We start from the raw sequence: 49,313 nt of genomic DNA, 5'->3' as shown, positions 1-49,313 counted from the left end.
GCGGAGGCCGAGCTGCGGAATCCATAGCACAGTTCGATTGGTCGAACTCCCCGCTCGGACCCATGGGGCAATGGCCCCAGTCGCTCAAGACGGCACTGAGCATGATGCTCCTCTCGAGCTTCCCCAAGGCCATCGCATGGGGACGCGAGCTCATCATGCTCCACAACGACGCGTTTGAGCCCATCCTCGGCAACAAGCCTTCGGCCATAGGGCGGCCGTTCAGCGACGTCTGGGCAGAGGTATGGCCCGAGCTTCAGCCCATGGTCGACAAGGCCTTTGCCGGCGAAGCCACATTCATCGAGAACTTCGGCCTGATCATCAACCGCCGGGGCTATCCCGAGCAGGCCTACTTCACGTTCTGCTACAGCCCGATCCGCGTCGAGAGCGGCGAGGTCGGCGGCATGATGGACACGGTCATGGAGACGACCCAGACCGTATTGGCGCAGCACAAGCTCGCCGTGATGAACGCCGAGCTGTCGCATCGTATGCGCAACGTGCTGACGATGGTGACGGCCATCACCACGATGTCGTTGCGGCACGCGACCGGGATCGATGAGGCACGCGCCTGCCTTTCGCAGCGCTTGGCGGCCCTCGGTCAGAACCAGTCGTTTCTGACCGCGGACGCGGCAAGCGAGGCGAGTATCGCCCAGATTCTCGATCAGGCCTTTGCCGCTCATCCAACGCTGCGCGAGCGGATGTAGGCGTCAGGCCCCGAGTTCAGCCTCAAATCGAACCATGCGCTCGCCTTGTCGCTCGCGCTCAACGAGCTGATCACGAACTCGATCAAGTATGGGGCGTTGTCGAATTCCCACGGCACGGTTTCCGTGCAATGGGATCCCGCGGGTTTCCACTTCGCGTGGCAGGAGGTCGGGATCGAAAGCCACGGCAGGACGACCCGTGAGGGGTTCGGCACCAAAGTGCTGATGCAGTTCGTGCCGGCTTCGTTCAACGGAAAGGCAAGCATGCACTTTCCGGGCGACCGCCTTCTCTACGAGCTTGTGGCGCCGCCGGCAGCCATCCGCGCGACATCATAGTTCTAGACGCCGCTACTTCGCGCCGACGCCGTCGCGCACACCCGACAGCGTCTCCGTCGGCGTGATCGCTTCAGGGTCCAGCCTGAGGTCGATGACGAACGGCACATCCGCGGCCAGCGCCTCGCGGAACGCCGCCTCGAAATCCTCGCTCCGCGTGACGGTCGCCGCCCCCGCGCCATGCGCCCTGGCGAACGCCGCGAAATCCGGCTTGACGAGGCTCGTTCCGTTGGGGCGCCCCGGGAAGTGGCGCTCCTGATGCATGCGGATGGTGCCGTAGATGCCGTTGTTGGCGATCAGAATCGCTATCGGAAGACCGAACTGCACCGCCGTTCCGAGCTCGCTCGACGTCATCGCGAAACAGCCGTCGCCCGCGAAGCACACGACCGGCCGCTCGGGGTGCTCAAGCTTGGCCGCGATCGCTGCTGGCAGCCCGTAGCCCATCGAGCCCGAGGTGGGAGCGAGGCCGCTCCTGTAGCCCTTGAACCGGAAGTAGCGGTGCACCCACTGCGAGTAGTTGCCGGCACCGTTGGTGACGATGCCGTCCTCCGGCAGCAGAGCCGAGACCGTAGCGACCACGTCTTCCATGCGCACGGCGCCGGGCGTCGCGCGCGGCACGAGGGTCGCCTCGTAGGCGGCGCGCAGGTCGCGCCGGAAGCGCGCCCAAGGACGCTCCGCCGCGCCGCGCAGGTTGGGCGCGAAGGAGGCGAGCGCCTCGGCGAACGCCTCCGAGGTGGCCGCTATCGCAAGCCCTGCATCGCGATAGCCGAGGATCGCGCTGGGCTCCGGATGCACCTGGAGGAATGTCTGCTCAGGCCCGCCGAGCAGCGCGTACGCGTCGGTGGCGATGTCCGCCACCTCGGCGCCCACCGCGATGACGAGGTCGGCCGCTTTGAGTCCGGCTTTGAGCTTGCGGTCGGTCGTGAACCCGAGGTGCCCGACGTAGCTCGGGTGGCGGTTGTCCACGTAGTCCTGGCAACGGAATGCCGCCGCCATCGGCACATCGAACGCCGTCGCGAAGTCCTCGACGGCGCGTTGCACCTGACCACTCCATCCCGGTCCGCCGACCACGAGCAGAGGGCGCTCCGCCGCGCCGAGGCGCTGCGCGAGGTTGCTCATGTCGCGCGGAGAGGGTGCCGCGCCCGCGATCACGGCCGGCGCCGTCACCGGCGCCGTGGTGGCGGCCGACAGCACATTCTCCGGCAGCCCGATCACGACCGGCCCAGGCCGCCCGGAGGTCGCTACGCGGAACGCGCGCGCGACGTACTCCGGAATGCGGTCGGCTTGCCGGATCACGGCCGTCCACTTGGCGATGCCGGAAAACAGCGCCGCGATGTCGATCTCCTGGAACGGCGCCCGCTCGTCGAGCGGCGTTGTCGGCAGCCCGACGAACAGGATCATCGGCGTCGCATCCTGCTGCGCCACGTAGACGCCCGAGACCGCGTTGACGACTCCGGGTCCGCGCGTCGCGAACGCGATGCCGGGCCGCCCGGTAAGCTTGCCCGTCGCCTCTGCCATCATCGCCGCGCCACCCTCGTGCCGGCAGACGATGGTGCGGACCTGCGGCGCGTCGTAGAGCCCGTCGAGCGCGGCAAGGAAGCTCTCGCCTGGCACCTCGAACACGCGGGCCACGCCATGCACCGCGAGCTGATCGATCAGGAGCTTTCCGCCGTGCGTCATGAGGTGTGGGGGGAATCCGTTGCGAGGAGGGCCGAGCGGCGAGGACGTGCCTCGCGGCATATCCCACACATAGGATAGGCCGCGGGCCGAGGCTACCGCTGCCGCCGTCGGGCGCGGCCCCGCGCGACGCGACCTCGCCGTGTGGTTAAGGATGGGATCGGCTGCAGCAGCAACACGCGTGCCTTCTCGATAGCAAGTGCTGTTGCGCAAGCGCCGCTAGCCCGAAGGCCCTGAAGGCCGGTATTCTCCTGCGAGCAGAAGAGGATGGCGGGGTCGATGAGCGGAGCAGCGTGCGCACGTGGCGGATGGACCATGCTCGCATCGGCAGCGCTGAGCCTTGTTGCGGCCGTTGCCATCCGCGCCGAGCCCGCGACGGCCCCGCCTGCCGCGGTGGCTGCGGAGCAGTCGCGGCCGCTGCCCGAGCGCGCGCGTGCGGTTCTCGAGGCGCACTGCACGGCGTGCCGCGAGGCCCATGCCAACGGCAGCGCGCTGGATCTGGATGCCCTGGCCGACGATCCGCGCCTGGTTGAGCCGAAGCGACCTGACGCCTCGCGCATCTACCAGCGCCTGCTTGCATCGCAGGGCGTGCGCGAGGGCGATGCGGCAACCGGACCGACGCCGGAGGAGGTCGAAACCGTACGCGACTGGATCGAAAGCCTGCCCGCGCGCAACGCGGGATGCGCCGGCCGCCACCTTATTGCGCCCGCTGACGCGGACGCCCGCGTCGCGACCTGGGTCCGGAAGACCGGTGCGTCGTCGGCGGCCGACACCCGGTTTCTGTCGCTGGTCCATCTCTGGAACGCCTGTGCCGCGCCTGAGCGGCTCAAGGAGGCCCGCGACGCGGTTGCTATCCTGCTGGCGGCGCTCGCCCGCCGTCGCGATACGCAGGAGATCGAGACCTTGGGCGAGGAGGGCGCCATTCTGACCGTGCGCTTGAGCGCGGTTGCGCTTCTCCCCGCCGAATGGGAACGGCTCACGGCCTCCGCACCGACAGCGGGCGTGAGCGCCGTGCCCGCCGACTGGCTCGCCGCGCACGTGCTCGCGCGGCCGAAGGATGCCTCCGGCAACATCGATCCCGCCTTCGACGTGGCATTCGACGCCGCCGGCCAGCGGGCCGTGGAGCGCTTTGCCGGCGCTTGGACTCGTGATGTCGATCTCGTGCGGGCCGCCGCCGAGCGCGGAGTGACGCCCCGCGTGCTCGCGGGGATTCTTGCCGCCGTGGGCGGCGAGTTCCTGCATCCGGCGCGGCGCCTGATCCACGGCACGTTGACGCGCGAGGCGTGGCAAAGCCTGACGCGCGCGCTCGACGGCGAGGCAAAGCCCGGATCCGCGCTGAGCGGAGCGACCGTATCGAACACGGAGATCGACGTTCTCGTCTGGACCGACAAGCCGTTCTACCGGCCGCGCGATCTCGTCACCATCAACGTAGCGGTCAGCAAGGCGTGTCACTTGACGCTGATCGACGTCGATCGGGAGGGCAAAGCCATCGTGCTGTTCCCGAACGAGCTCGAGCCCGACAATCTCATCGCGCCGTCCGTGGCCGTGCGCGTGCCGGGTCGCGACGCCGACTATCAGTTCCGCTTCGACCGCAGCGGCGAGGAGCAGATCGTCGCCATCTGCCAGCGCGCTTCGCGCCGTCCGGACGGCATCGCCTACGACTACGAGCGCCAGCGCTTCGCCATTCTCGGCGACTGGCGCACATTCCTGCGCAAGATGCCGGAGCGCGAGAAGGAGATCCGCGCGCGGGAGGTCGCCGAGGCCGCACGCCGCAAGCGTCGCGGTCGTCCGCCGGCCGCGAACGGCTCGCCTGCCGTCGGCGCGGAGGACTCCGTCCCCATCGAGGGCCGGACCGCTATCACGGTCACCATCGACCGGGGCACACCCTAGCGCATCCCGCACCCCCCGGGGACAAGTATCAGAACTTGCCGGCGTTGCGCGCGTCCGCCTCGGGATCGCGCTCCTTGCCTTCGGTGGCATAGAAGTGGTCGCGCAGGTCGGGCATTGGATCGGTGATTTTGTTCGGCGGAATGCCGAGCGACGAGGACTGGTGCGCGAGGATCAGCCAGCGGCTATCCTTCTCCTGACGCTCGAGGATGAACAGCGTGCCGGCCGCGCTCTCATACGTCTTCTGCGCGGCGAAGGCGTAGAAATAACCCCGCTCCCAGACGTTGACCTTGGCGAAATTGGGATCGATGCGCAGGCGCTCGATGTCGTAGGCGAACTTCAGCGCCCTGGCCGGCAGCGAGGTGTAGACGCGCGGGCCGAGCATGGCCGCGCCGGTGTCGATGTACCGGTAGTGCGGCGACGCGTCGATGAACCCCGGCGCCGTGAGCGCCGAGATGCGGCCCCCGTCCTTCTTTTGCAGCTCCGCGTACCAGGCTGCGATCACAGTACGAATGGCCGCCTCCTCGTCGCCGGTACCTTGCGCGGCGGCCGCGGGGCTGAGGAGCAGAAGCAGTAGAACGGCGAAAATAGCACGCACGGATGAAACTCCTGGAACGTCCCCGGCGGAAAGACACATGCTCCTGTTCCTGACGAATTTTGGGCAGCCGAATCGGATATCGCAGGGGCATGATGGAAACTGCGCCCGATCGATTGGCTCAATGGCTCGCCGTGCTGAGTGAGGCCTTGAGCACGACCGATCCCGTGCTGATCCTCGGCGCCGTCGTGCTCGGCGTGCTGCTGGCGCTGCTCCTGCGGCGGGGGCAGGGCGGGACAACCGCCGCCGAGTTCGCCGAGATCAAGGGGCGCCTGACCGCCATGAGCGAGATGACGGTACGCCGCCAGGCCGAGGAGGCGCACGCCCTTGACGAGCGTGTCGAGCAGGTGGCGACGCGCCTCGGCGCCACGCTCGACGGCGTGAGCCGACGCCTGTCGGACAGCCTTGCCGAGACGCAGCGCCAGAACAGCGACACCGTTGCCCGCCTGACAGAGCGGGTCGACACGCTCGCCCGCCACATGGGCGATAACCTTGCAGAGGCCGGCCGGCGCACGTCCGAAAGCCTCTCCACGCTGAACGAGCGCCTCGCCGTCATCGCGGAAGCCAAGCAGAGCCTCGCCGATCTTTCGTCGGAGGTAGGCTCCCTCTCGGGCGTTCTCGCCAACAAGCAGGCGCGCGGCGCGTTCGGGCAGGTGCGCATGGAGGCCATCATCCGCGATGCGCTCCCTGTGGGTGCCTATGAGTTCCAGGCCACGCTCTCGAACGGCAAGCGCCCCGACTGCGTGATCCGCCTGCCGAACACCCCCGCGTCCCTCGTCATCGATTCCAAGTTCCCGCTCGAAGGCTTCGAGGCGCTGCGCGTCGCGCGCACGCCCGACGAGCAGAAGGCCGCCCGCGACGCCATCCGTACGGTCGTCGGCCGCCACATCGACGACATCGCGGAGAAGTATCTGATCCCCGGCGAGACGCAGGACACCGCGCTGATGTTCGTCCCTTCGGAATCGGTCTACGGAGATCTGCATGAGCACTTCGCGGACCTCGTGCAGCGCGCCCACCGCGCCCGCGTCGTCATCGTGGCGCCGAACATCCTGATGCTCGCCGTGCAGACCGTTCAGGCCGTGATCAAGGACGCGAAGATGCGCGACCAGGCGGGCCTCATCCAGCGCGAGGTGGGACTTCTGCTCGGCGACGTGGCCCGCCTTGCCGAGCGCGTGGCCGAGCTCGAGCGCCATTTCGGCCTTTCCACCAAGGCGTTGGAAAAGGTCTCCGCGTCCGCCGCGCGCATCAGCGGGCGCGGCGAGCGTCTGACGGCCCTCGACCTCGAGGACGAATCCGGCGCATCCTCCGCGCCCGCGCGGTTGACCTCTCGCGCGTCCTGACCCTAAAGGCACCTCCATGGACAAGATCAATCAGCGTATCGCAGACGAATTGCGCGTGGGCACCGGCCAGGTGGCAGCCGCGGTGGCCCTTCTCGACGAGGGCGCGACTGTTCCCTTCATCGCCCGCTACCGCAAGGAGAAGACCGGCGGGCTCGACGACACGCAACTGCGCACGCTGTCCGACCGCCTCGTCTACCTGCGCGAGCTGGAGGACCGCCGCGCGGCGATCCTGAAGAGCGTGCGCGAGCAGGACAAGCTGACCCCGGAGCTCGAGCGCGCCTTCAACGCCGCCACCACCAAGGTCGAGCTTGAGGATCTTTACGCGCCCTATAAGCCCAAGCGCCGCACCAAGGCGCAGATCGCGCGCGAGGCGGGCCTCGAGCCGCTGGCCGATGCGCTGCTTGCCAACCCCGCACTCGATCCTGCCGTCGAGGCGACGAAGTTCGTCGCCGCAGACAAGGGCGTCGCCGATCAGAAGGCCGCGCTCGACGGCGCGCGCCACATCCTGATCGAGCGCATCGCCGAGCGCGCCGACGTCGTGCAGACCTTGCGCGAGTGGGAATGGAGCGAGGGCCGCCTCGCCTCCAAGGTCAAGAAGGGCAAGGAGACGGAGGGCGCCAAGTTCTCCGACTATTTCGACTTCGGGCAAACCATCAAGGACATGCCGAGCCACCGCGCGCTGGCGCTTCTGCGCGGCGTCAACGAGGGCATCCTCGACATCGACCTCGACGTCGAGCATGACGAGGCCAAGGCGCATCCCGCCGAAGGCAAGATCCGGGCTGCGTTCGGCATCGCCGACAAGGGCCGCCCGGCCGACGCCTGGCTCGGCGAGACCGTGCGCCTGGCCTGGAAGGCACGCCTCTCGACGAGCATCACCTCCGACCTCCTGACGCGCCTCAAGGAGCGCGCCGATGCCGAGGCGATCACCGTCTTCTCCTCGAATCTGAAGGACCTGCTGCTCGCCGCGCCCGCCGGCCCGCGCGTCACCATGGGCCTCGATCCGGGCCTGCGTACGGGTGTCAAGGTCGCCGTGATCGACGCCACCGGCAAGCTGGTCGACACGGCGACCATCTATCCGCACGAGCCAAAGCGCGACTGGGCCGGCTCCCTGGCAACGCTCGCGGCGCTCTCAGCCAGGCACAAGGTCGACCTCGTCAGCGTCGGCAACGGCACCGGCAGCCGCGAGACGGACAAGCTCGTCGCCGAGCTGATCGCCAAGATGCCCCAACTCAAGCTGACCAAGGTGATGGTCTCCGAAGCCGGCGCCTCCGTCTATTCCGCCTCCGAGCTGGCCGCGAAGGAGTTTCCCGACCTCGACGTCTCGCTGCGCGGCGCCGTCTCCATCGCGCGCCGGCTGCAGGATCCGCTGGCCGAGCTGGTCAAGATCGAGCCCAAAGCCATCGGCGTCGGCCAGTACCAGCACGACGTCGACCAGTCGGGCCTCGCCCGCTCGCTCGACGCCGTGGTCGAGGACTGTGTGAACTCCGTCGGCGTTGATGTGAACACTGCGTCCGTGCCGCTGCTGACGCGCGTTTCGGGCCTCAACCAGACGCTCGCGGCGAACATCGTCGCTTTCCGCAACGAGAACGGCGCCTTCAAGACACGCACCGCGCTGAAGAAGGTGCCGCGCCTCGGACCCAAGGCGTTCGAGCAGGCGGCGGGCTTCCTGCGCATCATGAACGGCACCAATCCGCTCGATGCGTCCGCCGTGCACCCTGAAGCCTACGCCGTCATCGAGCGCATCTCCGAGAAGACCAAGCGCCCGCTTAAGGCCATGATCGGCGACCGCGCGTTTCTGAAAGCGCTGCGCCCCGCCGAGTTCGCCGACGAGACCTTTGGCATCCCGACCGTGACCGACATCCTGGCCGAGCTGGAGAAGCCCGGCCGCGACCCGCGCCCCGAGTTCAAGACCGCGACCTTCACGGAAGGCGTCGAGAAGATCTCGGATCTGAAGCCCGGCATGCAGCTCGAAGGCACGGTGACGAACGTCGCCGCCTTCGGCGCCTTCGTGGACGTCGGCGTGCACCAGGACGGGCTCGTGCACATCTCCGAGCTGGCGGATCGCTTCGTCAAGGACCCCCGCGAGGTGGTGAAGGTCGGCGACGTCGTCACCGTGCGCGTGAAGGAGGTCGACGTCGAGCGGAAGCGCATCGGCCTCACCATGCGCTCGGGCAGCATCGAGCGCGGCGCATCGGGCGGAGGCGCGCGTCCGCAAGGCGGTTCGCCGCAGCAAGGCCGTGGCTTCGCGCCACCGCCGAGCAAATCCGGCGAGCCGGCAGGCGAGAGCGCCTTTGCCGCTGCCCTCCGCCGCGCCCAGGAGCGCAAGTAAATGTGGCCGGCAGGCACAAACTGAACGCCTGCTTTTTTGCAAAGCTTTGCAGATCGGCGGTGACGCGAAATCTTCGCGAAACTGTCACAATCTGCGCGGGCCAAAGGTCTTTACATCCAAGCCCGTAGGTCCTAAATGCACCCCACGCACGGCGACGATTTTCGCTTCGCACGGCGCTTCTGGTCCAACCCGAGTTGGTGGAGGTCCGTTACATGGAGCGATATGCCTCAGCGGCAGAGCTGGTCGCCGTCCGCAAGCCCGAGCGTCCGGTCGTCTGCGCGCGCCCGCATGCCGCGGCCCGCGCCGCGCGCTGGTTCATCGACAACTTCAACGGCGACGTGGCCTACGCCTACAAGGCCAACAGCTCGGTCTTCCTGATCGGCGCGCTCTACGGCGCCGGCATCCGCCATTTCGACGTCGCCTCGCTGCCCGAGATCGAGGACGCGGCGACCATCCCGGGCGCCGAGCTGCACTTCATGCATCCCGTGAAGTCGCGCGAGAGCATCCGCCGCGCCTACCATGAGCATGGGCTCAGGAGCTTCGCGCTCGATACCGAGGACGAGCTGAGGAAGATCGTCGAGGAAACCGCTGGCTCGGCCGGACCGGCGCGCGACCTTGCGCTCTTCGTCCGCGTCACCGTTCCGGCCATCAACAGCCGCATCCCGCTCGAGCGCAAGTTCGGCGCCAGCGGCCAGAAGGCCGCGCGCCTGCTGGTCGAGACGCGCCGCGCCGCGGCCGAGCTCGGCATCACCTTCCACGTCGGCTCGCAGACCATGACGCCCGACGCCTACGTCAACGCCTTGTCGGAGGTGCAGAGCCTGATCGGCAAGGCCGGCGTCGTCGTCGACCGCATTGACGTCGGCGGCGGCTTCCCGTCGGTCTATCCGGGCATGCAGCCGGCGCCGCTCAAGCGCTTCCTGTCGGCGATCGAGGAGGGCGTGAACAAGCTGCCCGTGCGCGAGGATGTGCGCGTCATGTGCGAGCCGGGACGCGCGCTCGTCGCCGAGGCCGAGACTTTGATCGTGCGGGTCGAGGCACGCCGCGGCAATGACCTTTTCATCAACGACGGCGGCTACGGGGTGCTGTTCGATGCCGCGCACCTGGGCTGGACCTATCCGGCGCGCCTCATCGCCCGCGAGCCCGCGACCGAGACGCTGATCCCCTACGAGCTGTGGGGGCCGACCTGCGACTCGATCGACCACATGAAGGGGCCGTTCTCGCTGCCGGACTGCATCCGCGAAGGCGACTACCTGGAGATCGGCAACGTCGGCGCTTACGGCCGCGCCATCGCCGGCGACTTCAACGGCTACGGCACGTACGAGGAGGCGATCCTCGACGACGAGCCGATGATGACGCTCTACGGCGAGGCCGACGCACCCGAAGCGCTGCTCGGCTAGGTCGATCTCTCCCTCTCCTCGCTCGCGGGGAGAGGGCAGCCGCAACGATGGGCTGGTCCGGAAGCCCGAGCCTCTGCAACCCGTAAACCTGCGCAAAACCTTGGAAGCGCCCCGTTGCGCCCCAGGGAATCGGCTACGCCCAGTCTGTGGATTAGGAGGATAACTCCATGGCCATGGAACGAGACGCGGCATTTGCCGTCATCCAGCGCGCCCTCGAGACGTTCAGCGCCGAGGTAGGCCGGGCGCGCGCCGAGCAGGCTGCAAGCGAGGAGACCATCGCTTCCGTCGAGTACGAGCTCAGCGAGCTTCGCAAGCTGATTGCCGAGAACACGCTCCCGGCGCCGGGTGAAACCAGGTTCGCGAATCCGCTGTCAGATGTCGAGATACTTGGCGAGAACGTCGGAGGTGGGCTGCTGCGGCGGCTCGCCGGCCGCGCCGCCTGACGCATCGGTGCCGGCCAAGAGCTGCTCCGCATCGGTGGGGTCTGCACCGAGATTGTCCATCAGCGTTTGCGCCAGCTCCTCGCGCTCCTCCGGCGGAAGCTTCAATGCGGCGAGCAGAATAGCCTTGACGCGCTCGTTCATCGGCATGCCTCGCGGGCAATGATTCGATCTTCCAAGCTTACTACAGGTCGGCTGGAGAAGCTGTAGACCGTCAGACGCGTGATCTTCTCCGCGTCATCTGGTCGGCCTCCGGAACGGAAAGGGGCCAATCGGTGGGCTGGAGACAGTTCAGCACCGGCCGTATTTCGCTCGCCGCTTTGCCTCTTGGGCCGGCGTGCGCAATCGAGAACTGCCTGTTGAGGCTGCGTCTTGCGGGGCCGTATCGAGCTGCGGACTGACTATGCACTGCTGATCTTCTTGGTTTGGCTGCCATCCTGGCGGGCCTATATCGAACGTAAGCCCGAACCCCTGCACCGGTTCGGCTATGTCTTCGAGGAGGCTCGAAAACGATGTCAAATGTGACTGAGCTCGAACCCGGCGATCGGATCGAGATCCGCTATCGTTCGGCTGCAACGGTGCCTGGAGCCGGAGAGGAGCAGCGCGACAGATGGATCGCGGCCGAGGTCAAGAGCATCGACGGCGGCCGCTGGCCTCTTGCCCGCCTCGCCGACGGGCAATTGACGGAGGTCCGGCGATATATGGAGTGGCGCTACGCCTCCGCACATTTGCGACCGCCGCGCCCACATCCGAAGTCGGCGTAGCCTCGAACATCACTCGCTGGAGGCGGGAAGCCAGCGGCTGTGAAGAGCGCGCGCCGCAGCGTCGAGAAGAAAGCCGAGCAGGCCGATGACGATCACCATCGCCATGAGTTCGGAATAGGCGAGGCGGTCGCGGGTATCGAGGATCATGTAGCCGAGGCCGGCCGAAACGCCGAGCATCTCGCAAGGCACCAGCACGATCCACAGGATGCCGATGGCGAGCCGCACGCCGGTCAGAACGTGACCCACCACGCCGGGGATGACGACATGGATCAGGTTCTCCCATGGCGTCGCGCAAAGACTGCGTGAAAGCGTCAGCCACGCGGGGTCGAGGTGCCGGACACCGGCTGCCGTATTGAGCAGGATCGGCCACACGGCGGCGAACGTCAGCAGGAAATAGATTGGATAGTCGCCGACGCCGAGCACCATCACGGCGATCGGCATCCACGACAGCGGCGAGATCATGCGCAGGAGCTGAAATGCCGGCGACGTCGCGGCCTCGACGGTTTTGTTGAGGCCGACGACCAGGCCAACCGGCACGCCGATGGCCAGCGCCAGCACGAGACCCACCAGGATCCGTTTGAGACTGACGGCAACGTGCAGCGCGAGGTCGGAGCTCGACAACAACTGAAAGAGGCTAGAGAACGTCGCTTGCGGCGCGAAGCGGGCCTCGAGGCTGTCCGGCGCGGCGAGCAGATCGGTTGCGATCCACCACGCGAGCACGATGAGCCCGAGCCCGGCGAGGCCGTGCACGAACCGGAGCGGCGCGCCAGATCTGCGGCGGAGCTTGCGCTCCGCCGGCTGCCGTTGCGAGACGTCGTTCTGCGCCGCGATGCCGTCGATCACCTCGCTCACGTCAGGATGACTTCCTTGCGCTCGAAGCCGTCGGGGAGACCGAACGCCGTCAGGCCGCCGTTTGCGAGAACGGATTTCTTGACGAAGCTGTCGTCCACCAGATCCTTCGCCGCGAATGCCGGATCGAGCGCCTCGAGGAAGCGCCTGTCGCCCTCGATGAGCGTCCGCTTGAGCAGCTTCACCAGCTCCTCCGTATAGCTCGGATACGGGTACGGCTGGAAATCGATCCGCTGCTCGTTCCACTCCTTGTGGACGATCGCGCCGGACGCCAGATACTCCGTGATGTCGGTCTTCTCGGGCGACAGCACTTTCTTCAGCACCTCGACCGCGTGCGGCGTATATTTGTTGGCTCCGTCCTTCGACAGGAGCTTCGCCGTTTCGAGGCGGTTGGCGCGTGTCCAGACCTGAGCCTTGACGACCGCATCGACAACTTTCTGCGACCACTCGGCGCGCTGGTTCAAGTCGCGCTCGTGCAGAAGCACGACGCAGCAGGCGTGATCCTTCCACACGTCGCCCGTAAAGCGCAGCACCTTGCCAACGCCGAGCGCCTCGCCTGCGGCATTGAACGGCTCGGCGACGATGTAGCCCGCGATCTGCTTCGCCGCGAGGGCAGGCACCATGTCGGACGGCGCCAGGATGACGAGGCTCACCTCGTTCTGCGCCGGATTGTCCTTCTTCGATACGGGCGTCAGCCCGTTGGCGCGCAGGAGCTCCTGCAGCACCACGTTATGGATCGAGTACCAGAACGGAATGGCGACGGTCTTGCCGCCGAGCTCCTTGACCGAGCTGATGTCCTTGGCGACCGTCAGCGCCGAGCCGGCGGTGTGGTTCCATGCGACGACCTTGGCCGGCACCTTGCTGCTGTAGCGCGCCCAGACCGCGATCGGCGACAGCACGTGGACGACGTTGACCTGACCTGAGATGAAGGCTTCGACCAACTGCGCCCAGCTTCTGAGCAGCACCGGCTTCTCGGCCTTGATACCCTCGGCTTCGAAATAGCCGTTGGCGTGGGCGACCAGCAGCGGCGTGGCATCGGTGATCGGCAGATAGCCGATCTTTACCGGTTCGTCCGGCGCCTGCGCGCGGGCTTCGAACGCGTTGAGGAACGGGAGGGCTCCGCCAGCGGTCAGGAGCGCCGAGAGCTTCATCACATCGCGTCGCGAGAAAAAGTCGTCATTCATGGCAAGTCCCCCTTAGAGCTGCGTTGTTTTTCAGTGATGGCGTACGATGGCCGCGTGCAGGGCCTGGACGATCTCGATGCGGATCCGGCCAAGCTCGGCCAAGCGGTCGTGGCGTGGTTGCGGGTGATCGATGCGCCACTGCGCAAGCTCGCGTGCCGGCGCTCCTCCGATCAGAACGATGCGGTCGGAGAGCAGCAGAGCCTCATCGATATCGTGGGTCACGAGCACCGTGGCCGTGCGGAACTCGCGCACGACGGAGAGCAGCAGGCTTTGCATGTCCGCGCGCGTGATCTCATCCAGCGCGCCGAAGGGCTCATCGAGCAGCAGCGCCTTGGGCTGACGGGCGAGGCAGCGTGCGAGCGCCGCGCGCTGCGCCATGCCGCCGGACAGCTCGGCCGGGAGGCGATGGCGCGCGTGGTCGAGGCCGACTTTGCGGATGGCGGCATCGGTCCGGGCACGCCGCTCTGCCGACGAAAGCCTAAGCTGGCGCGCGAAGCTCAGGCCGAACGCGACGTTGCGCTCGAGGTTGAGCCAGGGCAGGAGTCCGGGATTCTGGAACGCGATGGCAACGCGCGGGTGGACGTTCCGGATCACCTGGCCATCGACGGCGACATGTCCAGTATTCGGCTGCTGGAGCCCGGCCAATACGCGGATCAGGCTCGATTTGCCGATGCCGCTCGGGCCGAGGATGGTGACGATCTCGCCAGCATTCAGAGCGAGGCCAAAGTCCGTGATCAAGGGGCCGGCGTTGCCATATCCGAGCGCGATCTCCCGTGCTTCGAGGATTGGGTGCGCCGTGCTCACGCGACAGCTCCTTCGTCCGCGGATGCGACCGCCTTTGCGGCAAGTGCCGTCTTGAGCTGTACAAGGCTCGGCGTCACCACGGGAATGAACGCGGCCTCGCGCCATCGGCGGAAGAATCCAGCGCCGGGTCCGGCGAGATAGGCGCGCCCACCCCAGGCCTGCAGTTCCAGGTTGACTGCGGCCTCCGCGATCTCGGCCAGCGTGATGCGGATGCGGAACAGGGCCGCCGGCTCTGCCAGGAATCGGGCATTCGCCAGTCCGTCGAGCAATGCCCGTTCCTGCTCGGCAAGCGATGAGGTGAGCTCGGCGATGGAATACTCGAGCACATGACGGCCAGCACCGGATGCGGAGGCGGCCTCGTGCAACGCGCGACGTGCCAGGCCGATCGATAAGCCGCACTGGAGCCCGAGAAAGGCGGGACGCACCCGCTGCAGCCACGCGTGCGCGCTAGAGCTCAGGACATCGTCGGCCGTGATCCGCGCGTTCGCGATGGTGATCGCGGCGGTGTTGGTCGAGCGCAAGGCGATAAGATCCAGATCCGCGGAGCGCTCCACGCCGCTCGTGTCGTGAGCGAGCGAGGCGATCAACGCACTACCGTTCTTGTGGGATGCGGCCGCGGCGACGTGGAAGCCCTCGGGACGCAGGTTTGTCACCCACGGGAGCTTGCCATCGAGCACCAGCGCGTCACCGTCGTCGCGCGCCGTGATCTGGAGTTCCTCGAGGCCGGCCAGGAACTTCATGGCATTGGAGAGACCGGTCGCGCCGGCGATGCGGCCTGCGACGAGCTCGGGCAACAGGCGCTCGCGCAGCGCGCCGCTTTCGCTGTGGAGCAAGTACTCGGTATAGGTGCGGTGTCCCCAGAGCACGAAGCCGGCGGCCAGGGATAGCGCCGACACCTCGGCGATGGCGGCCACCGCATCCGTGATCTCTCCACCGGTTCCGCCGTCTGCGCGCGAAATGCCGATGCGCGTCAGCCCGCCGTTTGCGAGCGCCGGAAGCAGAGATGCAGGATGTTCTGTTCCGATGTCGAGGTCGGTGGCGGCGCTTTCCAGCCACGCCGTGGTGGTGGAGTCGACGAAGCGCGGGCTTAGTGGCTTCGCAAGCTCGGTCATGTTGCGACGGCCGCAAGCGGGCCGCTCCAACGATAGGGCTCAAGCTGCGGATTGAGCGGTGGCTTGCCTAGATTGTTGGCGAAATTGCACAGCGTGGCGAGACTGACGCCGAGCACGACCTCAAGCGCGGCTTGATCGCTGTAGCCGGCGCGCTTGAACGCCGCGAGCGCGTCATCGCTGACGGCACCGCGGGTGGCTATGACGGCTTTGGCGAAATTCGCAACGGCGCCCAGCTTCGGATCCGCAGGCGGCTGTCCCGAGCGCAAAGCCTCGACGGTCGCCTCATCGAGGCCGGCCTTCTTGTAAGCGATTGCCGTATGTCCCGCGACGCAGAAGCCGCAGCCGTGGATGGACGCAGCCGTAATCTGCACGGTCTCGCGTTCGGCCAGCGTGAGCGAGCTGCGTGCATTGATGCCGGAGACTGTGAGATAGGTTTCGAGCGCGACCGGAGCGTTGGCCAGAATGGCGAGCAGGTTTGGCAGATAGCCGTTGTTCTTTTCTGCCGTGGTGAGCGCCGCTTTGGCGGCCTCGGGAGCACTTTCAATCGTTTGGAGCGGAAGGCGCGACATGGTCCCACTGCATCTGCCGAATTGTTTTTGCCGACCGTTGATGAGAGGCGGACGGTGAGATGTATGGCGGCATGCATGCGTGACGCAAGTGGTTATAACTATTACATTTTTTATGATATAGGATCGAGCATGGATGCGGCGGCCACAACGAGAACCGTCAATCCTGGTTTGCCTCGTTTTGTGGACTGGAGTGCCTGCCGAAGCCGCTCTCGAAAAATTTTCGACTTCCGATCACGATTCCGGTTGGCGTGCTTTCAAGGCTGAATCATCGGCGACGCCGGGAATAAGCTTTGAAGCATTTGAACGCTCCCGACGGATGGCTCTGGACGGAGCCATCGAAAATAATCGAGGTGGTCGCTTGCCAAGCTCTTGAAAGGTACAGGAGTGAAGCTTCCGCTTGCTGAGCAAGAATTCTGGGCCTGGCCTGGCACCCAAGTCATGATGGCTGCGGCTCGTGCTAGGGGTTCGCGTATTGGGCGCCCTGCAAAAGTCGATGCTTCCCTATCTGCTGACAGGCAGCATCGGAAGTGACTGCAGTGCCCCAACAAGCCGACGTCAGCGACGCAAGCATCAGTGTAATTGAAATGCTTATGACTTGATGTCTGCTTGTGGGACCTCACGTTCGAACAGTGAAGGTCCGCGAAGGTGAGAGGATGCGCTCCACGGCGGCTGTCAGCGAGACGACACCACGACGCTGCTCATTCCCGTCCTCGCGCACGAAACGACCGTTAGCGATACCCTCATACATGGCGAGCAAGCCCTCCGCCGCCTTGTTATCGATCCCGTCTTTAGTAAGAATAGCCGAACGCTCCTCAGACGGAACGAATATCGGCTCCACAGGATGGCCGAGAAGCTTGGCAAAGACCATCGCCACATCGCTGGCGCTCCAGTCCTCTGGACCGCTAAGCTCCACGATCCGCTTTCCGGTCCAATTTTCGCAAAGAAGGGCAGCTCCCGTGCGGCCAACATCGATCGTGCTTACCATCGGAATCTTCTGAGTCACCTCGAGAAAGGTCGGCAGCACGCCTTCCGTCACCGCGGTGCCCGCGACTTCGCTCCAGGTCTCGACGAAATAGGCGGATCGCAGGAAGGTGATGGCTGGCGCCGTTCCCTCGAGCAGCATCTCGATCTGGTTGAGCGTGGCAATGACGCCGGTGCCCGAGGCATGCTGAGCTCCAATCGAAGACAGAACAACCGCCTTGGGCAATTGAGCAGCATGGAGCGCGTGCGCGAGTGCAGTACCCACTTCTTGGGCATGTGCGTAGGGATCGCCACTGCGCGGTGTGGGATTGAGCAGAAACGCTCCTAAGGCTCCTTTTAGCGCGGCTGCTACAGCGTCTGCATCGACAATGTCTACCATGGCCACATCCGCGCCCCGTGCGATCCATCTCTCACGATGTTCCGGTTGACGCAAGACGACGCGCACGGCCTCGCCGCGTTCGAGGAGGGCGCGAGCAATCTCACCACCTGCTCGCCCATTCGCTCCAAACACCACTTGCATAAGCTTGTCCTCCGATCGTTGGCCACCGTTACGAGGACCTAGGTACGCTCAGCTCTTTCATGCGTCTAATGCATGATTTATATATACGACATGCGTAAGGTGGATATCCGTGCGATTGATCTGAACCTTCTAGTGATGCTTGACGCGTTGCTGGAGGAGAGAAACGTTACGCGCGCCGCTCATCGGCTCGGAATGAGCCAGCCGGCCGCCAGCCGAGCCCTAGGGCGGTTGCGTGCGCTGTTTGCGGACGCCCTCCTCGTCGATGGCACGGGCGGCTACCTCCTCAGCGCTCGCGCTGAAGACATACGTCCAATGCTGCGCAGAACGTTGGCCGGCATCGGCCAAATGCTGCAGGCGAACCCATTCGATCCCGCAACAGCGACAGGCTATGCTCGACTCCTGATGCCCGATCTGCAGGCCGCCATACTTATGCCTCATCTGCTCACCCGCTTTGCAGATGAGGCGCCTGCGCTCAATCTTGACGTCCAGGCACTTGGTTCAAGTGTAATGGATGCGCTGAATAACGATGTCGCCGACGCAGCGGTGGGGTTGTTCGACGAAGCGCCCCCGGGTATCCACCGACGCCGGTTATACGAGGAAAGGCTTGTAACAATCATGCGCTCTGAGCATCCAGCCGCGCATAAAAAGCTCACGCTCGACCGGTTCCTAGCGCTTGATCATATAGTGGTGAGCATCACTGGTGTTGGGCAGGCGCCCATCGATGAGGCGCTTGCACTCATGGAGCGGAAACGACGGGTGAAGGTGCGTGCTCCGAATTTCTTCGCGGCAATGGAGATTGCTGCTCGGTCGGACCTCGTCATGACCTTGCCGGCGAGCTTGGCGCATGTCAGCGCGACTGCCGGACGCTTCGTTTCGCTGACGCCACCCCTCTCTCTTAAAAAGTTCCCGATGAGCCTAGTCTGGCACGCACGCCACCAAGACACCCCCAGGCACAAATGGCTGAGACGCGCGATCGTCGCCGCTGCAAGGGAAATCTCCGGGAAGGTTGAAATTTAGCAACTCTTGACAGCTCAACACCTCGAAAGCTGACGCTTCCCATTCCCCTGGCTAGCGCCCGCCGGTCCCGTTGGGTTCGCGGGATATGAGCCCCCCAATCTGACTCAGCGAACCAACACCACGATACTGGTGTGCACGAACGATTCTGGCGGGAACAGGTATCCCGCAATGGGATGCTTCGGCCCAGCGACATGTTCCATTGTCGCTGGTTGTCAGGTGTCCGATCAAAGTCGGTAAGCGGACGTCTTTAGAAGGCACGCTTCACGCGGGTCTCCATCAGAACGAATGTCCGCAAATGGGACAAAGCGAAATACACGCGATCGCGTAACATCCGCGACTGCCACAGAAGCAAATCGGCGGTTGCAAGAATCATAAGTATACTTTAAAAGTAATCAATTATGACAGCAGTACGGTGACCAATGCGTACCGTCTATCCTGCTTCGGATGGCGAATATTCGATCGCGGACATCGCCCGCGGCTCTGCCGTTCTGGCTCCTTCCGTGCGCGTGAAGGCCAACGACCAGGCCGCCGAGCAGGTGCGTGGGCCGGCCATCAACGGCTTCCTGCTGGCAAACGAAGTACAGCCGGGCCTGTTCGCAACCGGCCACCGCGCGACCTATCTCGACGATTTCAATGTCGAGATCGAGGTCGGGGCGTCTCTCGTGTGCGGGATCCTGCTTGGAGGAGAATCCGAGCCCGTCTACGTCGAGGGGAAGCCCATCTACTACATCCTCGATCGCCCGCTCTTGATCGGGTTCGGAAAGCCTGTCCGATCTGCAAGCTGCTGGAAGGCGGGGCAGGAGAACACCTGTGCCGGCTTTACGCTGCAGCAAGGGTTCTTCGAGCGGCTGGGGATCCACGTGGCCGACGACGGGCTGTCGCGTCTGCACGATCTGCTCACCTCAGACGTCTGCTCGATGGTACTGCCGAAGAGCCGCAGGCTCACGGAAATCGCGCAACAGAACCTGACCCATCCCTACGACGGACGGCTCGGAGAGCTTTTCCTCGAGGCGAATACGCTTGCCTTCGTTATCGAGACTGCCCGGCTGCTCGAGGAGGCGCAGCGCATCGCCGGGCTCGTCGGGCGCAAGCAGTACGATCGTGTCATGCAGGCGCGCGAGATCCTTGACGCCAACATCGCCGATCCGCCGAAGTCGCTCGACCTCGCGCGACAGGTGGGTGTGTGCCTTACAACGCTGCAGACGAGCTTCAAGGCTGCTTTCGGCCAGTCGATATTCGGCTACGTGCGCCAGCAGCGGCTTGAGTTATCGCGGCGACTGCTGAGGGATACCGAGCTCTCCGTGGCCGAGATCGGCTATCGTGTCGGCTTCTCCAACGCGGCCGCGTTTACCGCCGCCTATCGCCGCCAATACGGCTTTCCCCCGACAAAGGAAGCCGGCCGGCGCTGACGGAATCTGCGTTCCGCCGATACTATTTTGTTGATTCACAATATATAGAAATATGGCGTAGGGTTCAGACGCCTCGCTAAATTCGGCTCGCATGCTCGAGGTGTGAGAGCCGCAGCCTCGCAAGGCAGCCTCCTTCGAGCAGGACCGTTCGGGGTGCTTGTGGGGGATGACGTGAGAACTGTGACCATTGCGCCTGCGGGGGCGGACGCATTGTGCCGGCGTGCCAAGAGCGCCCGGCTTTGCCGGATATGTGCGAGCCTGCTGCTCGCTGGCGCCGCGTGGACCGGTTCCGGCCCGACCTTCGCACAAGAGGCTTCCCAGGCTCTTCCGCCGCTTGTTGTCGAGGGCGCGGCGCCCAAGGGTGCCAAGGCGAAGAGGGCACCGTCCGCGCCGACGGCAAAGCAGGCGCAGCCGGTTGCCGCACCTGCGTTGGAGACTGGAAGTGACAACGGGACGGGCCCGACTGTGGAGACTGCGCGCGGTCCGGTGGACGGCTACGTCGCCAAGCGCAGCGCCACGGGCACGAAGTCCGACACGCCGATCCTGGAGACACCGCAGTCCCTGTCTGTGGTCACCGCAGACCAGATCCGCACCCAGAGCGCCGAGACCATCGGCCAGGCGTTGCGCTACGTCCCCGGCATCATCGCCGAGACCGGCGGCGGCAACGACGGCGCGCGCTACGATTTCCAAACGCTGCGCGGGTTCGGCTATGTCGGCACGCACTATCTCGACGGCCTCAAGGCCACGTTCGGCGTCGGCAACCTCAGCATGGCGCAGTTCGATCCCTATTTCCTCGAGCGCGTCGAGGTCATCCGCGGGCCCGCGTCCGTTCTCTACGGGCAGAACCCGCCGGGCGGCCTGATCAACATGGTCGGCAAGCGGCCGCTCGAGGAGTCGTTCAACGAGGTCACGATCAAGGCGGGCACGCACGACCGCCTGCAGGCCGGCTTCGATTTCAGCGGTCCCCTCAACGACCAGGGGACGGTGCTTTACCGCGTGACCGGAATCGGCAAGCGTGCCGACAACGCGGTCGACTTCGTCGAGGAGGAGCGCCTCGCGATCGCCCCTTCGCTGACGCTGAAACCGCTCTCGGGCACAGCCCTAACGTTCTACGGCGGCTATCAGAAGGATCCCAAGGGCGGCTTCTACGGAAATCTGCTTGAAGATGGCGTCACCCAGCCGTTTCCGGGTGGAGGATACTTCCGCCGCAGCTTCAACCCCGGCGATCCCTCGTTCGATCACTTCGAGCGCGAGCAGAACCATGTCGGTGTCGAGCTCGACCATCGCGTCAACGAGACATGGTCTCTGCGCCATCATAGCCGCTACATTCACACCGATGCTGCGGTCCGCGGCTTCCTCGCCACAGGCTTTGTGGCGCCGAGCAGCATCAGCCGCACCACGCTCGACGTGGAAGCCGACACGAGCGCCTTCACGACCGATACGCAGCTCGAGGCACGTTTCCGGACCGGAGGCATGAGCCATACGCTGCTCTTGGGCGCCGATTACCTCCACAGCGAGTGGAACAACACGCAGGGCGTCGGCCTGGGCGCGCCGCTGCTCGATGTCTGGAACCCGGTATATGGACAACCCGTGCCCGTTCCGGACGGGTTTCCCGCCGCCTTCCTTTTCGAGGACGGCGTCAAGACCCAGGAGCAGCTCGGTCTCTACGTCCAGGATCAGATCAGGATCGACCGGTTCATCGTCACGCTCGGCGGGCGCTATGACTGGGCGACAACCGAGAACGACACGGACGGCTGGATCGGCGCGCCACCCGAACTGGGAGGCGTTTCGACGGGCACCTCTCAGACGCTCAAAGACGAAGCTTTTTCCGGCCGTGCCGGCCTGACCTATATGTTCGACAACGGCCTTGCGCCCTACGTCAGCTATGCGACCTCGTTCGTGCCGGTGCTCGGCGCGACGGCGGATGGCACGCCATTCGAGCCTATCAAGGGCGAGCAATGGGAGGGCGGTCTAAAATACGAACCGCGCGGGCTCAACGCGCTGTTCACGGCAGCGGTCTTCGAGATCACGCAGGAGAACGCGCTCACGGCCGCGGCTGGCGTCTGCGGCGCCGCTCCGTGCCAGACGCAGGCTGGCGAGATCCGCGCCCGCGGGGTCGAGCTCGAGGCGAAGGCGGAGCTGTGGCGCGGCCTCAACGTCATCGGCTCCTACACCTACCTCGACTCCGAGGTCACCAGGTCGTCCGTCGCCGATCACATCGGCAAGAAGACCACGGCCGTGCCGAAGCACATGGCCGCGCTGTGGGCGGATTACACCATCCAGTCGGGGACCTTCACGGGGCTCGGCTTCGGCACCGGTGTCCGTTACTTCGGCGAGACCTACATCGACGCCTTGAACCAGCGCACGGTGCCCGACTTCACGCTGGTCGATGCGATGGTTCGCTACGATCTTGGGCGCGCGACACCGGTGCTCGACGGCTATCACCTTGCCGTCAACGCCAGCAACCTGTTCGACGAGACCACCATCTCCTGCGCCGCCGAGAACTGGTGCAACTACGGCCTCGGCCGCGTCGTCACCGGCAGCCTGACCTACCGCTGGTGACGCATGGCAGACGATGCAATCGCACCTCCCTATACGGAAGACGATCTGGCCGATCTCTACGATTTCTCGGGATGGCCGGTGGTCATCGCGCGCTTGCCGGGCTACGCCGCATTCGGTTCCGACGGCATGCGCCGCTGGATTGCCGGTTTCGAGCTCGCGATCGCTCGCGACGAACCCTTTGTCGCCATCCTCGACCTCGCCGCATACCTCAAGGACCCGCGTGAGGACCCGGAGCAGAAGAAGGAGGGCGCCAAATGGATGAAGCGGTACCGTGAGCGCTACAACAGAGTGTGCCGCGGCAACATCTACGTCGTCGCCGACGCTGAAGCTCGCAAGCTCGTGCAGCGCGAGGCCCTGACCAACAGCACCAAGTTCAGCTTTCCGTTCGAGGCCGTTGCCACCATGGATGAGGCCCAGGCTCTCGCGAAGAAGCTGCTGGCTGGCTCATGACGCTCGCGCGAAGCATCATCGTGACCGGGCTCGCGCCGTCGGCCGTGCTGACGGTGCTGATCTTCATCAGCCTGTGGCATGAGCCGCGAATCTGGCTCCACGATGCGCCGCAGAGCCTTCAGGATAAGGTGCCGCCCAAGACCGAGCGCGAGGTCGCGCTGACGTGGGCCTATTCCGTGCTGTTCCTGCCGCTGTTCTTCGGCGTTCCGATCCTCTCGACAGTGCGGTTGCTCGGGCGCAATCCCGGCCTCGGGTTCTGGAGTGGGTTTGCCAATGCGGCGGGCATCGTCCTGGTGTTCGGTCTCGTCGACCTCGTGCTCATCGACTGGCTGGTCGTATGCTGGCTAACTCCCTCGTTTCTCGTCATCCCGGGAACCGAGGGCGCGGCGGAGTACAAGGATTACGGCTTTCATGCGGTCGGCTTCCTTATCGGCTTGCCGCTGATGGCAGCGACCGGCCTCATTGCCGCGCTCATCGCGACCAGAATGCGGCGTCGCCGTGGCTGAGACGGCACGCTTGAGGTGCTCATCGTCGATTCCGTCGACGAGCGCCAACGGGCGATCGCGGCGGCATGCAAGATCGTTTCGTTCTGCGCCGGCGCCATCCTCGGCGGCGGCGTGATGGTCGCCGTCACCGAAACCATCGGCTGGACTGGCATCTTCCTCGGCCTCGCGTCTCTTGGAGCGGTTGCGGCACTGTCCGTGATCTTCCTTGGCGGAATGGAGCGCGGCGCCGGTGCGCGTGCGCCGTTCTCACTTCGCAACCTTGCAAAGCGTCCCAGATTCCTGAAGCGGATCGGCCTCGACTGCCTGTTGTTCAAGTGATTGAAGAACACAAAAGTATTATAGTCCGTCAGCTGATAAAAACGTGGGCACCCAGTGTGGCACCTAACTTTTGAGTTAAGTAGTTGAAGAAACACGAGGGCTTTTATCTGAACGAAGTGCATGGTGGGCGGTACTGGGATTGAACCAGTGACCCCACGCGTGTGAAGCGTGTGCTCTCCCGCTGAGCTAACCGCCCGGGACCGCTGCCGTTGAAAAGGAGATGCGGTCGGATGCACGGCTCTGGCGTGCAAGGTGCCCCTTATGCGAGGTGGCTCCCCGTGGTGTCAAGGGCTAGGGCGCGATCATGCGTGGGCGCCGCGGCTCAGGCTCCCTCGGCGGCCTTGCGGATCAGGAACCTGTGCACGCCGGCAGCGGCACTTTGCCCGACCAGGCGATGCCCGGTGGCCTTGCAGAAGGCAGCGAAATCCTCAGCCGCGCCGGGGTCGCTGGCCAGCACCTCGAGCACCGCGACCGGCGCCATCCCGGCCAGCGCCTTGCGGGCCTTGAGGACCGGCAGCGGGCATGTGAGGCCGATGGCATCGAGCGATGTGACGGCCGGATCGGACGCCATGGGCCGTTGATCCTCTCCCAAGCCATGATCGCCCAGGACCCCACCAGTCCGAGGCGTGAATCAGCGGTCCGATCAAATGCCTGGAGCGCAATCGCGCGACAGGCAAGGGACGGTGAAATTAGAATGTTCGATACCCGCCCGCAACGGCCCGGCGAATAGAGCGGGACGGCGCCGGGCGGAGCCTTGCACCGCCCATCGGCCGGTGTCACGCTCTGCCGCAAAGGGCGATTCCAGCGCCGCAGGCGGGCCGCGTTCGACGTCAGCCGCGACATGGAAGCGCCGCAAGAAACAATCGCTTTGAAGTCTGCGTTGAAGCCCCCGGTAGCTGGATGGCGTCGGGTCACTGCGCCAAGTGCGGGGTGCAAGACGCAGCGTGGAGCACGTTCACACCCGAGCATCCCTCCATCGAACTCGAACGTGCCTGGACGATGCATGGCCGACACCGACACACCGCGCCGATCGTTTCTGTTCTCGTTCGGCCTCGATCGCCTGGGCCTGATCGCGTTGAGGGCGCCCTATATCGCGGCGGGGCTCATTGCTGTGCTGACGGCGCTCGCGCTTCTTGGTGTGTCCAGGCTCAGCGTCGACGACAGCCTGTCCGAGCTGTTCCGCACCGACACCGCCGAGTTCCGCCAGTATGAGGAGATCGACCGCCGCTTCCCCTCGAGCGAGTACGACGTGCTCGTGGTCGTGGAAGGAAACGCCATCCTCTCGCGCGAGCGCCTCGAGGTGTTCCGCAACGCGGTGGTCGAGCTGCAGCTCACCGACGGCGTCGGTGGCCTCGTCTCGATGCTCTCGGCGCGCAGCATTCCCGATGCCAACGGTTACGCGGCACCCATCGTTCCCGACGAGCTGCCCGAGGACAACGCCGCCTATGCCGACATCATCGACGCCCTCGCCAACAACGATATCGTCAAGGGCAAGTTCCTCTCCGACGAGGGTGATCTGGCGCTGATCGTCATCGCGCTCGACCGCGCCACGGTCAAGGAGCGCACGGCCAAGGTCGTCATCAACGGCATCAAGGAGGTGGTGGATCGGGAACTTGCGGGCTCAGGGCTCACCGCCAAGCTGACGGGCGCGCCGGTCATGCAACTCGAGATCAGGAACGCGGTCGAGCGCGACCGCCTCGTCTACAACGGCCTCGGCTTCATCGCCGGCTTCGCCATCGCCTACCTGTTCTTCCGCCGCCTGTCGCTGACCCTCATCGCCGTGCTAGGGCCCACCATTGCCATCCTGTGGACGCTTGGCGTGCTGGGCGGTCTCGACTTCCGCCTGAACCTGTTCATCAACGTCATCACGCCGCTGATCCTGGTGTCGGGGTTCTCGGATTCCATGCACCTCGTGTTCGCCATCCGCCGCGACATCCTGGCCGGGGTCGATCGCATCGAGGCGGCGCGCAACGCCGTGCGCGACGTGGCCCCCGCCTGCCTGCTGACGGCCATGAACCAGGCCATCGCGCTCGTTTCGTTCGCCTTTGCCGAATCCGCGCTGATCCGCACCTTCGGGCTTGCTGCGCTGATGGCCGTCTTCATCTCCTACACGGCCGTCGCCGTGGTCGTGCCGACGCTCGCAGCCCTCCTCGTGCGCCGCGAGCCGGCCGCCGAGGTCGACCCGCACGAGCGCGAGGAAGGCGGCGTCGGCGTCCTGCAGCGCCTGAGCGACAGGGTGATCGGCTTCGTCGGCGCGCGCCCGCTCGCCTTCGTGCTCCTCGGACTCGCCGTGGTCGCCGGCACCGGACATGCCTTCTTCAGCCTGAAGCCCATGTACCGCCTGGCCGATCAGGTGCCGGACAAGGAGCAGGCGCTGGCCGCCACTGGCAGCCTCGATGAGAAGCTGACCGGCGCCAACCCCGTGCACGTCATGATCGAATGGAAGGGCGGCGACGCTCTCAACGCCGACGGCTCGCCGCCGATCAAGCTCTATGAGGAGCGCACGCTCTCCGTCATCGCCGAGGCGCACGAGATCCTGGAAGCCCAGGCGGGTCTCGGCAACGTGTGGTCGATGGAGAGCCTGCGGCGCTGGCTCAAGGAGGCGGGCGACCCCAGCATCGCCAACATCCAGCGCTATGTGCGCATCCTGCCCGAGCACCTGCGGCACCGCTTCCTCACCGAGGACGAGACGGCTGTGCTCGTCACCGCCCGCCTGCCCGACATCGACGCCAGCGAGATCCTGCCCGTGGTGGAGAAGATCGACCACGCGCTCGACGCGGTGCGCAAGCGCCATCCCGGCTACGAAATCTCAGTCACCGGCCTGCCTGCCATCGCCGCGCGCAACTCCGCCACCCTGATCAGCGAGCTGACCTGGGGCCTCGTCGGCGACATCTTCCTGGTCTTCATCTTCTTGGGGCTCGCTCTGCGCTCGCTGATGGTCGGCGTGTCGAGCGTTCTGCCGTCGCTGTTCCCGATCTTCGCCACCGGCGCGATCTTGTACTACTCAGGCCAGGGCCTGCAGTTCGCCTCCATCGTCGCCATCACCGTGGCGTTCTCGCTCGCGATCGATTCCACCATTCACTTCCTGAACCGCTTCCGCTTGGAGGAGGAGCGCGTCGCCGAGGCAGCGGCAAAGGCCGAGCTCGATGACGGGAAATATCGCCTGCGCGGCGCCGACGACGATGCCGCCATGAAGCCGGACCCCGCGCGCGAGGCCCTGGCCCGAACGGCCCATCACATCGGCCCGGCGGTCATCCTCACGACGATCGTGCTGGCGCTGGGGCTCGGCGTCACCGTGCTGTCCGACCTCCCGTCGCTACGGCTCTTCGGGGAGCTGGCGGCCATCTGCCTCTTTGCCTCGCTCGTGGGTCAGCTCGTCATCCTGCCGGCCACCGTCGCGCTCTTCCGCCGCCACTTCCCGCTCGGCGGACGCAAGCAGCCGACCGCGGAGGACGTCGAGCCGGTGGGCCGCTACCAGTCCTCTCGCCAGAGCGGATAGGCCATTGCCCCGCGCGGAATGGTGATCTTTCCTGCGCGGTCGATTTCGCTCGAGCCACCGAGCTCCGCGGCAAGCTTGTTGACGATGTCGACCTTGAGGCCGGCGCTGGCCGCCTGCGTGTACTTGATCTGGTACTCGAAACGCCCGACCGCCTGGCGCACGATCTGGAACTGGAAGCGGCCCTGGTCGCCCTGCGGGTTCGCCGACCCGAGGCACCGCTTGCGCAGTGCGGCGAGCTTGTCCTCCGTGTACTCGTAGATCGTCCCGGTAAACGTCAGCGTGACGTCCTCGACGTACGAGCCCTTGAAGTTGGCGTTGAGCAGGCTCGCCCAGCCGGCGGAGAGCCCGAACGTCTTCTGGTCGCGCACCGCGAACGCGGCGCTGTCGAGGTTCTCCTCGATGCCGTCCTTGTCGAACGGCGCCCGGCAGCGCACGACGTTGAGCTTGAGCAGTTTCTCGCCGGTCCGCTGGAAGGTGCGCTTGTCGAAATGCCCCCGCGCGATGGTGCCTGGCGTATAGGCCGCGAGCGGCGGGCTCATCCGGTAGACGTTGAGGTTGTCGGCGATGGCATCGGCAAGGGCGCTGGAAGGAAAGGCGAGCGCCGCCACCAGCGCCCAAGCACTCGACCGCACGCCACGCATGACACCCCCCGGCACCCGCACACAACCGCCGTGATGCTAATCACGGCGTCATTGCGGGAGCAATCGGCAGTAGACGAATTAGATCCGGTGTGCCGCGCCGGCCACGACCGCCGCCATCACCGGGCGGGTCGGTGTCACTTCTCGACGAACGCCTTCTCGATCACGAACTCGCCGGGCTCGCTGAGGCTGCCCTCCGTGAACCCTTTGGCGATGTAGAAGGCCTTGAGATCGCGCAGCATGTCGGGTCCGCCGCAGATCATGACGCGGTCGTGTTCGGCCGAGAGCGGCGGCAGCGCCAGGTCGCCGTAGAACGCATCCGAGACGACGAGGTCGGTGATGCGCCCCGTGACCTTGAACGGCTCGCGCGTCACCGTCGGACTGTAGATGAGCTTCTCGCGGATGGCTTCGCCCAGGTATTCGTCCCTGGGCAGCTCGTGCATGATCCGGTCGCCGTAGGCCAGCTCCGAGACGAGCCGGCAGCCGTGCACGAGCACGACCTTCTCGAAGCGCTCGTAGAGCGCCGGATCGCGGATGAGGCTCATGAACGGTGCCAGTCCCGTCCCCGTGCCGAGCAGATAGAGCACGCGCCCCGCCCTCAGGTTGTCGACCACGAGCGTGCCGGTGGGCTTGCGCCCGACGAGGATCTTGTCGCCCTCGCGGATGTGCTGCAGTCGCGAGGTCAGCGGCCCGTCCGGAACCTTGATGCTCAGGAACTCAAGGTAGTCATCATAGCTGGCGCTGGCGATGCTGTAGGCGCGCGTCAGCGGCCGTCCCTCGACCTCGAGGCCGATCATGACGAACTGCCCGCTCTCGAAGCGCAGGGTCGGGCTGCGCGTGGCGGTGAAGCTGAAGACGGTATCGGTCCAGTGCCTGACGGCAAGCACGGATTCGGTCGTGAAAGCTGACATGTGATGTGTCCGTTTGCACAAACTTCCCTTGGCCACGGCGCTGATGCGCCGCGGCCGCTCGACCTTCCGATGGGACTGGTGCCCTAGCCCCTACTTAGAGGGAAGCAAGGAGTTGCCTTCTGCGGTCAGTTGACGCGCGAGACCTCGACCAGGTTGTCCGAGAACGTGGGCGCCCGGCCGAGCCCGCACCAGGCGTCCGACGAGATGGAGTTAACGGACCCGTCCGAGCGGTTGAGCGAGCGCCAGTAGCCGAGCGTGGCCACCACCACGCCGTCCGGCACGTCGTCGGTCACCCGCGCCACGCCCTCGAAGTCACCGCGGTCGTTGTAGACGCGCACGGGGTCTCCCTCGCGGATGTTGCGGCGGGCCGCGTCGCCGGGGCTCACCATCACGAACTGCTCGCCCTGGCCGCGGATCTTGTGCGGCTCGTTGGCATAGCAGGAGTTGAGGAACCCGTGGCTCTTGGGCGAGATGATGTTGAGCGAGTAGAGCTTCGCGCGGTCTGGGTTCGTCTCCGGCCGCTCGCGGGCGGGCACGTAGCCCGGCAGCGGATCGACGGGCTCGCCCGACTGCTCGCCTTCGTACATGGCGCGGAAAGGGCCCGCCACGAAGTTCTTGGCGTCGTTAAGCAGGAACTCGACCTTGCCCGACGGCGTCGGGAAGTTGCCTTCCGCGTGCGGTGTGCGCGTATCGGCCGAGCCGACGTCGATCTTGAAGTAGCCGTGCTGCTTGAAGTGCTCCATGTCGATGCCGCCCATCTTGGGATCGGCCCAGTTGATGTATTCGGCACAGAGCTCGCTGTCGCTCATTTTAAAAATCGGATCGTCGAATCCCATTTCCTTGGCGAGCAGCCGCCACATCTCGCTCGTCGGCTTCGCTTCGCCCGGCGGCTCCACGGCCTTCTGATTGTACGTGAAGTAGAGGTGGCCCCAGCTCCACATCATGTCCTCGGCCTCGCCGGCCATCGCCGAGGGCAGCACGATGTCCGCATACTTCGCCGTATCGGTCAGGAAGTGCTCGGCGACGACCGTGAACAGATCCTCCCGCTTCAGCCCTTCGACGATCTTGTTCGTCTCCGGCGCCTGGCTGACGGGGTTGGTGCAGAACACGAACAGGCTCTTGATCGGCGGCTCGAGCTGCATTTCTCCGGTCAGCGCCGCGCCGAGCCGCAGGTTGTTGACCACGCGCGTGCCGGGACGGATCCAGTCGGGCCGCGAGACCTTGGCCCAATCCACGGGTAAGTCCCAGATCGGCATCTGCAGCAGGCCGCCGCCGACATGCCGCCACGAGCCGACGAGCGCCGGCAGGCAGCACGCGGCGCGGATCGCCTGCCCGCCGCCGGCCGAGCGCTCGAGCGCCACGCCGAGCCGGATGACGGACGGCTGGATGGTCGCGAACTCGCATGCGAAGCGGGCGATATCCGCCGCCTTGACGCCGGTGATCTTCTCCACGTACGCGGGCGTGAACTCGGCCGCGCGCTCCTTGAGCTCAGGGAATCCGACCGTGTGCTTGTCGACATAGTCCTGATCGACCAGCCCCTGCGCGATGATCGAGTTGATGAAGCCCATGGCCAGCGCGCTGTCGGTGCCGGGCCGCGGGCAGATATGCCAGTCGGCGGCCTTCGCCGTGCGCGAGCGGTAGGCGTCGATGACGACGATCTTGGCGCCGCGCTTCTGCGCCTCGAGCACGAACGGCCAGTGATGCAGGTTGGTCGAGATCGAGTTGCAGGCCCAGATCACGATGTAGCGCGCATGCACGAAGCTCTCGGGATCGACGGCACCCGTCGGCCCGACGGTCAACAGCCACGCCGTCGAGGAGCCCGAGGCGCAGAACGTCTTCTCGTTCACCGTCGTGCCGAGCCGGTTGAAGAACGGATCTCCCGAGTTGATGCCCTGCACGAGCCCCATGTTGCCGAGATAGCTGTAGGGCATGATGGCCTGGCTGCCGTAGGTGGCGATGATCTCGCGCCAGCGCGTGCCGATCTCGGCGATCGCCTCGTCCCAGGTGATGCGTTCGAACTGCTTGGAGCCTTTGTGGCCAGTGCGGCGCAGCGGATGGAGCAGGCGGTCCGGGTTGGCGTGGTGGTCGTGGAAGTCCTTGAGCTTCACGCAAAGCCCGCCGCGCGTCATGGGATGCGATTTCTTTCCGCGCACCTCGACCAGCTTCCCCTCGCGCACGACGTAGTCCATGGCGCAGGTGTCCGGGCAGTCGTGCGGGCAGGCGCCGTGGAAAAATTCAGGCTTCAGGTGCTCGTTCATCGGTGCGCTCCTCCATCGCAGGTGATTTTTTTTACGGGCCGTTGCGGCGATCCCTCTTCCGGAGGACGCCAGCCTCTGCTTCGTTGATGCGACACTCTGACATTGGTCAGGCAAGTCATCAAACCTCTTGTTGCTCGCGGCGAACGACGCGAGGCAGTGCGCAAGGCCATGGAACCATTGAATTTTCATCGCTCAAAAAAGGCCGTCGGCGGATGAGCGAGATAGCCAGGGAGATATAGCGCATGTCGTCTCAGCTCCATCCGGGCCGCCGCGTGCTGTGGACGCCGTTGAGCGTCGCGTGGGCGCCGCCGTCCGCCTCGGCGGTATTCTGCTGCGAGGCCATGACGCAAGCGCTCGCGTTCGACTGCGACCAGCACGCGGACCCGTTCGAATGCGCCGACGGCCTGATGGTCTACAACGAGGTGCTCGACGAGTTCGGCCTGCCCGTCCACGACGGCGGCGCGTCATATGTGCTGATCGCGTTCTGCCCGTGGTGCGGGACGCGCCTGCCCGAAAGCCAGCGCGACCGCTGGTTCGACGAGGTGGAGGCGGCGGGCTACACCGACGACACCCTGCCGCCGGAGTACCTCTCCGCCACTTGGCGCCATAGGCGCTGATCCGACGAAGCAGGCCTTCCGGCCGAGGCGAAGCAGTGCCTCACCTCGGCGTGTCTGGACTCCGGCCTTCGCCGGGATGACGCACGGTGTTGGTTGGGACGATCACGCCAACTCTCCGTCATCCCGGCGGAGGCCGGATCCAGAGCACGTCACCGCATCGCGCAAACGCCTAGCCCGGTAAAACACGCTAGAGCACGCACGCTCCGTCGGTGCGATGCGGGCCACCGCGCGGGTCCACGACCGTCTCGCCATCGAGATAGACCGGCCCCACCGGCACCTTGCCGTGTCCGCCCGGGATGTCGAGCATGTACGTCGGCATCGCGAGACCCGACACGCGCTGCCTGAGCGCGTGCATCAGCGCCTGTCCTTCGGCAACCGTCGTGCGGAAGTGCGCCGTGCCGGGCGCGAGGTCACCGTGGTGCAGATAGTACGGCTTCACGCGCGCTTCGACGAACGCCCGCATCAAGGCTTCGAGCGTCTCGACGCTGTCGTTCACGCCGCGCAACAATACTGTCTGGCTGACGACCGGAATGCCGGCATCGACAAGCCGGGCGATCGCCGCACGCGCCGCTGCCGTCAGCTCGCGCGGATGATTGGAATGCAGCGCCACGTAGACCGTCTTCCGCGCGGCGCCGAGCGCACCCACGAGATCGGCCGTCACGCGCTCAGGCGCCACCACCGGCACGCGCGTATGCCAGCGCACGATCTTCACGTGATCGATGCTGGCGAGCGCCTGCGTAATCTCCTGCACCCGGCGCGGACTCATCACGAAGGGATCGCCGCCGGTCAGGATCACCTCCCAGACCTCGGGATGCGCGCGGATGTAGGCGAGCGCTGCGTCGATCTCCTCGGCCGTGAGATTGGCCTCCGCCGCCGGCCCCACCATCTCGCGCCGGAAGCAGAAGCGGCAGTAGACCGGGCACACGCCGACGATCTTGAGCAGCACGCGGTCGGCGTACCGGTGCACGATGCCCTTGACCGGGCTCTTCACGTGATCGCCGATCGGATCGCTGCGCTCCTCGGGTGCCCGTTCGAGCTCGCGCACGTCGGGCACGAACTGCCGCGCGATCGGGTCGGCGGAATCCTTGGCGTCGATCAGCTCCGCCATGGCGGGCGTGACGGCGACCGCATAGCGCGCGGCGACCCGCGCCACGTCCGCCTCGGCATGTGCCGGCGCGAGCCCCGCATCCACGAGGTCCGTCGCAGTCCGCAGCGTCTGGCGCAGATGGGTCATTTGGGCGGCCAGCTTTCGGTATCGTGGTCGGGGTGTTGGTAGGACACGAGGGTCGCGAGGAACGGGGCCGCCTCGGGATCGGAGAGCGTGTGCTCCTGCGGCAGCTCGTGGATGTGATCCACGTAGGCGAGCTTCGCCTCGATGCCCCACTGGATCTTTGGCGCGATATCCTGCGGCCGATCGAAAGCGCCGATGGCGACGGCAATGCCGTCCGGCGCCTCGTAGGTGAGGGGCGTGCCGCAGTCCGCACAGAACCCGCGCTGCGCGGCATCGGAGGATTGAAACCTCTTCGGCTTGCCGCGCGTCCAAACGAGCGTCGCCTCCCGCACGGAGACCAGCGGCGCATAGAAGTTGCCGAACGCCTTCTGGCACATGCGGCAATGGCAGACGGAGGCATCGCCAAGCGGCCCGTCAACTCGGAACCGCACAGCCCCACACTGGCATCCGCCCGAATGTGTCTCGGTCATGTGTCCTCTCCCTCTCCCTCTTCCCGCAAGAGCGGGGAGAGGGGAGCGCGCCTTACTTGCTCTCATCGGCGAGCGGTGTCCAGATGACCTGATCGACGCTTGTGGCGCCCGCCGCCAGCATCACCAGCCGCTCGAACCCGAGTGCGCACCCCGAGGCGGGCGGCATATGCCGAAGTGCCGCCAGAAAATCCTCGTCGAGCGGATAGCGTTCCCCGTAGAGCCGCGCCTTCTCGTCCATCTCGGCAATCAGCCGGCGGCGCTGCTCGTCGGGATCGGTTAGCTCGCCGAACCCGTTCGCCAGCTCTACGCCCGCAACATAGAGCTCGAACCGTTCCGCCACCTCCGGCCGCCCCGGCACGGCACGCGCAAGGGCCGCCTCTGGCGACGGGTATTCGTAAAGGATCGTCGGGCGGGGGTGTCCGAGGTTGGGCTCGATCTTCTCCACCAGCACGCGCGAGAAGACGTCGGACCAAGTGTCGTCGGCAGCCGTGCGCACGCCGGCCGCCTCCGCGCGGCTGAGCAGCGCCTCGCGGTTCGCCACACCGCCCGCGCACGTATCGAGGAGGGAGATGCCCGCATACCGCTGGAACGCCTCGTCGAGCGTAAGACTTTGAAAGGCGCCGCCGATCTCCGCCTCTCTGCCACGGTACGACCAGCGCGCGCGTTCCGCTTCCTGCGCCGCGAGCCCGAGAATGGCCAGGCAGTCGTCCCACAACAACGTGTAGTCCGCGTCGGCCCGATACCATTCGAGCATCGTGAACTCCGGCGCATGCAGTGCACCGCGCTCGCGGTTTCGGTACACCGGAGCGAAGGCGAAGATCCTCTCCTCGCCCGCTGCCAGAAGCTTCTTCATAGCGAGTTCCGGGGAGGTGTGCAGGTAGAGCCGCCGGCGGTCGAGCGCCGTGCCGACGAGGTCCGTCGCAAAGGCATGCAGGTGCGTCTCGTTGCCGGGAGAGACCGCGAGCGCCCCGGCGTCGATCTCGATGAACCCCTGCGACGTGAACCACTCCCGGATCGCCGCCTTGATCCGGTTGCGCAGCAGCAGCCCCGGCCGGCGATCCCGGTGGCAGTCCAGGCTCCACCAGCGGGAGGAAGCGGGCATCGGCGGGCAATCCCTTGCAGGCTAAGAAACGAGCGTCATCAGGACGTCGCGACCGCACCATATCGGGGTGGCCGATGACCGCTCAAGCCATTCATGGCTGTGCGCCCGCCGTTGTCTGCCCTTGCCGATGCCGCGGGCCCTGCTTAACCTTGCGCAGGGGCAGCCAGAGGGGGAACGCATGACCGCGATCGCCGAAAGCGATACCGCCACGCTCGATAAGCCGACGGTGACGGCAGCGGTTGTCACGCTGACGTTTGCCGTTCTGGCAGGCGTCGCGCTCGGAGCGCTGCCGCAGGAAGGCACCTTCGGCGGCGCGCTCGATGCGATCAAAAACGTCGTCTATGTGCTGACCGTCCCGCTGTTCGATCTCTCGCGCCGTCTGTTCGCACGCCGGAAGGCCCGGGCCGTCGAGGCCACGCCGCCCGCCGACACGCCGAATCTCCTGGGCACGGCCTTCGTCACCGCGCTCGTGCTGTTCATCCTGATCGAGCTTCTGAGCTGGCTCACGGGCTTCGGCATGGGAAGCGTGTGCGCGCTGTTCGGCCAGCAGGGCCAGATCACCGACTTCGGGCAGTGCCTGACGCTCGGCGTCAATGTCTTCGGCTTGGTCCTGGTCGGCCCCATCATGATCGCGTTGGGCGCGACCGCCGGCTGGTTGTGGAAGGGCATTCTGCACAAGGGGCTGCTGACCACGCTCCTGATCTTCATGGTCGTGGTCGCGGCTTTGTTCTCCCTCGACTTTTTCATCCTGCTCCAGCAGAACGCGGGTCCCGCGCAGGCGCTCCAGGATCATTTCAACAGTGTCGGGCCGGTGCGCCAGATCGGTCTTCAGGTCGTGATCCTGACCCTCGGCATCCTGCTGGGCTACGGCGCCCGGCGCCTGTGGCAAGGCGTTGCGCGGGTCTTCACTTAGACACCTCCGGAAAGATCCGCTTTCAGAGGGCCTTGAAAGGGTTGGGAAACGGCCGTTCAGGCCGTTTCCAGGCGTGCGCATCTTCGGCCCTTGGCCTTGCGCGCGATCCAGAGTCTGAGAGCGCCCATATTTCCTGCCCGGGAAGAGTGGACAGCGAGGTAGCCGCAACGGCTGCCGTCGGGCACGATCGGAATTGATGGGAGAAGACCGTGGTCAAGGTGATCGCCAGCTCGATTCGCAAGGGCAATGTTCTGGACCTCGACGGCAAGCTGGCCGTCGTCATCTCGGCCGAGAACATCCATCCCGGCAAGGGCACGCCGGTCACGCATCTCGAGATGCGCCGCATCTCGGACGGCGTGAAGGTGACGGAGCGCTACCGCACGACGGATCAGGTCGAGCGCGCCTACCTCGAGGAGAAGGACTACAACTACCTCTACGAGGATGACATGGGCTACAACTTCATGCAGCCCGAGACCTACGATCAGATCACGATCTCGAAGGATGTCGTCGGCGACCAGTCCATCTGGCTGCAGGAGGGCATGACCTGCAGCGTATCGCTGTTCGAGGGCAACCCGATCGCCATCGAGCTGCCTGCCCGCGTGACGCTGGAGATCGTCGAGGCGGATCCTGTCGTGAAGGGCCAGACCGCCTCGTCGTCCTACAAGCCGGCGAAGCTGGAGAACGGCGCGCGCATCATGGTGCCGCCGCACATCGGGAGCGGCACGCGCGTGGTGGTGATGACCGCCGACGGATCGTACGTCGAGCGCGCCAAGGACTGACGGCCGCTATCAGAAAAGCCCCGGCGGGTAGGCGAAGGGTCCCCACGGGCTCTCGTAGCGCCATCGCGCCTTGCGCTCGCGCTTGGCGAGCCGCGCCAGCCGCTTCCGCTCCGATTCGCGATAGCCGAGCTCCTGCCGGCGCAGTTTGCGCGCATGCTCGCGGATGTGCTTCTGCGAGCCTGCGTAGGACTCGTAAAGAGGCCCGTCGCGTTCGGCGAGCGCGGGACTGAGCGGCGCCAGCATCAGCGCGCCGCCGATCGCCAGGGCTCCGAGAAGAATGGGGGTGTTGCGCATATCACGCCTCCTGGTCGAGCGCGAAGTGTGAGGTGCGGAACGGCTCAAGCGCGTTCGCTGCGAGGGTAGTCGTCGAGATCCCAGCCATCGTCGTCGTCTGGGCCGTGGGCGGAATCGCCTTCGTCGCCGTTTCCATCCTCGTTGTCGTAGTAGTAGTTGAAGCGCGGGTCGTTCGGATCTGTGTCTTGCCGCTCGTCATCGTCCCTGTCGCCGTACGTCTCGTCGTCGAAAGCCGGAAGAACGCTCGCCTGCGCGGCCTGCACCGGTGTCGACATCTGATCCGGTGCGCTAGACATAACGAGCAGGGCAACGGCGAGAGCGACAAACGGCATGGCGGCCTCCTGGGCTGTCCGATCCCGCCAGGATGGTCCGCGATTGGGGCCATCGGAAGTCCTGGGATCAAACGAGAAAGCGCGCCGCCGGTTCCAGCAGGAAACCGGCTGGCACCGCGGCTCTCAAAGAAAACGCAGACAATCTAAAGCCTTGTAAGCAGCCTAGGTGCTAGAACTTGGCCAGTGCCCCCGGCGCGACCTTTCCGCCCAGCTCCGCGTAAAGCTGCGTCACGCGCGGCACGATCTGGCTCGCATCCGAGACCATGCTGAACGGCACCTCGAGCCCGCGCCGGATGAACGCCTCGTTGCGCATATGATCGAGCAGGCTGAGGAAGGGCGTCCAGAAATGAGCGATGTTGGCCACCACGATTGGCTTGCTGTGCTGGCCGAGCTGCGCCCACGTAAGCTGCTCCACCAGCTCCTCGAGGGTGCCGATGCCACCGGGCAGTGCGACGAAGGCATCCGAGCGCTCGAACATCAGCTTCTTGCGCTGGTGCATGTCCGCCGTCACGAGCAGGTCCGTGACCTCGCGCAGCATGTGCTCGCGCTCGACCAGGAACTCCGGAATGATGCCGGTAACCTTGCCACCGGCCTCCAGCGTGGCCCGCGCCACCTCGCCCATGAGGCCGAACCCGCCACCGCCGTAGACGAGCCGCACGCCGTTTTCCGCCAGCGCGCGGCCGAGCGTGCGCGCCGCCTGGGCGTAGGCCGGATTTTCGCCCGGGCCCGAGCCGCAGTAGACGCAAATACTGCGCACGGAGCCGCCGGGGGCGAGCGCTTGCGGCGCGCCGTTGAGATGCTGCGGTGCGGTAGCTCGTGAACGGCTTTTGCGCATGGATTTGGAGGTCGGTGAGGGGGTAGACGTCGTACGGTTCAAGCCAAGTCCTTAATCGAGGTCGAAGTGAAAACTATGACATAGGTCTTTGCCTTAAGATGGGGGTCCCCGGCGCGTCTGCCAATGCCGCGGCTCCAAATGGGGTGAACGGCCGGGGGCAACCGTCTGTCCGGCTTAAGAAAGACTGCAAAGGCGTTTGCCCGGCGGCGCGCAAGTATCTAACCTGGGGACCCAGGGGCGCCGGAGTGCGGCGAGGGGCTCGAGTAAGGTGGGCGTGACGGGATCCATGTGGGATTGGCTGCTGAAGGCAGTGACCGCGGTGTGCGCATCTGCGCCGCTCCTCGTCCTGTGCATGTTGAGCCTCGTCATGGCGGAAACGGACGCTTCGGCGCCGCGCAAGGACGAAACACCTGTCGAAAGCCGGTCCGCGCCCGATCCAGATCCAGGTGCGTCGGTTCCCGACGCGCTGACGAAATGGCTGGAGCAGGCCGCAATCACCTATCAGTCTGATGTGGCCCGCAAACTGTCGGTCCCCCGCTACGCGGAGGCCGAGGTTGCGGTCGAGGCAGAGGAGGAGCCGGTCGAGCTGCCCGCGCCTGGCTTCGTGGATTCGCTTAGGGCCGCCGTGGATGCGGCGCTGATCTACGTTGTGTACTGGATCGAGCAGTTGTCGCGAATGGCAGGGCTGCCGCCGCTGGATCTCGCTTACTCGTCCGTCACGCTGATGGCCGACCAGACGGCGCGCGACGCAAAGGCGTTCGTCGATGCGCGCCGCAAGGCGGAGGCTGACTGGAAAGAAGCCGTCGAGCGCGCCGATGAGGCAGCGGCGGAGGCCGCGCGTGCGGAGGCCGAGCGCAAGAGCGCTGCCGAAGCGAGTGCGGCCGAGGCGGAGCGCCGGCGTGCCGAGGCGCGCAAGGCGGAGCTGAAGAAACTCAAGGAGGAGCTGGACCGGCGCATTGAGGAGGGCCTGAAGCGGCTCGAGGAGCTGGAGAAGCTCGACACGACGAAGAGGACGGAGGCGACGCGTAAGGCGCTCGCCGCCGATGCCGCGCAGAGCGCCGGGGCGGCCCTCAAGGCTGTGACTGGCGCCGCCGCCGCTAGGCGCGCGGATGCCAAGGCGGCCGAGCAGCAACGCTTGGCAGAAGCCAAAGCGGTTGAGGAAGAACGGCGCGCCGCGGAGGCCAAGGCCGCAGAGGAGGCCCGCGAAGCAGCCGACGCAGAGGCGGCTCGGAAGGCCGAGGAGCAGCGCCTGGCCGAAGCCAAGGCGACCGAGGACCGGCGCGTCGCGCAGGCTAAAGCCGCGGAGGAGGCTCGCAAAGCAGCCGATGCAGCGGCGGCTCGGAAGGCTGAGGAGCAGCGCGTAGCCGAAGCCAAGGCGGCCGAGGACCGGCGCGTCGCGGAAGCCAAGGCCGCAGAGGAGGCCCGCAAAGTGGCCGAGCCAGAGGCAGCGCGGAAGGTGGAGGCGCAGCCCCTGGCCGAGGCCAAGACCGACGAGAAGGATCGTGCCGCGGAGGCCAAGGCCGCAGAGGTGCCTAGGACGGCTGAGCCGGAAACCGCGAAGACCGGGAGACGACCGCCCGAGATCGCGTCCGCCGATGCCGAGGCGCGTGCCGAGCCGAGGTCCGACGCCACGCGCAAAGCCTCGGAAACGGCCACCCGGCCGGCGGCGGAAACACGCCGGCCCCGCAAGCTCGCGGCGACGGACGCGGCGCCGCGCGAGTCCGCACGGCCGAAGAAGCATGTCCGCTCCGCGCGCAAGGCGACGAAGACCAAGGTCTACAAATGGCGCCGCCACGCCGACAAGGTCCACTGCAAACGCAAGGCGTGCGCACGTGCCCACGGCAAGCGGGTGCACGTCGTCAGGCCGGGCGACACGCTATGGGGCATCGCGCGCCGCTACCTCGGCAAGGGTGCGCGCTACAAGCAGATCTCCGCCGCCAATCGCAAGAAAATCCGCAATCCGGACCGGATCTTTCCGTGCCAGGTGTTGCGCGTGCCGCATGCCCGCCATTGAGGTCGCGAGCAGGCCACGCTAAACACCCGCCTGCTCCATCCTGCCATCCCGTGCGTATCGGTAGCGATTGGATGGCGGAGCACGCGCACGGGGTTCCTAGCGAGACATGAGACCGACGAACATTGCGACCTCCTCGGCAAGCCGCAGCGAGCGGCCGGATCTGCTCGGCCTCTCGACCGAGGTCAGCCATTGGGCCGTGCTGAGGAGCCTGTTGCCGCTCATCTGGCCCGCGGGTCGCCCCGATCTGCGCGCCGAGGTCGCCGCCGCCTTCGTCGTGCTCGTGCTGGCGAAGTGCGTCACCGTCGTCGTGCCGGTCGCCTTCAAGTGGGCGACCGATTGGCTCGCGTCCGACCTATCCGGTCCCGAAGCTGCCGCCAAGAGCCTCGCGTTCGGCGTCGCCATGCTGATCGTTGCCTACGGCGCGGGCCGCGTCGTCATGATGGTGCTGAACCAGGTCCGCGACGTGCTTTTCACGCGCGTCGGCCAGCACGCCATCCGCGAGCTCAACAACCGCACCTTCCGCCATCTGCACAAGCTATCCTTGCGCTTCCACCTCGAGCGCCGCACGGGCGGTCTCTCGCGCGTGATCGAGCGCGGCACGCGCGGCATCGATCTCATCGTGCGCATGGGTGTGATGCAGCTCGCGCCGACCGTGGTCGAGATGGTCCTGGTCGCGGGGTTGCTCGTGTACTATTTCGACTGGACCTACGTCGTGATCCTGGTCGCGACCATCGCCCTCTACATGTGGTTCACGTTCTGGGCCTCGGAGCGGCGCATCGCCATCCGCCGCGAGATGAACGAGAGCGACACCGAGGCCAACACCAAGGCCATCGACAGCCTGCTCAACTTCGAGACCGTGAAATACTTCGGCAACGAGGAGGCCGAGGCGCGCCGCTACGACGCATCGATGGCCCGCTACGAGAAGGCCGCCGTCAAGACCTACTACTCGCTCGGCGTGCTGAACTCGGGGCAGGCTGTGATCTTCACGGCCGGCATGACGCTCGTGATGTGGCTCGCCGCCCGCGGGGTGATGGCGGGCACGCACACCGTCGGCGATTTCGTGCTGATCAACGCCGTCATGATCCAGCTCTATCAGCCGCTGCACTTCATGGGCATGGTCTACCGCGAGATCAAGCAGGGCCTTGTCGACCTCGAGACCATGTTCGCGCTTCTGGCCGAGAAGCCGGAGGTCGAGGACAAGCCGGGTGCGAAGCCGCTCGTCGTACGCGAGGGCACGGTGCGCTTCGATCGCGTCTCGTTCTCCTACGATGCCGAGCGCACGATCCTACACGATATCTCGTTCGAGGTCCCGGCCGGTAAGATGGTCGCCATCGTCGGCCCCTCGGGCGCGGGCAAATCCACCATTTCGCGCATCCTGTTTCGTTTCTACGACATCGAGCACGGCGCGGTGACCGTCGACGGCCACGACATCCGCGACGTCACCCAGCAGTCCCTGCGCCGCGCCATCGGCGTGGTCCCGCAGGACACCGTGCTGTTCAACGACACGATCCTCTACAACATCCGCTACGGACGCCCCGACGCCACCGATGCGGAGGTTGAGGAGGCCGCGCGCCTCGCCCAGATCGACCGCTTCATCGCCGCACTGCCGCAGGGCTACAAGACCATGGTCGGCGAGCGCGGATTGAAGCTGTCGGGCGGCGAGAAGCAGCGCGTCGCCATCGCGCGCACGCTGCTCAAGGGACCGCCGATCCTGATGCTCGACGAGGCGACGAGCGCCCTCGACAGCCACACCGAGAAGGAGATCCAGGACGCGCTCGACCGCGTCGCCGCCGACCGCACGACTCTGGTCATCGCGCATCGCCTGTCGACCATCGTGCATGCCGACAGCATCATCGTGCTCGACAAGGGCCGCCTCGTCGAGCAGGGTACGCACGCGGAGTTGATCTCGAGAGGCGGCCTCTACGCCAGCCTCTGGAATCGCCAGCGCCAGGCCGAAAAGGCCCGCGAGGAGCTGGCCGCGGCGTTGGAAGCCGGCTCCGGCGCCTCGCCCGACCGTACCGTCAAACAGGAATTGCCCGAGGCGGAGCCCCGGGCAATCGCATCGTTCGACGAGCCGCCGGCCTACTGACCGGCCGCACGGCCGATCATAGCGTGTTCGCTTACTGGCCGACCTGCTCCTTGAGCGCATCGTAGCGCTTCTGCGCCGTGCCAGACGGCTTGTAGGTATCGAGCTGGCCCTTGTTGGGCAGTTCGTCGCCCGCGACGACGAGCGCGATCATGCCCATCGGATAATGCGGGAGGCACTTGATTCCATAGACGCCGGGCTTCTCGATCGTGAGCACGATCTCCTCGTTGAGCTTGCCCTTGAACTCGGCTGCGCCCTCGGGCCACAGGTCGGGGATCATCTCCGCGTTGTGGCCCTTATTGGTCGGAATGAACTTGACGGTGTCGCCGACCTTCGCCTTGATGACCTCCGGCTCGAACAGCATGAACTTGCCCTTGCCGTTGTTGTTCAGCATCTTCACCTCGATCTCCTCGGCCGAGGCGGAGCCGGCGAACGGTGCAGCGAGCAGCAGAGCGGCGACGGCCGCGAGCCCGAAACGTGAGATCATGTTTCCTCCTTTAGAGTTTTCTACGATTCTTGAGTGTTGAAGTATAGAATAGACGCGAAGCTGTCAAACCCCTGCCGCGCGGGGTAAGATGGCAAAGATGTCGCATGGGGCTTGCCCGCCGGGGACAGGGGCCGACGCACCTGAAGAGGCGCGTCGCCCGGTGCAGATGTTGACCCGGGTGCAGCGTCGGGAAGGACGCGGGAGCGGCGATGTCGGGACGGCTCCGCGAAGGCGTCAAGGCCGCATGGCGGGAGGGGAGATCACGCCTTCGCCGGGTCGTGGTGCATGCGCTGCTGGGTCTGCGCGCGCTGTGGCATCTTATCCGCGCCTCGCTGAGCTTTGCGCTGCAAGTCGTAGCGGCTCTCATCCTACTGTTCGAGGAATGGGGCTGGCGCCCGCTGGTCGAGGCGCTCGCGTATCTGGCCCGCTTCGCGCCCTGGGCGCGTGTCGAGCAGATGATCGCGCGGCTCCCGCCCTATGGCGCCCTGGTCGTGCTCGCGCTGCCGACCTCGGTCCTGTTTCCGCTGAAGTTCCTGGCGCTGTATCTGCTCGCGGCAGGACAGGTACTCGCAGCCGGCATGCTGTTCGTCGGCGCGAAGATCGCTTCCACCGCGCTCATCGCCCGCATCTTCCTGCTGACCCGGCCCGCGCTCATGCAGATCGGCTGGTTCGCCGCCATCTACAACGTCATCATACCGTGGAAGGAGGCGCTGTTTGCCAGCATCCGGGCGTCGTGGCCCTGGCGCTACGGCCGCATGGTGAAGACGCGCGTGCGCCTGGAGGCGAAGCGGGCGTGGGCGCGATGGCGGCCGGTCATCGAGGAGACGGCGTCGCGTTTTCGGCTGGCCGTCGGTCGCCTGATCGGACGCGCGTGACGCGAGGGGCATCAGCCAGGGAGGCTTCGATCGCGTGACCATACCCATGGAGTACCGCACGGCCGCGAAGGACTTCGAGCAGTTCCTGGACGACGCGCTCGAAGCCTCGGGCCTCGCGACGCGCAATCAGGTTTACACGATGGTCCAGGGCGTCTTTCAGATGTTCCGCAGCCGCCTCGGCGTGGGAGACGCCATTCGGTTCGCCAACGCGCTGCCGCCCCTTCTCCGCGCACTTTTCATCGATGACTGGCATGTGGAGCAGCCGCAGCGGCCCTTCGACGACCGTGCTGCTATGACAAGGGAGGCTCAGGCGCTGCGTCGCGACCACAACTTTGCACCCGACAGCGCCATTCGTGACGTCGCCATCGCCTTGCGCAGGAACGTCGACGAGCCTGCATTCGACCGCGTGTTATCCACTTTGCCAGATGGAGCGGAGGAGTTCTGGCGCGTCCAGGTCTAGCACACGACGATATCGTTGCGACCGTAGCCCTGCAGGTGCAAGAGCGCCGTGAGGTCGCCATGCGTGACGACCGCGCCGGTATCCAACGCGCGCGCCTGCTCCGCGAGTATTGGCTTGGCGCGGAACGCAACGCCGAGCCCCGCCGCCGCGAGCATGGCAACGTCGTTGGCGCCATCGCCGACGGCCAGTGTCTCCGAAAGCGGAAGTCCGCCCTCTGCCGCGAGCCGCTTCAGCGTATTGGCCTTACTTTGCGGCCCGACGATCGGTTCCCGCACCCGGCCCGTGAGCTGCCCGCCCTCGATCTCGAGCACGTTGGCGACCACGGCATCGAAGCCAAGCCGCGCGGCGATCCGCTCGGCGAAGATCGTGAACCCGCCCGAGACCAGCGCCGTCCATCCTCCGTTCGCGCGCATGGTCGCCACCAGCGACTCGGCCCCCGGCATGAGCGTCACGCCGGCGAGGATCGCCTCGAGCCGGTGCGCCTCGATCCCAGCGAGCAGCGCCACACGCTGAGCGAGGGAGGTTTCGAAGTCGATCTCGCCCCGCATGGCGGACTCGGTGATGGCGGCGATCTCGGCGCGGCACCCCACGATCTCCGCGATCTCGTCGATCAGCTCCTGTTGGATGATCGTGCTTTCCATGTCCGCGACGAGCAGCCGCTTGCGCCGGGCATCAGGCTCTCCGGCAACGATGTTGACGTCGACCGGCGTCGGTCCGATGGCCTGGGCGACGGCGTCGCACTGCGCGGCCAGGCTGCTTGCACCCGCGAGGTCGAAACGCGCTTCCCAGGCATCGCCGGGGGACAGCCACTGCACGTCCGCCGCCGTGCCGGCAAGTGCGCCAAGCGCCGCCTGCGTTACCGACTCGGTGACCACGCCGGATCCCGGCGCTGCGGTGAGCAGGAGCGTGCAAGTCGTTGATGCGGTCATCGCGTAGTCTTTTCTGTTTCTTCTAGTCTGTAAGCGGGAAGCTACGTCGCAATGCGTCTCAGGTGCATCTCTCCGAGATGCGGGTCCTGATAGGCCGAGTAGCGGATGTTCGCGTCACGGAACGCCGTTTCTACCTCACGCTTGTAGCCCGCATCGATCACCACCGAGCCCTCGATGAGCCCGATCCGGAACCGCTCCTCGGCCTCGGGGCTCCCGAGGTAGGTCCATATGCGTCCATCGAACTCAGCGAAATACCGGCTGATGTCGCACCGGCAATAATTGCGCTCGCGCCGGTCGAGGATGGCGAGGGCGGCTTCATCGATCTCGAACAGCACGCCGGTTACCTCCGGCGGCTCCGCGTAAGCCGAAAGCTCGCTCTCCCCCGCATGCTCGATATTGAGAAACGCAACGTATACGTCCGGCCGCGCATCGCTCTGCGCGTCGAGATAATACTTGTAGTCGGGCAGGTCCTTGCGGTTGTCCATCGCGACGCTCCAGGCACGGCGGAACCCGCGCAGCGTCGCGTATTCGTGCGCGCCAAGCTTGAGCCCTTCCGATTGCAGGAACTCGCTGAGCCGCCCGATGTCGACCAGCGATCCGTAGCCGAAGATCACGTGACGCCGGGCGCGTGGTGGCGCGATCGGACGCGCGTGCTCGAACTTGTCCCAGCCCGGCCAGTGTCTGGCATTGCCGCCCGCATGACGAGGCGTAGAGCCGGGTGCAACGAGCACGTCGTAGAAATCTCCGAACTCGTAGTCTGCATCGTTGCCACTCAGCTTGTACCACTTGGTCTGCACGAATTCGGTCGCAAGACTCGGCGCGAACCCCCTCACCGCAACGATGAGGTAACATTCACCAGGCCCGTCGTTGGAAACCTGAGACACAGGGTTACCCGCTAGCGCCCGCAGCCTGGGCTGGCTTCCCTCGTAGTAGATATCGCATGATTGTAATGGGATGCTTAGGGTGTAAGGGACGAAAGGAAGAGAAAGGGGCCAATTGGCGCGCTCAGGGGCAATATCAACTTGAATGCTTCGTACGAATGGTACGACGCCGTTTGTTGTCGGCGCGCGCAAGAGCGCCGTAGCTGTCAGGTCAAAAAAATCCGTATCGGTGGCATTGTACAGACGAACAAGCGCCTCCCACCCATGAACGCCAGGACGTATCAATAGACGCTTTCGAAAGTCTAGAACGTCGTCGGGGACGAACATCTTGAAAACGATGGCGCCCAGGATCAGCGAATGGGTAATCAGTCGTGCTAGGCCAGCGACGGGTGCCAGCCAGCCCGAGTTGATTGCGCCGGGCACCAGATCCTCAGCTCCAAGAAAGAAGGCTGTAAAGTACAACACACCTGCCCACGGTTTGGCGCCGCTCGTGAGCACGTGTGTTAGGCCGAAGAGAATGCCGAGGACCACTAGGCCCAGGACAAACTGAAACAAGAGCACCGACCATCGCTTGTAAGCGATATAGGAAATCACGAGGCTTTTGCGACGCAGATGGCTGCCGAACATAGATGGGTGTCGATCCGCTGATGGCGAGCGAGAACAGGGCTGGGCATGCCCCCATACTGATCGCAGGCCCGACGGCCTCGGGCAAGTCCGCGCTGGCGATTGCGCTCGCCGAGCGTATGGGCGGCACCGTGATCAACGCGGACGCCATGCAGGTCTACCGCGAGCTGCATGTGCTGACGGCACGCCCGAGCGAGGCAGACGAGCAACGCGTGCCTCATCGTCTCTACGGCCATGTGCCCGCGGCGGACGCGTATTCCGCAGCGCGTTATGCGGCGGAGGCGCGGGCGGCCATCGCTGCGGCAGCGCGCGCGGACAGCATTCCCATCATCGTTGGCGGCACTGGACTCTACTTCAAGGCGCTGACCGACGGACTGTCACCCATTCCGCCGATCCCCGACGAGATTCGCACCCGTTGGCGCAGCCGCGCAAGCGAGGAGGGCGCCGCGGCGCTGCACGCCGTCCTCGCGGAGCGCGATTCCGAGATGGCAGCACGCCTCAGGCCCACCGATCCGCAGCGTCTCGTGCGCGCCCTCGAGGTGCTGGAGGCGACCGGCACCTCACTCGCGCGCTGGCAGGAGCGGCCGGGCGAGCCGGTGGTGACCGTTGAGCAGGGGCGCGCCGTCGTCGTGTCTCCCGAGCGCGACGCGCTGCGCCGGCGCATCGACGCCCGCTTCGATCTGATGATGGAGCATGGCGCCCTCGACGAGGTGGAGGCGCTCCTGGAGCAGGGCCTCGGTCCCACACTGCCGGCGATGCGCGCACTCGGCGTTGCCCCCCTCGCACGACTGATCGCGGGCAGCATGAGCGCCGCCGAGGCGGCCGAGGCGGCAAAAGCCGAGACGCGCCAGTACGCCAAAAGACAACTCACGTGGCTTCGGCGCAATATGATGTCTTGGAAATGGTTAGATACGCAAGAAATAGAAAGTTTTACATCAGAATTAGTAGATTTTATTAAATCTAAAGCTTGACCCTGCATCCTGGCCTCCATAGGGTGCCAGCTCCACGACACCCGAGGATGAGGCTGCCCGCGATCGAGACCCGCGGGGCGGCGAACCAATTGTGCGGCAGGCGGAGAGTTACATGGCACGGACGATGACGGGCGCGGAGATGGTGATCAAGGCGCTCCAGGATCAGGGCGTCGAGCACGTTTTCGGCTATCCGGGCGGCGCCGTGCTCCCGATCTACGACGAGCTGTTCCAGCAGGACAAGGTGAAGCACATCCTTGTGCGCCAGGAGGGCGGCGCGCTGCATGCCGCCGAAGGCTATGCGCGCTCCACCGGCAAGGTCGGCGTCGCGCTGGTGACCTCCGGCCCCGGCGCCACCAACGCCGTCACCGGCTTGACCGACGCGCTGATGGACTCGATCCCGCTAGTCTGCATCACCGGCCAGGTGCCGACGCATCTGATCGGCAACGACGCGTTCCAGGAGTGTGACACGGTCGGCATCACGCGCCCGTGCACGAAGCACAACTGGCTCGTGAAGAACGTCAACGACCTCGCGCGCATCATCCACGAGGCCTTTTACATCGCCAAGGCCGGTCGCCCCGGGCCGGTGGTCATCGACATTCCGAAGGACGTGCAGTTCGCGCCCGGCAACTACGTCGGCCCGTCGAACATCGCCCACAAGACCTACAAGCCGCGGGTGAAGCCGGAGGTGGCCGCCGTGCGCGACGCGGTGGAGCTGATGGCTTCCGCCAAGCGCCCCGTGTTCTATACCGGTGGCGGCGTCATCAACTCCGGCCCCAAGGCGAGCCAGCTCTTGCGCGAGCTCGTGCGCCTGTCCGGCTTCCCGATCACGTCGACGCTGATGGGCCTCGGTGCCTATCCGGCCTCCGACAAGCAGTGGCTCGGCATGCTCGGCATGCACGGCACGTACGAGGCCAATATGGCCATGCACGATTGCGACGTGATGATCAACATCGGCGCCCGCTTCGACGACCGTATCACGGGCCGCATCGACGCCTTCTCACCGGGGTCGAAGAAGATCCATGTCGACATCGACCCGTCGTCGATCAACAAGAACATCCAGGTCGACCTGCCGATCATCGGCGACTGCGCCTATGTGCTCGAGGAGATGCTGCGCGTCTGGAAGGCCAAGGCCCCGCAGCTCGACAAGGCCGCGCTCAAGTCGTGGTGGAAGGAGATCGACGCTTGGCGCGCGAGGAAGTCGCTCTCCTACAAGAACTCCTCCGACCACATCATGCCGCAGTACGCCTGCCAGCGGCTCTACGAGCTGACCAAGGATCGCGACACCTACATCACGACCGAGGTTGGCCAGCATCAGATGTGGGCCGCGCAGTTCATCAACTTCGAGGAGCCGAACCGCTGGATGACGTCCGGCGGCCTCGGCACCATGGGCTACGGCCTGCCCGCCGCCATCGGCGTGCAGCTCGCGCATCCGAAGTCGCTGGTCATCGACGTCGCGGGCGACGCCTCGATCCTGATGAACATCCAGGAATGCTCGACGGCGGTGCAATACCGCCTGCCGGTCAAGGTGTTCATCCTGAACAACGAGTACATGGGCATGGTGCGTCAGTGGCAGCAGCTCCTGCACGGCAACCGTCTGTCGGAGAGCTACACCGAGGCCCTGCCGGACTTCGTCAAGCTCGCCGATGCGTACGGCTGGACTGGCATGCGCTGCGACCACCCGGCCGACCTCGACGACGCCATCAGCGAGATGATCAACACCAAGGGCCCGGTCCTCTTCGACTGCCGCGTCGCAAAGCTGGCCAACTGCTTCCCCATGATCCCGTCCGGAAAGGCCCACAACGAGATGCTGCTTGGCGAGAACGTCTCCGACGAGGAGGTGTCCAAGGCCATCGGCAAGGAAGGGAAGGTGCTCGTGTGAACCGGATCGGTCGTCTGCGTCGCGCCGCAGCCGTGACAGTCGCAACCGGTGCGCTCGCAACCGGAGGCGCAGCCGTGTTTGCGGCTGGGGGTGCGACGGAGTTCGATCCGTCGGAGGCCGCAGCCTGGGATCAGGCCGCGAACATCCGCGGAGCGGCGGAGCGGCTCGGACGTCTGCATCGCGCGCGGGGCGCGAAGGCGGCCTATGAACTGATCGACAACTGCTACAAGACCCACAGCCTCGCCTCGACTTACGGCGAGGGCTTCGAAGCCTGCATCGCCCAGGACTACCTCGAGACGCGCACGCTGATTCAGGTCTATTCGCGCATGCCGCCCGAGGCGTTGGAGAAGCTCGGCGTTCCCTCGCCGCAGATGCTGGCCGACAGCATGGGCCAGCGCATCTCGCTGGCCTTCAGCCAGTACCGCAAGTCGCAGGCCTACGCCGACAACGTGAAGAAGCTGGTCGACGAGCACGGGCTTCCGGTGTT

47 protein-coding genes and 1 tRNA gene (1 of these 48 only partly in view) are annotated in these 49,313 nt (G+C 65.8%); 25 read left to right on the top strand and 23 right to left on the bottom strand.

The window, feature by feature from the left end; translation table 11 throughout:
• On the top strand, positions 1–701 hold a 701-nt coding region (locus IT540_RS11585; RefSeq protein WP_291177585.1), incomplete at its 5' end, for an HWE histidine kinase domain-containing protein.
• Between the two features lie 45 nt (positions 702–746).
• Positions 747–1,034 (top strand): hypothetical protein, encoded by a 288-nt coding sequence (locus IT540_RS11580; RefSeq protein ID WP_291177582.1) that lies wholly within the window; start codon positions 747–749, stop codon positions 1,032–1,034.
• Positions 1,035–1,046: 12 nt separating this feature from the next.
• On the opposite strand, the gene IT540_RS11575 is transcribed toward IT540_RS11580, so the two are convergent.
• On the bottom strand, positions 1,047–2,711 hold the full coding sequence (locus tag IT540_RS11575; protein WP_291177579.1) for a thiamine pyrophosphate-dependent enzyme: 1,665 nt from the start codon (positions 2,709–2,711) through the stop codon (positions 1,047–1,049).
• A 312-nt stretch (positions 2,712–3,023) separates the two neighbouring features.
• On the opposite strand from IT540_RS11575, the gene IT540_RS11570 reads away from it, so the two are divergent.
• Positions 3,024–4,598 carry a DUF4384 domain-containing protein gene (locus IT540_RS11570; RefSeq protein ID WP_291177576.1) on the top strand — a complete coding sequence of 525 codons (1,575 nt, stop codon included), beginning with the start codon at positions 3,024–3,026 and terminating at the stop codon, positions 4,596–4,598.
• 28 nt (positions 4,599–4,626) lie between these two features.
• Here the strand turns inward: IT540_RS11570 and IT540_RS11565 are convergent, their stop codons facing one another.
• On the bottom strand, positions 4,627–5,193 hold the full coding sequence (locus tag IT540_RS11565) for a hypothetical protein (protein WP_291177573.1): 567 nt from the start codon (positions 5,191–5,193) through the stop codon (positions 4,627–4,629).
• Between the two features lie 89 nt (positions 5,194–5,282).
• Between IT540_RS11565 and rmuC the strand changes: the two genes are divergently transcribed.
• The 4 genes from rmuC (at position 5,283) to IT540_RS11545 (ending at position 10,699) form a co-directional block, all read left to right on the top strand.
• A complete protein-coding gene (gene rmuC / locus IT540_RS11560; RefSeq protein ID WP_291177571.1) occupies positions 5,283–6,530 on the top strand; it encodes a DNA recombination protein RmuC in 1,248 nt (415 codons plus the stop codon).
• A gap of 16 nt (positions 6,531–6,546) precedes the next feature.
• Positions 6,547–8,859 (top strand): Tex family protein, encoded by a 2,313-nt coding sequence (locus IT540_RS11555; protein ID WP_291177568.1) that lies wholly within the window; start codon positions 6,547–6,549, stop codon positions 8,857–8,859.
• A gap of 212 nt (positions 8,860–9,071) precedes the next feature.
• Positions 9,072–10,256 (top strand): type III PLP-dependent enzyme, encoded by a 1,185-nt coding sequence (locus IT540_RS11550; protein WP_291177566.1) that lies wholly within the window; start codon positions 9,072–9,074, stop codon positions 10,254–10,256.
• A gap of 167 nt (positions 10,257–10,423) precedes the next feature.
• The gene (locus IT540_RS11545) at positions 10,424–10,699 is read left to right on the top strand and encodes a hypothetical protein (protein WP_291177563.1); all 276 of its coding nucleotides are present in this window, start codon (positions 10,424–10,426) and stop codon (positions 10,697–10,699) included.
• Here the strand turns inward: IT540_RS11545 and IT540_RS11540 are convergent.
• Positions 10,628–10,840, bottom strand: a complete 213-nt coding sequence (locus IT540_RS11540) for a hypothetical protein (protein WP_291177560.1) — start codon at positions 10,838–10,840, stop codon at positions 10,628–10,630. The two genes, IT540_RS11545 and IT540_RS11540, sit on opposite strands and share 72 nt — an antisense overlap.
• A 368-nt stretch (positions 10,841–11,208) precedes the next feature.
• Between IT540_RS11540 and IT540_RS11535 the strand changes: the two genes are divergently transcribed.
• Positions 11,209–11,460 (top strand): hypothetical protein, encoded by a 252-nt coding sequence (locus IT540_RS11535; RefSeq protein WP_291177557.1) that lies wholly within the window; start codon positions 11,209–11,211, stop codon positions 11,458–11,460.
• A 9-nt stretch (positions 11,461–11,469) separates the two neighbouring features.
• Here IT540_RS11535 and IT540_RS11530 read toward each other — a convergent pair whose 3' ends face one another.
• The 6 genes from IT540_RS11530 to IT540_RS11505 all read right to left on the bottom strand — a co-directional run bounded on the left by IT540_RS11530 (position 11,470) and on the right by IT540_RS11505 (position 17,479).
• On the bottom strand, positions 11,470–12,312 hold the full coding sequence (locus IT540_RS11530; protein ID WP_291177554.1) for an ABC transporter permease: 843 nt from the start codon (positions 12,310–12,312) through the stop codon (positions 11,470–11,472).
• On the bottom strand, positions 12,309–13,493 hold the full coding sequence (locus IT540_RS11525; protein WP_291177551.1) for an ABC transporter substrate-binding protein: 1,185 nt from the start codon (positions 13,491–13,493) through the stop codon (positions 12,309–12,311). The genes IT540_RS11530 and IT540_RS11525 overlap by 4 nt, the downstream gene beginning before the upstream one ends.
• 30 nt (positions 13,494–13,523) lie before the next feature.
• On the bottom strand, positions 13,524–14,297 hold the full coding sequence (locus IT540_RS11520; RefSeq protein ID WP_291177548.1) for an ABC transporter ATP-binding protein: 774 nt from the start codon (positions 14,295–14,297) through the stop codon (positions 13,524–13,526).
• Positions 14,294–15,409 carry an acyl-CoA dehydrogenase family protein gene (locus tag IT540_RS11515; protein ID WP_291177545.1) on the bottom strand — a complete coding sequence of 372 codons (1,116 nt, stop codon included), beginning with the start codon at positions 15,407–15,409 and terminating at the stop codon, positions 14,294–14,296. The genes IT540_RS11520 and IT540_RS11515 overlap by 4 nt, the downstream gene beginning before the upstream one ends.
• Positions 15,406–15,978 carry a carboxymuconolactone decarboxylase family protein gene (locus tag IT540_RS11510; protein WP_291177542.1) on the bottom strand — a complete coding sequence of 191 codons (573 nt, stop codon included), beginning with the start codon at positions 15,976–15,978 and terminating at the stop codon, positions 15,406–15,408. The genes IT540_RS11515 and IT540_RS11510 overlap by 4 nt, the downstream gene beginning before the upstream one ends.
• Before the next feature lie 616 nt (positions 15,979–16,594).
• Positions 16,595–17,479, bottom strand: coding sequence for an NmrA family NAD(P)-binding protein (locus IT540_RS11505; RefSeq protein ID WP_291177539.1), 885 nt, complete (start codon positions 17,477–17,479; stop codon positions 16,595–16,597).
• A gap of 90 nt (positions 17,480–17,569) precedes the next feature.
• On the opposite strand from IT540_RS11505, the gene IT540_RS11500 reads away from it, so the two are divergent.
• The 6 genes from IT540_RS11500 to IT540_RS11475 all read left to right on the top strand — a co-directional run bounded on the left by IT540_RS11500 (position 17,570) and on the right by IT540_RS11475 (position 23,741).
• Positions 17,570–18,496, top strand: coding sequence for a LysR family transcriptional regulator (locus IT540_RS11500; RefSeq protein ID WP_291177536.1), 927 nt, complete (start codon positions 17,570–17,572; stop codon positions 18,494–18,496).
• A gap of 419 nt (positions 18,497–18,915) precedes the next feature.
• Complete coding sequence (locus IT540_RS11495) at positions 18,916–19,905, top strand: helix-turn-helix domain-containing protein (protein ID WP_291177533.1); 990 nt, start codon at positions 18,916–18,918, stop codon at positions 19,903–19,905.
• A 465-nt stretch (positions 19,906–20,370) separates the two neighbouring features.
• A complete protein-coding gene (locus tag IT540_RS11490) occupies positions 20,371–22,467 on the top strand; it encodes a TonB-dependent siderophore receptor (protein WP_291177530.1) in 2,097 nt (698 codons plus the stop codon).
• Between the two features lie 3 nt (positions 22,468–22,470).
• Positions 22,471–22,917 (top strand): hypothetical protein, encoded by a 447-nt coding sequence (locus IT540_RS11485; protein ID WP_291177527.1) that lies wholly within the window; start codon positions 22,471–22,473, stop codon positions 22,915–22,917.
• Positions 22,914–23,423: a hypothetical protein gene (locus IT540_RS11480; RefSeq protein ID WP_291177524.1), complete on the top strand. Its 510-nt coding sequence runs from the start codon at positions 22,914–22,916 to the stop codon at positions 23,421–23,423. Before IT540_RS11485 ends, IT540_RS11480 begins: the two co-directional genes overlap by 4 nt.
• Positions 23,424–23,438: 15 nt before the next feature.
• On the top strand, positions 23,439–23,741 hold the full coding sequence (locus IT540_RS11475) for a hypothetical protein (protein ID WP_291177520.1): 303 nt from the start codon (positions 23,439–23,441) through the stop codon (positions 23,739–23,741).
• Between the two features lie 121 nt (positions 23,742–23,862).
• Here IT540_RS11475 and IT540_RS11470 read toward each other — a convergent pair.
• Positions 23,863–23,937, bottom strand: a tRNA-Val gene (locus IT540_RS11470).
• A gap of 126 nt (positions 23,938–24,063) precedes the next feature.
• Positions 24,064–24,312 (bottom strand): sulfurtransferase TusA family protein, encoded by a 249-nt coding sequence (locus IT540_RS11465; protein ID WP_291177517.1) that lies wholly within the window; start codon positions 24,310–24,312, stop codon positions 24,064–24,066.
• A gap of 432 nt (positions 24,313–24,744) precedes the next feature.
• On the opposite strand from IT540_RS11465, the gene IT540_RS11460 reads away from it, so the two are divergent.
• A complete protein-coding gene (locus tag IT540_RS11460; protein ID WP_291177513.1) occupies positions 24,745–27,240 on the top strand; it encodes an MMPL family transporter in 2,496 nt (831 codons plus the stop codon).
• Here IT540_RS11460 and IT540_RS11455 read toward each other — a convergent pair.
• The 3 genes from IT540_RS11455 to IT540_RS11445 form a co-directional block, all read right to left on the bottom strand.
• Positions 27,213–27,881 (bottom strand): hypothetical protein, encoded by a 669-nt coding sequence (locus tag IT540_RS11455; RefSeq protein ID WP_291177509.1) that lies wholly within the window; start codon positions 27,879–27,881, stop codon positions 27,213–27,215. The genes IT540_RS11460 and IT540_RS11455 overlap by 28 nt on opposite strands.
• 134 nt (positions 27,882–28,015) lie before the next feature.
• Positions 28,016–28,789 carry a ferredoxin--NADP reductase gene (locus IT540_RS11450; RefSeq protein WP_291177506.1) on the bottom strand — a complete coding sequence of 258 codons (774 nt, stop codon included), beginning with the start codon at positions 28,787–28,789 and terminating at the stop codon, positions 28,016–28,018.
• Positions 28,790–28,914: 125 nt separating this feature from the next.
• Positions 28,915–31,047 carry a molybdopterin oxidoreductase family protein gene (locus tag IT540_RS11445; RefSeq protein ID WP_291177503.1) on the bottom strand — a complete coding sequence of 711 codons (2,133 nt, stop codon included), beginning with the start codon at positions 31,045–31,047 and terminating at the stop codon, positions 28,915–28,917.
• 242 nt (positions 31,048–31,289) lie between these two features.
• Between IT540_RS11445 and IT540_RS11440 the strand changes: the two genes are divergently transcribed.
• Positions 31,290–31,664, top strand: a complete 375-nt coding sequence (locus IT540_RS11440; RefSeq protein WP_291177500.1) for a hypothetical protein — start codon at positions 31,290–31,292, stop codon at positions 31,662–31,664.
• Positions 31,665–31,851: 187 nt separating this feature from the next.
• Here IT540_RS11440 and IT540_RS11435 read toward each other — a convergent pair whose 3' ends face one another.
• The 3 genes from IT540_RS11435 to epmA are packed head-to-tail and all read right to left on the bottom strand — an operon-like array spanning position 31,852 to position 34,467.
• Positions 31,852–32,898, bottom strand: coding sequence for a lysine-2,3-aminomutase-like protein (locus IT540_RS11435; protein ID WP_291177497.1), 1,047 nt, complete (start codon positions 32,896–32,898; stop codon positions 31,852–31,854).
• A complete protein-coding gene (locus IT540_RS11430; protein WP_291177494.1) occupies positions 32,895–33,365 on the bottom strand; it encodes a GFA family protein in 471 nt (156 codons plus the stop codon). The genes IT540_RS11435 and IT540_RS11430 overlap by 4 nt, the downstream gene beginning before the upstream one ends.
• Before the next feature lie 52 nt (positions 33,366–33,417).
• On the bottom strand, positions 33,418–34,467 hold the full coding sequence (epmA, locus tag IT540_RS11425) for an EF-P lysine aminoacylase EpmA (protein ID WP_291177491.1): 1,050 nt from the start codon (positions 34,465–34,467) through the stop codon (positions 33,418–33,420).
• Between the two features lie 67 nt (positions 34,468–34,534).
• Between epmA and IT540_RS11420 the strand changes: the two genes are divergently transcribed.
• Both IT540_RS11420 and efp read left to right on the top strand, forming a co-directional pair.
• Positions 34,535–35,380: a hypothetical protein gene (locus IT540_RS11420; RefSeq protein ID WP_291177489.1), complete on the top strand. Its 846-nt coding sequence runs from the start codon at positions 34,535–34,537 to the stop codon at positions 35,378–35,380.
• 209 nt (positions 35,381–35,589) lie between these two features.
• Positions 35,590–36,159: an elongation factor P gene (efp, locus tag IT540_RS11415; protein WP_291177486.1), complete on the top strand. Its 570-nt coding sequence runs from the start codon at positions 35,590–35,592 to the stop codon at positions 36,157–36,159.
• 9 nt (positions 36,160–36,168) lie between these two features.
• Here the strand turns inward: efp and IT540_RS11410 are convergent, their stop codons facing one another.
• From IT540_RS11410 to IT540_RS11400, 3 genes are all read right to left on the bottom strand, one after another.
• Entirely contained in the window at positions 36,169–36,453 is a 285-nt protein-coding gene (locus tag IT540_RS11410) for a hypothetical protein (protein ID WP_291177483.1), read from the bottom strand.
• 44 nt (positions 36,454–36,497) lie between these two features.
• Positions 36,498–36,785 carry a hypothetical protein gene (locus tag IT540_RS11405; protein ID WP_291177481.1) on the bottom strand — a complete coding sequence of 96 codons (288 nt, stop codon included), beginning with the start codon at positions 36,783–36,785 and terminating at the stop codon, positions 36,498–36,500.
• A 169-nt stretch (positions 36,786–36,954) separates the two neighbouring features.
• Positions 36,955–37,620 (bottom strand): TIGR00730 family Rossman fold protein, encoded by a 666-nt coding sequence (locus IT540_RS11400; RefSeq protein ID WP_291177478.1) that lies wholly within the window; start codon positions 37,618–37,620, stop codon positions 36,955–36,957.
• 367 nt (positions 37,621–37,987) lie between these two features.
• Here IT540_RS11400 and IT540_RS11395 point away from each other — a divergent pair, with 367 nt between their 5' ends.
• Positions 37,988–39,634, top strand: a complete 1,647-nt coding sequence (locus tag IT540_RS11395; RefSeq protein ID WP_291177474.1) for a LysM peptidoglycan-binding domain-containing protein — start codon at positions 37,988–37,990, stop codon at positions 39,632–39,634.
• A gap of 106 nt (positions 39,635–39,740) precedes the next feature.
• Complete coding sequence (locus IT540_RS11390; protein ID WP_291177470.1) at positions 39,741–41,723, top strand: ABC transporter ATP-binding protein/permease; 1,983 nt, start codon at positions 39,741–39,743, stop codon at positions 41,721–41,723.
• Between the two features lie 31 nt (positions 41,724–41,754).
• Here IT540_RS11390 and IT540_RS11385 read toward each other — a convergent pair whose 3' ends face one another.
• On the bottom strand, positions 41,755–42,207 hold the full coding sequence (locus IT540_RS11385; RefSeq protein WP_291177467.1) for a pseudoazurin: 453 nt from the start codon (positions 42,205–42,207) through the stop codon (positions 41,755–41,757).
• A gap of 209 nt (positions 42,208–42,416) precedes the next feature.
• Here IT540_RS11385 and IT540_RS11380 point away from each other — a divergent pair, with 209 nt between their 5' ends.
• The gene (locus tag IT540_RS11380) at positions 42,417–43,082 is read left to right on the top strand and encodes a hypothetical protein (protein ID WP_291177464.1); all 666 of its coding nucleotides are present in this window, start codon (positions 42,417–42,419) and stop codon (positions 43,080–43,082) included.
• A 34-nt stretch (positions 43,083–43,116) separates the two neighbouring features.
• Positions 43,117–43,542 carry a DUF2267 domain-containing protein gene (locus tag IT540_RS11375; protein ID WP_291177461.1) on the top strand — a complete coding sequence of 142 codons (426 nt, stop codon included), beginning with the start codon at positions 43,117–43,119 and terminating at the stop codon, positions 43,540–43,542.
• Here IT540_RS11375 and serB read toward each other — a convergent pair.
• Both serB and IT540_RS11365 read right to left on the bottom strand, forming a co-directional pair.
• Positions 43,539–44,471: a phosphoserine phosphatase SerB gene (gene serB / locus IT540_RS11370; protein ID WP_291177458.1), complete on the bottom strand. Its 933-nt coding sequence runs from the start codon at positions 44,469–44,471 to the stop codon at positions 43,539–43,541. The two genes, IT540_RS11375 and serB, sit on opposite strands and share 4 nt — an antisense overlap.
• A 41-nt stretch (positions 44,472–44,512) precedes the next feature.
• Positions 44,513–45,979 carry a hypothetical protein gene (locus IT540_RS11365; RefSeq protein ID WP_291177455.1) on the bottom strand — a complete coding sequence of 489 codons (1,467 nt, stop codon included), beginning with the start codon at positions 45,977–45,979 and terminating at the stop codon, positions 44,513–44,515.
• A 2-nt stretch (positions 45,980–45,981) separates the two neighbouring features.
• Between IT540_RS11365 and miaA the strand changes: the two genes are divergently transcribed.
• The 3 genes from miaA to IT540_RS11350 form a co-directional block, all read left to right on the top strand.
• The gene (gene miaA, locus IT540_RS11360; RefSeq protein ID WP_291177451.1) at positions 45,982–46,947 is read left to right on the top strand and encodes a tRNA (adenosine(37)-N6)-dimethylallyltransferase MiaA; all 966 of its coding nucleotides are present in this window, start codon (positions 45,982–45,984) and stop codon (positions 46,945–46,947) included.
• 112 nt (positions 46,948–47,059) lie between these two features.
• Entirely contained in the window at positions 47,060–48,826 is a 1,767-nt protein-coding gene (locus IT540_RS11355; protein WP_291177448.1) for an acetolactate synthase 3 large subunit, read from the top strand.
• A 74-nt stretch (positions 48,827–48,900) separates the two neighbouring features.
• On the top strand, positions 48,901–49,313 hold the 5' portion of the coding sequence (locus IT540_RS11350) for a hypothetical protein (RefSeq protein ID WP_291177445.1). 70 nt of this gene lie beyond the right edge of the window; 413 of the gene's 483 nt are visible here — the first part of the coding sequence; it begins with the start codon at positions 48,901–48,903; its stop codon lies off the right edge, out of view.

The sequence above is a fragment of the Hyphomicrobium sp. genome (assembly GCF_020852195.1).
In the GTDB taxonomy this organism is placed as follows: domain Bacteria; phylum Pseudomonadota; class Alphaproteobacteria; order Rhizobiales; family Hyphomicrobiaceae; genus Hyphomicrobium_C.
Note: the sequence above shows the minus strand (reverse complement) of the source record. Positions and strands in the feature narration are given on the sequence as shown.

What these genes read in the sequence shown, in the direction of transcription:
- IT540_RS11575 (WP_291177579.1), bottom strand. Translation starts at nt 2,711, where the DNA reads ATGACGCACGGCGGAAAGCTCCTGATCGATCAGCTCGCGGTGCATGGC.
- IT540_RS11570 (WP_291177576.1), top strand. Translation starts at nt 3,024, where the DNA reads ATGCTCGCATCGGCAGCGCTGAGCCTTGTTGCGGCCGTTGCCATCCGC.
- rmuC (WP_291177571.1), top strand. Translation starts at nt 5,283, where the DNA reads ATGATGGAAACTGCGCCCGATCGATTGGCTCAATGGCTCGCCGTGCTG.
- IT540_RS11555 (WP_291177568.1), top strand. Translation starts at nt 6,547, where the DNA reads ATGGACAAGATCAATCAGCGTATCGCAGACGAATTGCGCGTGGGCACC.
- IT540_RS11550 (WP_291177566.1), top strand. Translation starts at nt 9,072, where the DNA reads ATGGAGCGATATGCCTCAGCGGCAGAGCTGGTCGCCGTCCGCAAGCCC.
- IT540_RS11545 (WP_291177563.1), top strand. Translation starts at nt 10,424, where the DNA reads ATGGCCATGGAACGAGACGCGGCATTTGCCGTCATCCAGCGCGCCCTC.
- IT540_RS11540 (WP_291177560.1), bottom strand. Translation starts at nt 10,840, where the DNA reads ATGAACGAGCGCGTCAAGGCTATTCTGCTCGCCGCATTGAAGCTTCCG.
- IT540_RS11535 (WP_291177557.1), top strand. Translation starts at nt 11,209, where the DNA reads ATGTCAAATGTGACTGAGCTCGAACCCGGCGATCGGATCGAGATCCGC.
- IT540_RS11525 (WP_291177551.1), bottom strand. Translation starts at nt 13,493, where the DNA reads ATGAATGACGACTTTTTCTCGCGACGCGATGTGATGAAGCTCTCGGCG.
- IT540_RS11515 (WP_291177545.1), bottom strand. Translation starts at nt 15,409, where the DNA reads ATGACCGAGCTTGCGAAGCCACTAAGCCCGCGCTTCGTCGACTCCACC.
- IT540_RS11510 (WP_291177542.1), bottom strand. Translation starts at nt 15,978, where the DNA reads ATGTCGCGCCTTCCGCTCCAAACGATTGAAAGTGCTCCCGAGGCCGCC.
- IT540_RS11505 (WP_291177539.1), bottom strand. Translation starts at nt 17,479, where the DNA reads ATGCAAGTGGTGTTTGGAGCGAATGGGCGAGCAGGTGGTGAGATTGCT.
- IT540_RS11500 (WP_291177536.1), top strand. Translation starts at nt 17,570, where the DNA reads ATGCGTAAGGTGGATATCCGTGCGATTGATCTGAACCTTCTAGTGATG.
- IT540_RS11495 (WP_291177533.1), top strand. Translation starts at nt 18,916, where the DNA reads ATGCGTACCGTCTATCCTGCTTCGGATGGCGAATATTCGATCGCGGAC.
- IT540_RS11485 (WP_291177527.1), top strand. Translation starts at nt 22,471, where the DNA reads ATGGCAGACGATGCAATCGCACCTCCCTATACGGAAGACGATCTGGCC.
- IT540_RS11480 (WP_291177524.1), top strand. Translation starts at nt 22,914, where the DNA reads ATGACGCTCGCGCGAAGCATCATCGTGACCGGGCTCGCGCCGTCGGCC.
- IT540_RS11465 (WP_291177517.1), bottom strand. Translation starts at nt 24,312, where the DNA reads ATGGCGTCCGATCCGGCCGTCACATCGCTCGATGCCATCGGCCTCACA.
- IT540_RS11460 (WP_291177513.1), top strand. Translation starts at nt 24,745, where the DNA reads ATGGCCGACACCGACACACCGCGCCGATCGTTTCTGTTCTCGTTCGGC.
- IT540_RS11455 (WP_291177509.1), bottom strand. Translation starts at nt 27,881, where the DNA reads ATGCGTGGCGTGCGGTCGAGTGCTTGGGCGCTGGTGGCGGCGCTCGCC.
- IT540_RS11450 (WP_291177506.1), bottom strand. Translation starts at nt 28,789, where the DNA reads ATGTCAGCTTTCACGACCGAATCCGTGCTTGCCGTCAGGCACTGGACC.
- IT540_RS11445 (WP_291177503.1), bottom strand. Translation starts at nt 31,047, where the DNA reads ATGAACGAGCACCTGAAGCCTGAATTTTTCCACGGCGCCTGCCCGCAC.
- IT540_RS11440 (WP_291177500.1), top strand. Translation starts at nt 31,290, where the DNA reads ATGTCGTCTCAGCTCCATCCGGGCCGCCGCGTGCTGTGGACGCCGTTG.
- IT540_RS11435 (WP_291177497.1), bottom strand. Translation starts at nt 32,898, where the DNA reads ATGACCCATCTGCGCCAGACGCTGCGGACTGCGACGGACCTCGTGGAT.
- IT540_RS11430 (WP_291177494.1), bottom strand. Translation starts at nt 33,365, where the DNA reads ATGACCGAGACACATTCGGGCGGATGCCAGTGTGGGGCTGTGCGGTTC.
- epmA (WP_291177491.1), bottom strand. Translation starts at nt 34,467, where the DNA reads ATGCCCGCTTCCTCCCGCTGGTGGAGCCTGGACTGCCACCGGGATCGC.
- IT540_RS11410 (WP_291177483.1), bottom strand. Translation starts at nt 36,453, where the DNA reads ATGCGCAACACCCCCATTCTTCTCGGAGCCCTGGCGATCGGCGGCGCG.
- IT540_RS11405 (WP_291177481.1), bottom strand. Translation starts at nt 36,785, where the DNA reads ATGCCGTTTGTCGCTCTCGCCGTTGCCCTGCTCGTTATGTCTAGCGCA.
- IT540_RS11400 (WP_291177478.1), bottom strand. Translation starts at nt 37,620, where the DNA reads ATGCGCAAAAGCCGTTCACGAGCTACCGCACCGCAGCATCTCAACGGC.
- IT540_RS11395 (WP_291177474.1), top strand. Translation starts at nt 37,988, where the DNA reads ATGGCGGAAACGGACGCTTCGGCGCCGCGCAAGGACGAAACACCTGTC.
- IT540_RS11390 (WP_291177470.1), top strand. Translation starts at nt 39,741, where the DNA reads ATGAGACCGACGAACATTGCGACCTCCTCGGCAAGCCGCAGCGAGCGG.
- IT540_RS11385 (WP_291177467.1), bottom strand. Translation starts at nt 42,207, where the DNA reads ATGATCTCACGTTTCGGGCTCGCGGCCGTCGCCGCTCTGCTGCTCGCT.
- IT540_RS11380 (WP_291177464.1), top strand. Translation starts at nt 42,417, where the DNA reads ATGTCGGGACGGCTCCGCGAAGGCGTCAAGGCCGCATGGCGGGAGGGG.
- serB (WP_291177458.1), bottom strand. Translation starts at nt 44,471, where the DNA reads ATGACCGCATCAACGACTTGCACGCTCCTGCTCACCGCAGCGCCGGGA.
- IT540_RS11365 (WP_291177455.1), bottom strand. Translation starts at nt 45,979, where the DNA reads ATGTTCGGCAGCCATCTGCGTCGCAAAAGCCTCGTGATTTCCTATATC.
- miaA (WP_291177451.1), top strand. Translation starts at nt 45,982, where the DNA reads ATGGGTGTCGATCCGCTGATGGCGAGCGAGAACAGGGCTGGGCATGCC.
- IT540_RS11355 (WP_291177448.1), top strand. Translation starts at nt 47,060, where the DNA reads ATGGCACGGACGATGACGGGCGCGGAGATGGTGATCAAGGCGCTCCAG.